Raw genomic sequence first — 55221 nt, 5'->3', positions numbered from 1 at the left:
CCCAGCGGCGCACGTGCGACCAGAGGTTCTTGTCGACGAGGCCGGCGTAGACGACGGTGCCGAGGAGCGCTCCTACGTAGAGGAGCGCCGCCCTGATGACCAGCTCCAGCCAGAGGATGCCGGCGGCGAGGATCGACACGAGCGAGACGACGATCAGCATGATCGGTCCGCCGCCGATGTCGTCACCCTTCTTCAGCGCCCCCGAGAACGTCCCGAAGAACGTGTCCGTCTGCCCGCCCGTCGCCTTCGCGATGACGTCGGTGACGCCGTCGGCCGCCGAGACGACGGTGTAGAGGATGAGGGGCGTGAAGGCGGAGGCGAGCACGGTGAGCCAGAGGAACCCGATGGCCTCGGACAGCGCGGTGGTCAGCGGCACGCCGCGGACGGCGCGCTTGGCGACCGCGAGGAGCCACAGGAGCAGCGTCAGGATGGTCGACGCGGCGAAGACGACGGCGTACTGCTGGAGGAACTTCGGGTTCGTGAAGTCGACGTTCGCGGTGTCCTTGACGGCGTCGGAGAGTTTGTCGACGGTCCAGGAGGCGGCGTCGGCGCAGCCCTTCGCCAGGGAGCTGAGGGGGTCCAGGGAGTCGGGGAGGGGGTTGTCGGTGGGGTATTTGCCGTCGCCGGTGCTGCTTCCGCCGGTCTCGCCTTTTTCGCAGTACTTTTTGGCGGGGCCGTGGATGAGGTCACAGGAGTCGTTCCCGGGGTCCGGCGCGGCGAAGGCCCGCGTCGCGAGGAGGACTGCCGCGGTCTGCACGGCTGCGACGGTCGTGCTGAGGCGGAGTACACGGCGGCTACCGGGCATAGGTGAACCCTCCGTATCCTTCGACCGCCTTCGCGATCTCGTCGGAGTTGGATGCGCGGTCGTCGCCCGGGACCGGGGCGGGACCGTCCTTCTGGGAGTGCGTGACCGCTTTCCAGTCACCGTTGATCCACTCCAGCTTCATGGTGATGGTGAACCAACTGTTGGTGACCGGCTTGGTGGACTTCTCCCCGGCCAGCCCGAGCAGGCCGCTGCACCAGACCTCGACGGACGCCTTGCCGTCCGAGAACTCGGTGACCTTGGTGCCGATCGGAGTCGTACGAGAGACGAACTGGTAGCCCTTCGGGGTCGAGCCGTCCTCGTTCAGTCCCACGTTCTTGAAGAACGGTGCGGTGTACGCCCTGTCGAGCTCGGCCTGGAACTTGGCGACGCTGGACGGGGCCATCACGGTGTTGAGGATCGCGTTGCGCTTGTTCTTGTCGAACATCTCGGCGGAGCCGAGCGGCACGGCGAAGTTCGCCGCCGCGCTCTGGGCACCCTGCTCGGTCTTGGGGAACCCTGCGGCGATCCCCCCGTTCTTCCCCCCCACCGGCCTCTCCCCGGAGGGAGCCGTGGAGGCCGCCTCCGGTTTCTTGCCGTCACCGCCCTCCGCAGAGGAATCGTCCCCGCCCCGGTTGGCGAACGCGATCGCCGCGATCAGGAGGACCACGACCCCCACGACCGTGACCAGGCTCCGCGAGGACGTCCGCCCGCCGGAGCGGGAGGATCTGCGCCCGCCGCCGTAGACGTCGTCACCCGCTCCCTCCCCCTCGGGAAGCCGCGTCCGGGTCTCCCCGGAGCCACCGAAGAAGAGGCCGTCGTTCCGCTCGTCGTCGGGACTCATGCCGCGTACGCCCCCTCAACCTCTCGCTGAACCGTCACGCAGGACACGTATGACGGTAGCCGTGCTGGTTCCCGCGCGGGCGCGGTGTGGTGACTCGACATCAGGGAGTTGCAACCTCAGCCGGTGGGCACGACGGATGGGTGGGGGAGTGGGGACAGGGGAGTGGGAGACGGGTGTGGGGGACAGGTGTGGGGACGTGGCGGGGGGACGTGGGCGGGCGGGGCGCGAACGGGGGACCGGTGCCCGCGCCCGGCCGTACTAGACCGCCATGCCGTAGACGATCGTGAAGAGCGTGCCGAGCGAGCCGATGATGAAGACGCCGGTCAGCCCGGCGATGATCAGGCCCTTGCCCTGCTCCGCGCTGAAGGTGTCGCGCAGCGCCGTCGCGCCGATGCGCTGCTTCGCGGCGCCCCAGATCGCGATGCCAAGACAGAGGAGGATCGCGATGGCCATCACGACCTCGATCATCACGCGTGCCTCGTTGCCCAGGCTCCCGAAGGGACCCCAGTCGGGGGCGATCCCGCCGATGATGGTGGTGATGTCGCCCTTTTCGGCTGCCATAAGCATGTGTAACTCACCGCCCCTAGTGGGTTGTTCTGCCACCTCTGCCTACCTCGGTACAGAGGACAGCTCATTCTCGCCGACAATAGGGCCCGCGCATGTCGCCTTGGCGCCATTCGTTGGCTGACTTCGTGCGGTTCAGCGCACGCGACGTCTGGTTACTCTGTGTATCACGCGGTACGACGCCGGGCAATGACGGCCCGGCGTGCCTCTGACCAGGTGTTACGGCGGTGGCCCAGATCCGGCATGACGGGGGGTCATGGAGTGGGTGAGGGTGTCGCGAAAGGTTCCATGAAACGGACTGAACCCCTGTGACCGGTGGTGGCTCCGGTCACAGGGGTCCTGGGCTGTCTCAGCCGCTGGGCTGCCGCGTCAGCCCGCGGGGGAGTCGCTCACCTTGGCGACCGGGCCGATGGACAGCTTGCCGCCGCTCGAACCGTCGCTCACCGGCATGGTCCCGGCGGGCCACGAGACGGTGACCGTCTTCGTCTCGTTCGGCGGGGTCACGAGGATGTTGGTGATGCGGACGCCGGAGCCGCCGCTGGTGTTGGCCGGGAACGTGATGTTGAAGGCCGCGGACTCGCCGTCCTTGAGGATGTCGGGGTGGGTCTGCTCGCCGTTGCGGTCCACGGACATGGTGTCGCCGGTGGCGGTCTTCAGGTCCACGCCCGCGTAGCCGCTGATGGAGCAGTCGCGGCCGCCGCCGTTCTTGAACGCGACGGTGACGACGCCCTCGGTCTTGTCGGTGGAGTTGTCGACGGCGGACACCTCCAGCTCGTCGCTGCGGCAGATGTCGACCTTGCCGCCCTTGTTCGAACCGGTGCCGGCGACGGTGCCCTGGCCGCTGTCGTTGCCGCCGCTCCCGCTCCCGCTCCCGCTCCCGTTGCCTCCGTTGCCGCCCTTCTCGCCGGAGGAGCCGCCGGAGCCGCCGCTGCTGTTCGCCGGGACGCTGGCGGAACCCCCGGAGCTCCCGGAGGCCGCGTCCGCGCTGCCGTTGTCGTCACCGTTGCAGGCGGTCAGGCCGAACGTGCCGATGAGGGCGAGGCCGGCGAGCAGGGTCTTGGTGGCGTGGGCGTGCAGCTTCATGACGATCCCCGTGAGTGAGTGTGAGTAGGTGGCCGCCGTGTCGTCCGGCCTGGTGAACAGCGAAGCCGGTGCCGTCCGGGCGGGGCAAGGATCGCCGGGGGATCAGAAACGCTGGAACGGCCAAACGGGCTCTGAGCTGGGGATATGGGCTCTGCCTGGGATGGCCTCGTGGGACGCGGTGTCGGTCAGCGATCGGTTTCCGGCGCCCCGTACCAGCGCCACTCCGTACGGCGGGGGTGGCCCGGGAGTTCGCCGCGGCCCGTCGCCCAGAGGAGGGTCGGCCAGGGGGCGGGGTCCGTCGGGGCGTCCGGGAAGAGGCGGGTCAGGACGCGGGCGCAGAGGTCGGCGGGCGGGGTCCAGGCGCCAGGGGCGCCGAGGCCGGTCACGATGTCGTACGTGTGGACCAGGATCTCCACGACGGCCATCGCGGCGAAGCCCGCGGGGTCGGAGGCGCCCCAGCCGTGCGGGGCGCGGGTCGTGGGGGGTGTGGCGGTGACCGTGTCGGCGAGCAGGGTGGCGCCGGACTCGACGGCGTGGAACAGGGCGTCGACGTCGGTGGGGGTGTGGTGGCTCGGGGGTGTGGCGTTCGGGTCCAGCTGTGCGGTCAGCTGCGCGGCGTATCCGTAGAGGTCGTCCGCGAGGTGGGCGAGGGTTTGGCAGCAGTTCCAGTCGAGGGGGCCGGCCTTCGCGTTCCAGTCCGCTTGGGTGGTGGTTGTGGCTTTACGGAGTGCGGGGAGCGCGAGGCGGACGGCGCGGCCGATGTCCGCGGCGGTGATGCCTCCGCCGTCCACCAAGTGGTCGAACTCGCCTGCCTGTACGCCCAGTACGAAGGCGTCCCACTTCCTCCGGGTCGTCGTGACGACGTTGTCGGGGTCGCTGGTCTCGCGGAGGTAGACGGCGTCGGGGTCGGCGCCGTCGGTGTCCGCGCCGAAGGCGATCTCGATCCAGGGGCCGGGGCCCTGCTCGTCCTCGGGGGCGGCGCGGGTCCAGTCGAGGCCGGCGGGGATGTGGGGGCGGGGTGTCGTCTCGTCGGTCATGGTCGGGGTTCTCCGAAGGCGTACGGGGGCGTGGCGGCTGCGCTTGGGGTTCGGTGGTGGGGTGCGGGGCGCCTTGGGCGGGGGTCTGCGCCTGCTGTCCGTTTGTGGGTGCGGGGCCGCGGGGGTATGTCCGTACTCGCCATCCACTGTTCGCCACGCCTCGCGGACAATTTTGCTATTGCCGGCTCGGTGCTCCGTGCGGACATACCCCCACGTCCCCTCCCGTCTCGTACGCGGGCGCGGGCCGGTGGGCGGTACGGAGCGGGGCCGCCGATTTTTGTGGGCGCGTGGGTTCATGGTGCTCCTCTGGCGACGTCACTGGGCCTGCCCGGCAACTGCCCCCTTACGACCGAGACTTCCATGACCGCAACCGTAGCGGTGACCTGGATCTGCAACCCCGAGCATTGTTACGTCACGCCCGCCTCCCCGTGGCGAGGTGCCTAGTCGCGTTCTGCGCGTTCCGCGCGGCGGGGGCCGGTTGTGGTGGAGGCTGCCGCGCCCGTCAGCCACAGGGCCGCCGCCACGACCGCCGCCGACGTGCTGTCGGAGGCGTGCAGGGACCAGGCCCAGGGCTCGGGGGAGTTGTCGCTGCCGACCCCGAGCAGCAGGGTGGGGCCGAACATCGCCAGGGGCGGCAGCCAGGCGAGGCCGCTGCCGAAGAGGGCGGCGCCGAGCATGCCGAGGCCCAGGTAGCCGACCGCGTTGCGGGCCGCCGACGCGTAGACCTCGGCCGTGGCGCCGGCCAGCAGGGGCAGGGCCGTCAGGCCCAGGGCCAGGGCGAGCAGGGCGACGACGTACAGGGCGCGGTGGCGGTGCATCGGCTGGGCCGCCGTGTGTTCCAGGTCCGCCATCGGGGAGAACAGCGTCGTGGCCAGGATCACCGCGTGGGCGAGCGGCACGATCTCCGCCACCGGGACGCTGAAGTCGACCAGGTAACGGAACTCCGGTACCGCCACCCGCTGGCCCGCGAAGGCCGTCGCCGCCAGGGACACGAGCAGGGCCACGCCCGCGGCGCGGGGCAGGCCTCGGCAGCGTAAGAAGGCGGCTGCCGGGCCCATGGCGTTCGCCGTGGCTGCCGTCGTCCCGGTCCGGGCGGTCAACGGGGGAGCTCCGGTACCGGCTCGCAGGCGCGGATCGACCGGGCCGAGGCTTCGATCCAGGCGTCCTGCTGCGGGCGCGGGGCGCCGGTGATCCGTTCCAGGGCGCGGCCGAACTCCTCGCCGTAGTACTCGCCGGGCGCCCCGACGCGGGAGCGTACGGCCGCCTCGAAGAGGAAGGTGTCGGGGTAGCCGCCGGCCGTCTTGAGGATGTGCGGCTCACACTTCGGTGACCTGGGCTGGGGGAGCGCCGCGGCGAACATCGCGTCCGTCAGGTCCGCCTGGCTCTCCGCCGGTGTCATCAGGGGGAGTTCGGCGGTGGCGCCCGGCGGGCGGGTGAGGCCGTCGGCGTAGAAGGCGCGGTTGAGGCCGGACAGGGTGCCGAGGCCGGCGTCGACGGTCCGTACCGCCGCGCGGGCCTGCGGCAGCAGGTGGCGGTCCTCGGGCCACAGGCACACCTTGGTGCGGCCGCTGTCGGCGCAGAGCGGCCGTGCGGGCTGTTCCTTGCGCACCGCCCAGTACGAGTCGGGCGCCGGCGTGCGGAACGCCACGAGTGTGCCGCCCGCGGCCAGCGCGACCACCGCGAGCGCGCCGACGGCGAGCGGGTGGGGCGTGAGCGCGGCGCGGCGCCACAGCGCGGGGAGCGCGGTCACGGCCAGGCCGAACGCCAGGCACCAGGCGACGGCGACCAGCATGCGGGTCGTGTTCGGCGCGAACTCCGAGCTCCAGAACTCGTCTATCGCCGGGAACAGCTTGTCCAGCGGGGTGTCGGGGACGAACGCGACGAGGACGAACAGGCCGTACCAGAACACCCCCGCGAAGGGCGCGACCACGCGCGAGGGAAGGGCCGAACCAACGGCGACGCCGACGGCGATCTGCAGGCCCATCATCGCGGCGCCGAGCAGCAGCGGTGCCCAGGCGGGTGCGGTGACGTCGCTGACTTCGGCGGTACGGGAGAAGGCGACGGCGGTCAGTACGGCGTACGCGATCAGGGACCACAGCCATACCGCGAGCCAGAGCAGCAGCGCCTGCGACCAGCCGCCGCGGGCCGCGGTGTCCGCCCAGGCCCGGGTGCGGTGCCGGAAGGCGCGGCCCGCGCCCCACGCGGCCGCGGCGCTCATCACGGAACCCATCACGATCACCGAGAAGAGCTGGACCTGGAGGCTGGTCTGGGTCCACCAGCCGATCCAGTCGCTCTCGCCGGGGCTCTCGGAGGTGAAGTAGTAGACGCCGACGGCGCCCATGAGGGCGGCGGCCCACTTGGCCTCGCCGCGGCGCATCTCGGTCAGCAGGACGCGCATCAGCCCGCCACCGCTTCCGCGCCCGCCAGGTGCAGGTATCCGGCTTCCACGGCTGCTCCGTCGACCTCGGGGCCGGCACCAGCACCGTCGGCCGTGGCGCCGGCCGGCAGGGCGCACAGTTCCGCGACCGTCCCCGTGAAGCGGACCGTGCCCTCCAGGAGGACGGCGACCCGGTCGCACACGTGGGCCACGTCCTCGGCGAGGTGCGTGCTCATCACCACCGCGCACCGGTCGCCCAACTCCTGGATGAGGGACCGGAATCCGACCCGCTGGGCCGGGTCGAGCCCGACCGTCGGCTCGTCGAGGAGGACCAGGGAGGGCTCGTTGACCATGGCCTGCGCGATGCCGACGCGGCGCAGCATGCCGCCCGACAGGGCGCCCATCCTGCTGCCGGCGTGCTTCTCCATCTGCACCAGACGCAACGCCTCGACCGCTCGCTCGCGGCGTCGGGCCGTCGGCACCTTGCGCAGCCAGGCCGCGTACTCGGTGAACTCCAGGACGGTGAAGCGGGGATAGAACCCGAAGGACTGCGGCAGCACCCCGATCCGCTGCCGCAGGCGGCGCACCCGCGCACGCCCGGGGTTCTCCTCGCCGAGGAGGGTGATCGCGCCGGTCTGTGGCCTGCGCGCCGTGCTGAGGAGGGACAACAGGGTGCTTTTTCCGGCCCCGTTGGGGCCCAGCAGCCCGGTGACCCCGGCCGGGAAGGTGAGGGAGACGTCGTCGAGGGCGGTCGTCCTGCCGTACCGGACGGTGACGCCCGCGACCGCCGCGACCGGCTGGGAGCCGGTCGCGGCGGCGCTGTGGGGAGTGCTCACGTGAGTCCTGAGTCCTGAGTGCTCGATCAGTTCTGGGCGTTCACGTAACCGTAGGCCCGGCTGCCGGGGATGCCCGCCCAGGTGGCCTTGGTGTAGTACTTGCCACCGGTGCTGGTCCCCTTGTAGCCACCGCAGCCGTAGCCCTGCTTGTAGCTGCGGGACGTGCTGGTGATCTTCGGGTCAGGACGGAAGCTCTTGTCCTGGTAGATGTACGCGCTGAACGTCCGCGTGTCGTTCACCGGCACATCGCCGCACGCCTTGGCGTGACCGCTGCTCTTGCCCTTCCAGCGGTCACCGTCCTCCTTGCTCCCCGCGGTGGAGACGGCGAACGGGAGCCTGCTCCCGCTTATCTCCGCGGCCACCGCGCTCACAGTGGGCACGCCGATGGCGACAGCCGCCAGCGCCCCCACGACCGCGAACTTGCGCTTCCCCGTCAAACGCTTGCGCATGAACTCTCCTAAAACGACGACCAGTTGGTCGTGTCTGCTTGGTCGTCGATCACGCTAGATGAGGGAGCGATCATTTGCAGGTCAATTTCGTGGCTGTGCCGTTGATCACGGTGGCGACGGTGCGCCCCGACTGTTGTCGCTCGCTCCACCCCCTCGGCGTACCGGGCCTCTACACTGAGCGCCGGTGGGCTACCGGCGGGTGAGGGGTGGTTGACGGTGCGTAAGGCGTGGTTGGTCGCGTCCGTCGGGATCGGTGGTGCCCTCGGCTTCATCGCGCTGCTCGTCGTCGGGACGTACATGGCCGCGGGGAGCCTCGCGGGCGGGTCCGGGGGCGAGACCGTCGGGCTTGCCAAGGGGGCCGTGCCGGCGACGTACCAGCCGATCGTGCAGAAGTGGGGCAACCTCTGCAAGGCGATCAACCCCGCGCTGCTCGCCGCCCAGCTCTACCAGGAGAGCGGCTTCAACCCGCGCGCCAAGAGCCCCGCGCAGGCGCTGGGGATAGCGCAGTTCATCCCCGGCACCTGGGCCGCGCACGGCGTCGACGGCGACGGGGACGGCGACCGGGACGTCTGGGACCCGCAGGACGCCATCCCGTCCGCCGCCTCGTACGACTGCAAGCTCGCCGGGTACGTGAAGGACGCCCCGGGCAACCCGACCAAGAACATGCTCGCCGCGTACAACGCGGGCGCCTACGCCGTCATCAAGTACGGCGGCGTGCCGCCCTACAGCGAGACGCAGAACTACGTGAAGACCATCACCGACCTGTCGAAGAGCTTCGCGCGGCCCGTCGGCCGGGTCGCGCCCTCGCAGCAGGCGGCCGCGGCCATCTACTACGCGCAGAAGAAGCTCGGCACGCCCTACCTCTGGGGCGGCAACGGCACCGCCGACCAGAACGGCCGCTTCGACTGCTCCGGGCTCACCCTCGCCGCCTACCGCTCCGTCGACATCACGCTGCCGCGCGTCGCCAACGACCAGTACAACGCGGGACCGCACCCCAAGCGGGCCGAACTGCTCCCCGGCGACCTGGTGTTCTTCTCCGACGACCTCACCAATTCGCGCGCCATCCGGCACGTCGGGATCTACGTCGGCGGTGGCTACATGATCAACGCTCCGCGGCCCGGCGCCGTGATCCGCTTCGACCCGATCGACACCCCGGACTATTTTGGCGCGACCCGTGTCACCGCCGACGGGGCCAAGGCCTTGCCGGAGAAGCCGTCCGAGGTCTGAGGACGCCGCGAGCGGGGGCGTGCGGAGGCGAGCGCGGGGCGTGAGGTGGCTTGAACTCTCCGTCAGAACATCCCCCTGAGCTGCGGCGACGAGTCTCTCTTCGGTAACGTCTCAGTGATCTTTCAGTGGAGAGTGGAACGTAGGGCGGGGTGCTGGGCGTTCCCTGGACTGGACCGACCACGGGGGTTGATGGGACGGGCGTACAACAACGTGCGCCCATGGGCTAGGAGACAAGGGGCCGCAGCGCCATGGCTGGACTCGATGAATCCGGGTCGAACCCCGACGTCAGCCTGCTCTACGACATCAACGGCCTGGCGAAGGACGCCCCGTCCTGGTTCGACCGCGCCATGGCGTTCGTGGGGGAGTACGGGCTGCTGCTCGCCCTCGTGCTGCTCGTGGTCTGGTGCTGGTGGGGCCAGCGCCGCCGGGCGACCCTTGACGACGCCGCGTCCTCCGTCGCCGCCGTCGTGTGGGCGCCGCTCGCCGCCGGGATCGCCGTCCTGGTCAACATCCCCATCCGCGGCTTCGTGGAGCGGCCCCGCCCGTTCCGCGACCACCCCGGCCTGGAACTCCTCGCGGACGGCAAGAACGACTACTCGTTCGTGAGCGACCACGCGACGCTCGCCATGGCCGTCGGCGCCGGACTCTTCGTCGCCCACCGCAAGTTCGGGCTGGTCGGCCTCGGCCTCGCCGCCGTGGAGGGCTTCTGCCGGGTCTTCATGGGCGTGCACTACCCGACGGACGTCGTCGGCGGCTTCGCGCTCGGCACGGCCGTCGCGCTGCTCCTCTCGCCGCTCGCCATGGCGCTGCTCACGCCGCTCGCCAAGGCGGTCGGGCGGACCCGGCGCGCCGGGTGGCTGGTGTGGGACCGGAAAGTCGCCCCTGTCGCCGCGCCGCTGACCGGGACGGCGTCCCCGTCGCCGGCGCAGTCCGCCGCCGACCCCGACGAGCGGGACCTCGCCGCCTGACCCGCGCGAGCGGCCGCCGCGGGCCCGCCGGATCACCGGATCACCGTCAGGCTCGCCTACAGCGCCTACAGCGCCTACAGCGCCTACAGCGCCTACAGCGCCTACAGCGCCTACAGCGCCTACAGCGCCTGCGGGAAGTCGAAGAACCGCCCCGGGTCGTACTGCTTCTTCAGCTTCTTCAGGCGCGGCGCCGCGGCCCCGTAGTACGCCTCGCGCCAGTTCGTCAGCGTCGCGTCCGTGTAGTTCTGGTACGCCGCTCCCGACGCGTACCGCCCCATCGCCCCATGGGCCTTTTTCAGCCACGCCTGTGCGGGCTTGCCGGAGGTGCCCGCCCGCCACGACGCGATGTACTGCGCCAGCATCCGCGAGCGGCGGTGCACGAAGGCCGTCGCCGTCGGGTCGACGCGGTTGACCGCGCCGCCGAGCGCGGTCAGCGCGATGCTGCCGCCACTGGCCCCCGTCACGTTCTCGATCTGCGACAGCAGCGCGCGGATGCCCGCCGCCGACAGGGAACGGTCGAAGAAGTCCGAGGCGGCCGCGTACGTCTCGCGCTGCAGGGCGCCCGTCGCGGTCCGGCCCGGCGTCGCGCCGGGCAGGTGGCACTGGGCGTCCGTCGCGAAGGACGAGCAGCCCGCGTACACCTCCATCGACTCCTCGTACGTACGCCGCTTCAGGGAGACGCTGCGCGCCGGTGCGCCGATCCTGTCGGCGAGCCGGTCGACGGCGTTCTGCAGCTCGCCGTAGGTGCCGAGCGAGAAGCACGCCACGGAGACGGTGGGCGTGCCGCCGGGGGTGTTGGCCAGGTGCAGGGAGGACCAGATCTCGTCGGGCTGGTCGGGGCCCCACTGCTGCCACGCCTTGACGACGGCGGCCGCCTTCGACCAGGGCCAGGTCATGTACGCGGAGACGCCCTGGGGCGCGGCGTGCGTACGGTACGTCAGCTCGGTCACCACGCCGAAGTTGCCGTTGCCCGCGCCGCGCAGCGCCCAGAACAGGTCCTTGTTCTCGGACGCGGAGGCGGTGAGCTGCTTGCCGTCCGCCGTGATCAGCGTGGCGGAGGTGAGGCTGTCGCAGGTCAGACCGTACGCGCGGGAGACCACGCCGTGGCCGCCGCCGAGGGTGAGCCCGGATATGCCGACGGTCGGGCAGGAGCCCGCGGGGATGGTGACGCCCTTCGCGGCGAGCGAGCGGTAGACGTCGATGAGCTTGGCGCCGCCGCCTGTCGTCGCCGTGCTCCCGCTCGCCCGTATCTTGCTCAGCTTCGACACGTCGATGACGAGGCGGCCGGTGCCGGAGGACCAACCCGCGTAACTGTGCCCGCCGTTGCGGATCGCGATTGGGGTGTGGTGGGCGCGGGCGTACGCGAAGGCGGTGCGGATGTCGTCCGGGTGCGCGACGTAGGCGACGGCGGTCGGCTTCAGGTCGTCGTAGCGCGTGTTGTAGAGCTGACGGGCCGCCGCCCACTTCGCCTCGCCGGGCTGGACGAGGATGCCGTCCAGGTCACGGGCGAGCGCCTTGAGGGAGGCGGGGGCGGAGGCCGCTGCGGTGGCGGTTCTGAGGGCGGTGCCGCCGGTGCCGGTGCCGCGTGACGCGGTGCCGGTCGTGGTACCGGTCGCGGTGCCGCTCGTGCCGGAACCGCCGCTGGTGCAGCCCGCGACCGTGGCGGCCGCGAGTGTGGCCGCCGTTGTGCCGATGAACGTCCGTCGTTGCATCCGTCGTTCCATGACGCGCCTCCCGTTGCTTCCCGGAGAACGAGACGGTGTGGGGCGGCCGGGGGTTCCATGCGGCGTTCGGCGACAGTGGGTCGGCCCCTGGGGGGTCTCAGGGGGTTTGCTCGTGGGCGGTCGCGTCGGTACGGGCCTTGCTGCGGGCCCGCCGGGCGGGGCCGCGCCAGCCGCAGCTGCAGTGGGCGGCGACGAACCGGCCCTTCTCGACCGTCGTCGTGCGGTGGGATGCGGGGTCCTGCTGATCGGCCACCCGTCCACCGTACCGAGCCCGGGTGAACGGCCGGCGACGGTTCCGGTACGGGGGCCGGCGGCGTGACGGGTCCATGCACCGGTCGTTATCCGGGAGACGGGGGAACAGCCACGACAGGCGCGGGACGCTTGGGGGTAGGCAGGCGATGGTGCAACGGCACAGGCGCACGGGTGCGGCGGACGCCGTGGTCGTCGCCGCGGTCACGGCGGTGGGCCTGATGGCCGTCGCCACCGGCTGTTCGGGGTCCGGTGCCGCCGCGGACGGCAGCGGTGCCGTCGACCCCGGCGACGTGGTGCGCAGGTCCGCCGACTCGCTGGTGCGGGCGGGCAGTTCGAAGGCCAGCACGTCCATGGAGATGGCCAGCGGCGGTACGCGCGTCACCATCCGCGGCACCGGTGTCTACGACTTCGGGCGGCAGCGCGGCCGGTTCGAGGTGGTGCTGCCGCGGGACCCGGCGGGCAAGGCCGAGCACCGGCCCATCACCGAGCTGATGTCCGACGGCGCGCTCTACATGAAGAACCGCGGGGCCGGGGTGCCGGCCGACAAGTGGGTACGGATCGAGACACGTTCGCTCTCCGACGGCAACCTCGTCACCGGCGGCGCCACGGACCCCCTCGCGGCGGCGGAACTGCTGCGCGGGGCGCGGAAGGTGGGGTTCGTGGGGGAGGAGCGGCTCGGTGGGACGGAGGTACGGCACTACCGCGGCGTCGTCGACCTGCGCACCGCGGCGCGGGCCGCCTCCGCTGGTCAGCGCGGTGCGCTGGGTGCGGCGGCGAGGAAGGGGTTCAGCAAGGGGAGCGTGCCCTTCGACGTCTACCTCGACGACCGGGGCCGGGTGCGGAAGGTGCGCCAGCGGTTCGCGGTGTCGGACGTGAACGTGGCGTCCACGACGCTGCTCTACGACTTCGGGGCGGACGTGAAGGTACGACTTCCGGCCGAGAAGGACATCTTCGCCGGGAAGATTGCCGAGCAGTAGTCGCGTACGGCTGGTGGAAATGGTCCGTCTGTGCCATGCGCGGCACGGAGAGGGCTCTCTACCCTGGTAAGTCGGTCGGTCGGTCGGTGTCGGCCGGCGGTCGGTATCGGCAGGAAGAGGTGATGAACGTGGCTCCGGTGCGTGGTGGCACGGCGGTTCAGGACCACGTCGCCCTCGCCGAGATCGAACTCTGCGGGGAGCTCATCATCGCGGCGAGTGCGGCGGCGGGGCGTCTGAGCTTTGACCGCATCGACGAGGTTCTGAGGGTCACGGACGACCCCGACCCGTCGACGTCACCGCCTACGCCCCCGCCGACGCCCGCGGCTCGGCCCACGTCCCGGTCGACGACGTCGGGGTCCACGCCCCAGGTGGAGTCGCAGGGGTCCGCCTGAGGGGCCCGGGGCGGCGGGGCCGCCGGTGGGGGTGGGCCTGACGCCCATGTCGCGCTGTGGGGGGGGCGGCACTCCTGTTCGCCGCTTCGCGGCGATGTCTCCCACCCACCCACCCGTTCACCCCGCACCGCACGGTCGAGGAACGAACCAAGGAGCCCGTGGGACGGGCTCGGGCTTGGGGTACGCCGGAGGGCGGCGGGCGGGGAGAAGCATGCGCAGCCAGTGGGCACGGGCTGCGGGGTGAGGCGGCACGTGGGGTGCGTCGGTGGAGGGCCGAGATAGCGGCGCGGACGTGGCGACGCCGACGCCGGGGGCCCGTTTATGGAATGGGCGGGCGGGTGGGGAAAAGCCCGCGCAGCGGGCACGCGGTCGGGGGTGGATGCGGGGTGCGGTGGCTCGCGGGGTGCGGTGGTGGAGGGGCCTTGCTCACGGGCCGTACGGGGGCACCCCGTGGAGGGTCGGCCGCACGCTGCAGCCCGGGCCGGGCCGGTGCTCGTACGGGCCGGGTCACCCGCGACCCGTACCCCCGAAGCGGGAGCGGTTACGTGCGGAGCATTCTGGCGATCGCCTTCGTCGCCTCTTCCACCTTCGCGTCGATCTCCGTCCCGCCCTTGACCGCCGCGTCGGCCACGCAGTGCCGCAGGTGCTCCTCCAGGAGCTGCAGCGCGAAGGACTGCAGTGCCTTCGTGCTCGCCGAGACCTGCGTGAGTATGTCGATGCAGTAGACGTCCTCCTCGACCATGCGCTGCAGGCCGCGGATCTGTCCCTCGATGCGCCGCAGCCGCTTGAGGTGCTCGTCCTTCTGCTTGTGGTACCCGTGCACCCCGCGGTCGTGGTCGGTGACGATCTCCCCGGCACCCCCCGCACCGTCACTGGCCGCACCCGCACCCGCACCCGGCACAGCCGCGTCGGCCGCCTCGGTGGTCGTCATCGCGTCCTCCTCCTGGTCCTGCCGCGGGGCTTCCCCTCGGGCGTACCCGCATTTGTGCAGATCCATATACCCCTGGTGGGTATAGGATAGCCGATTTCTCGGGGGGCGTGCTGATCACTGTGCCTGATGGGCGACACTGGGGGGCGGCCGGTTAGCCGTGGCCGGATGATGCGCCTAGCATCAGCCTGACCGCATCCAAAGCACCCCGAGGACCCCACGTGCGCTTTCGTCTGACCCCCAGGGAGACGAGCTTCTACGACATGTTCGCCGCATCCGCGGACAACATCGTCACGGGCTCGAAGCTCCTCATGGAACTGCTCGGAGCGGACTCTTCCGCACGAGCCGAGATCGCAGAGCGGATGCGGGCCGCGGAACACGCGGGAGACGACGCCACGCATGCGATCTTCCACCAGCTGAACTCCTCCTTCATCACGCCGTTCGACCGCGAGGACATCTACAACCTCGCCTCGTCCCTCGACGACATCATGGACTTCATGGAGGAGGCCGTCGACCTGGTCGTCCTGTACCAGGTCGAGGAGCTCCCCAAGGGCGTCGAGCAGCAGATCGAGGTCCTCGCCAGGGCCGCCGAGCTCACCGCCGAGGCCATGCCCAACCTGCGGACGATGTCGAACCTCACCGAGTACTGGATCGAGGTCAACCGTCTGGAGAACCAGGCCGACCAGATCCACCGCAAGCTCCTGGCGCAGCTCTTCAACGGCAAGTACGACGCCATGGAAGTGCTGAAGCTGAAGCAGATCGTGGATGTGCTGGAAGAGGCCGCCGACGCCTTCGAGCACGTGGCGAACACTGTGGAGACCATCGCGGTCAAGGAGTCCTGAGACACCGCCATGGACACCTTTGCCTTGATCGTGACCATCGGCGTCGCGCTCGGATTCACTTATACGAACGGCTTCCACGACTCCGCGAACGCCATCGCCACGTCCGTCTCCACGCGTGCCCTGACGCCCCGCGCGGCGCTCGCCATGGCCGCGGTGATGAACCTGGCGGGCGCCTTCCTCGGCAGCGGCGTCGCCAAGACCGTGAGCGAGGGACTCATCGAGACCCCGCACGGCAACAGGGGCATGTGGGTGCTCTTCGCCGCGCTCGTCGGCGCGATCGTGTGGAACCTCATCACCTGGTACTTCGGCCTGCCCTCGTCCTCCTCGCACGCCCTCTTCGGCGGCATGGTCGGCGCGGCCCTTGCCGGCGGGATCGGGGTCATCTGGTCCGGGGTCGTCGACAAGATCGTCATCCCGATGTTCCTGTCGCCGGTGGTCGGCCTCGTCGTCGGCTATCTGGTGATGTGCGCGATCATGTGGATGTTCCGCAAGTCCAACCCGCACAAGGCCAAGCGCGGCTTCCGCATCGCGCAGACCGTCTCCGCGGCCGGCATGGCGCTCGGGCACGGCCTGCAGGACGCGCAGAAGACCATGGGCATCGTGGTGATGGCCCTGGTCATCTCCGACGTGCAGGACGCCGACGCGCCCATCCCGATCTGGGTCAAGATCGCCTGTGCGCTGATGCTCTCGCTCGGTACGTACGCGGGCGGCTGGCGCATCATGCGTACTCTCGGCCGCAAGATCATCGAGCTGGACCCGCCGCAGGGCTTCGCCGCCGAGACGACCGGCGCGGGCATCATGTTCAGCACGGCCTTCATGTTCCACGCGCCGATCTCCACCACCCACGTCATCACCTCCGCGATCATGGGTGTGGGCGCGACGAAGCGGGTCAACGCGGTGCGGTGGGGTGTCGCCAAGAACATCATCCTGGGCTGGTTCATCACGATGCCGGCGGCCGCGATCGTCGCGGCGCTCAGCTTCTGGGTCGTGGACCTCGCGTTCCTGTAGGAAGCAGCACGACGGAAAGGCCCGCCCCCCGGGAGCCAGGGGGCGGGCCTTCCTTGTTGCCCCTGCGGTGGCACCGCCATGCAGCACCGCAAGGAGTCGGGAGCGGGCTCAGCCGAAGCGGCCCGAGATGTAGTCCTCGGTCGCCTGCACCGACGGGTTGGAGAAGATCCGCTCCGTCTCGTCGATCTCGACGAGCTTGCCGGGCTGGCCGACCGCGGCGAGGTTGAAGAAGGCCGTGCGGTCCGAGACGCGCGCCGCCTGCTGCATGTTGTGCGTCACGATGACGATCGTGAAGCGCTCCTTCAGCTCGCCGATGAGGTCCTCGATGGCGAGTGTCGATATCGGGTCGAGCGCCGAGCAGGGCTCGTCCATGAGGAGCACGTCGGGCTCGACCGCGATGGCCCGCGCGATGCACAGCCGCTGCTGCTGGCCGCCGGAGAGGCCCGAGCCGGGCTTGTTGAGACGGTCCTTGACCTCGTTCCAGAGGTTCGCGCCCTTCAGGGACTTCTCCACGACGTCGTTCAGCTCGCTCTTCTTGTACGAGCCGTTCAGCTTCAGGCCCGCCGCGACGTTGTCGAAGATCGACATCGTGGGGAACGGGTTGGGGCGCTGGAAGACCATGCCGACCGTGCGGCGCACCGCCACCGGGTCCACGCCCGCGCCGTACAGGTCCTCGTCGTCCAGGAGCACCTTGCCCTCGACGCGCCCGCCGGAGGTGACCTCGTGCATGCGGTTCAGGGTGCGCAGGAACGTGGACTTGCCGCAGCCGGACGGGCCGATGAAGGCCGTCACGGAGCGCGGCTCCACGGTCATCGAGATGTCGTCGATCGCCTTGTGGGAGCCGTAGAAGGCGGTCAGGCCCGATACGTCGATTCGCTTGGCCATAAGGATCACTGCTTCTTTCCGAGTGGCCGCTCAGCGGCCCGTCTTGGGGGCCTTCCAGCGGGCTACGCCGCGGGCCGCCAGGTTGAGGATCATGATGAAGGCGATGAGGGTGAGGGCCGCCGCCCAGGCCCGGTCGTACGCCGCGTCGTTGCCCGCCGCGTACTGCTGGTAGATGTACAGCGGCAGCGACGCCTGCGAGCCCTCGAAGGGGTTCGTGTTGATCAGGGGGTTCACCCAGACGAGCAGCAGGACCGGCGCGGTCTCGCCGGCGATGCGGGCCACCGCGAGCATGACGCCCGTGGTGATGCCGCCGACCGCGGTGGGCAGCACGACCTTGAGGATGGTCCGCCACTTCGGCACGCCGAGGGCGAGGGAGGCCTCGCGCAGCTCGTTCGGCACGAGCTTGAGCATCTCCTCGGTGGAGCGCACGACGACCGGCATCATCAGGATGGCGAGCGCCATCGCGCCGGCCCAGCCGGAGAAGTCGAAGCCGAGGATCAGGATCCAGAAGCTGAGCACGAACAGGCCCGCGACGATCGACGGGATGCCGGTCATGACGTCCACGAAGAACGTGACGACCTTGGAGAGCCTCCCGCGCCCGTACTCCACCAGGTAGACCGCGGTGAGCAGGCCGATCGGCACGGCGATCACGGAGGCCAGGAGCACCTGCTCCAGGGTGCCGATGAGCGCGTGGTAGACACCGCCGCCCACCTCGTCGTCGGCGACGACGCCCATCGAGTGGGTGAGGAAGTAGACGTCGAAGACCTTGATGCCGCGCTGCACGGTCTCGTAGATCAGCGAGGCCAGCGGGACGACGGCCAGCAGGAACATGACCCAGACCAGCGAGGTGGCGAGGCGGTCCTTGGCCTGCCGGACGCCTTCGACGGCGACGGCGAGGGCGTACGAGCCGGCGATGAAGAGCAGCGCGGCGATCAGGCCCCACTGGATGCGGCTGTCCAGTCCCGCCCCGGCGCCGACGGCGATCGCGACGGCGGCCGAGCCGGCCGCGACGGCCGCGGGGGACCAGCGCGGGAGGGCGGCCGCCCGGAGCGTCGAAGGGCGCTGGACGAGCGGGTCGGACGGGGTGGATGTCGTGGTGGTCATGCGTTGGCCCCCGAGTACTCCTTGCGGCGCGCGATGATCAGGCGGGCCGCGCCGTTGACCAGCAGCGTGATGAGGAACAGGATCAGGCCGGAGGCGATGAGCGCGTCCTGGCCGTACGAGCTGGCCTCGTTGAACTTGCTGGCGATGTTCTGCGCGAAGGTGCCGCCGCCGTAATCGAGCACGGAGGCCTGGATCACGAAGGTCGGGGAGAGCACGGTGGCGACGGCGATCGTCTCGCCGAGCGCGCGGCCGAGGCCCAGCATCGAGGCGGAGATGATCCCGGAGCGGCCGAAGGGCAGCACCGACATCCGGATGACCTCCCAGCGGGTGGCGCCGAGGGCCAGCGCGGCCTCCTCGTGCGCCTTGGGGACCTGCAGGAAGACCTCGCGGCTCACATTGGTGATGATCGGCAGGATCATGATCGCGAGGAGGATTCCGACGGTCATCAGGGAGCGCGGGGCGCCGCCCTGGTACTCGAAGACGCCGGTCCAGCCGAGGTAGTCGTCGAGCCAGCTGTAGAGGCCGGTGAGGTTCGGGGCGACGACGAGGGCGCCCCACAGGCCGTACACGATCGAGGGCACGGCGGCCAGCAGGTCGATCACGAAGGCGATGGGGCCCGCCAGGCTGCGCGGCGCGTAGTGCGAGATGAACAGCGCGATGCCGATGGCGACGGGGACCGCGATCACGAGGGCGATCAGCGAGCTCACCACGGTGCCGAAGACCAGGACGGCGATGCCGAAGTACGGCTTGCCGCCGGTGGAGGCGCCGGCCGGGTCCCATTCGAAGGTGGTGAGGAAGTTGCCCGTGTTGTCGGCGAGGGCGAGGGCCGTGCGGTACGTGAGGAACGCGGCGATGGCGGCCATGATCACGAGGAGCGTGATGCCGGAACCGCGGGAGAGGCCGAGGAAGATCCGGTCGCCGGGGCGGGTGGCGCCGCGGGCGGCGGCCTTGCTCACCGGGGCCGCCGGCCTGGCGTCGTCGACGGGTGGAGGTGCGGTGGTGTTGCTGGGTATGTCCATGGGGTTCTCCGGTCTGCGGAGGCGCCGTGCGCGGGGGCAGGCGCTCCGTGGCGGCGGTGCACCGGACGGTGCGGCCGGCCCTGGTACCGCGGGGCCGGCCGCACTCGGTTCAGCTAGCTCAGGCCCGCGACGGTGGAGCGGACCTTGGTGATGATCTCGGCCGGGATCGGCGCGTAGTCGTTGTCCTTGAGGACGTTCTGGCCGTCCTCGCTGGCGATGTAGGTCAGGAAGGACTTGGTGGCGGCGAGCGTCTCGGGCTTGTTGCCCTTCTCGCAGACGACCTCGTAGGTGACCAGGGTGATCGGGTAGGCGCCCTCGGCGGTCGGCTTGTAGTTCAGTTCGAGCGCGAGGTCCTTGCCCTTGCCCTTGATCTTCGCCTCGGCGATGGCCTTGGAGGCGTTGTCGACGGTGGCCTTCACCGGCTCCTTGGCGTCCGTCTTCACGTCGACGGTCTTGATGCCCTCACCGGCGTAGGAGAGCTCGAAGTACGAGATGGCGCCCGGGGTCTGCTTGACCTGGCCCGCGACACCCGCGGAACCGTTGGCGGACTGGCCGCCCTTGGGCTCCCACGACTTGCCCGGCTCGTACGGCCAGGCGTCGGGGGCGGCGCCCTTCAGGTACTTGGTGAAGTTGTCCGTGGTGCCGGACTCGTCGGAGCGGTGGAACGCCTGGATCTTGGTGCCGGGGAGCTTGGCGTCGGGGTTGAGCTTCTTGATCGCCTTGTCGTCCCAGGTCTTGATCTTGTTGTTGAAGATGTCGCCGAGGGTCTTGGCGTCCAGGGTCAGGCTGTCGACGCCGGGGACGTTGTAGCCGATGGCGATCGGGCCGCCCACCATGGGCAGGTCGATGGCCTGGCTGCCCTTGCAGACCTTCTTCGACTTCTCGATCTCCTCCGGCTTCAGCGCCGAGTCGGAGCCGGCGAACGCGGTCTGGCCCTGCGTGAACGCGGTGATGCCGGCGCCCGAACCCGTCGGGTTGTAGTTCAGCTGCACGTCCTTGCAGTTGGTCGTGTAGACCTTCCGCCAGGCGTCGACGGCGTTCTTCTGCGCGGACGAACCCGACGCCGCGAGCTGCCCCTTGGCGTCGTCGCACTTGATGTTCGCGTTGGCGTTGGTCTCCTTGCCGCCACCGCCCGAGCTCGTGTCGTCGGAGCCGCACGCCGTGAGGGCCAGGGCGCCGGAGACGGCGAGGGCGCCGAGGGAGAGGGCGCGGAGCCGGTTCTTGCGCTGAAGCTTCACTTCGGGTCTTCCTTCCGGGAGCCGCCGACCCTTGCTGGCGGCGTGCGAGGTGTTGTAAGGCCGAAATTAGGCAGGGCAGGTGAAGCAGCCGATGGGCACGAGTGAACGGCGGGTGAACCTCGGCGGTCGGCCTGGTGAGGCGATCTGCTACGAGAGGTAACGGTACTGCTACGTACGGTTATGGAGGCCGGTGGCCGTCAGCGGCCGTCGGCGCGGTCAGTGGCCGTCGGTGCGGTCAGTGGCCGTCAGTGGTCGTCCGTCGTGGTGCGGCCGAGCGCCGCGAGCAGTTCGCCGACGAGCTCCGCGTCGCGGGACCGGGTCAGGGCGCGGCGGGCCGCCTCCGGCGCCAGCCAACGCAGGTGCGAGACCTCGTCGTTGGGGACGAAGGTGCCGCCGACCGCCTCCGCGGCCCAGTAGCGCACCTCCTTGGGGTTGCCCCGGGCGTCCCGGTAGCGCGCGGTGGACAGCTCCGCGCCGAGCTCGCACCGCATCCCGGTCTCCTCCAGGACCTCCCGCACGGCCGCGTCGGCGGCCGGCTCGGCGTGCTTGAGCTTGCCCTTCGGGTGGGACCAGTCCGCCCACTTGGGGCGGTGCACCAGGGCGAGCTCGATGCCGTCCGCGGTGCCGGGCGCGGGGCGCCACAGGACGCAGCCCGCCGCGAGGACGGTGTGCTCGCCCGCGCCGTGCGTCACCGGGCCCGCACCTCCTCGTGCGGCCACGCCTGTTGGAAGGCGAAACGTGCCGCCTCCACATCGTGGCGCTGATCGGCGTGCAGCACACCCAGGGCGTACGCCGTGGCAGGCGCGATCCGCGGGGTGCGCGCCGCCTGGGCCGCCGCGGCCGCCGCGGCCGCCGCCTCACGGTGGACGTTCAGGGCGTGGCCCGCGTCCAGCACGCGGGGTTGCGGGGGCGCGTGGCCGAGGACGACCTCCTGGGCGTACCGGTGCAGGCGCAGCAGGGAGCGGACCTTCAGCCAGGGCGCGTCCTGCGCGTCGGGGGCCGTGTCCGCGCCGAGGCCGTGGACGAGGGCGCCGGCGTTGTAGGGGTGGCCCGCCTGGCCGAGCGGCAGCGCGCCGACGGCTTCGGCGAGTGCGGACTCGGCGGCGGCGGCCAGGTGCCGCAGGTCGTGGCCTGCGGCGCCGCGCAGGGGGACCTCGCTGGCCAGTACGGCGACGCTGTCCGCCACCGCGTGGAAGCGGGAGGAGCCGAGGGCCTGCAGGGCGGCGGAGTGGGCCCGCGTCCTGGCGAGGGTGAGCTGGCGCTCCAGGAGGGCGGCGGCCTTGGCCGCGCCCACCGCGAGACCGCGGGTCGTGGCGCCGGCGGCGGGTTTCCGGGGGCCGGTGCCGGCGGCGGCGGCGGGTCCGCGGAGGGTGACGCCGCGGTGGCCCGCACCGGCACCCGACTCGGGGCCTCCCGGCCCTCCTGACCCCGTGCCTCCCGGCCCCGGCCCCGGCACCGTGGCCGTGGCCTGCGGCCACCCGTTCCGCCGCGCGGAGACGGCGGACGCGGCGAGGACCCCCGTACCCCCCGTACGCGACACCGCACCCACGCCGGGACCCACACCCGCACCGGGGCCCGCACCGAGGTCCGCGCCCGGCCCCGCACCCACCCCCACCCCCGAGGGCTCCGGCGGGCCCGACAGCCGGTGCAGCGCCCCCGACAGCCGCTCCAGGCGCAGCGCGTACGCGTGCTCCTGCGCCAACGTGCCGGACAGCCACGCCAGTTCGGGCCGGAGCGCGGAGGACCAGTCCGGGTCCAGGAGCGGGGCGAACGTGTGCAGGGTGCCGCTGATGCGGCGGGCCGCGCGGCGCAGCGAGCGGGCCGCCGCCGAGGACTCCTCGGCGCCCTGCGTGTCCGCCGACGACTCGCGGTGCAGCCGCAACGAGCGCAGGAACTCGGTCGCCTGCTCCTGCAGATAGACCGTGAGCACCTCACCCGCGGAAGCGGAATCCGCGGAACCCGCGCCGTCCCCCGTACCCGTACCGACCCCCGTCCCCGTATCCGTCCCCGTACTCGTCATCTCACGGTGTCGCTGTGCCACGCCGGCGCCTCCGGGCGTCTATGAGCATCTCCTGTACGTTCCGCAGGGGCCGGCCCTCCGGATCCACCGAGTGGCGGGTCCAGTTGCCGTCCGCGCCCAGGTGCCAGGAGGCGGTGGTGTCCGACATGCCGGTCTCCAGGAGCCGGCTGAGGGCCGCCCGGTGCGCCGGGTCCTGGACCCTGACCAGCGCCTCGATGCGGCGGTCGAGATTGCGGTGCATCATGTCGGCGCTGCCGATCCACACCTCCGGCTCGCCCCCGTTGCCGAAGGCGAAGATGCGGGAGTGCTCCAGGAAGCGGCCGAGGACGGAGCGCACCCGGATGTTCTCCGAGAGCCCCTCGACGCCGGGGCGCACCGCGCAGATGCCGCGCACCCACACGTCCACCTCGACGCCCGCCTGCGACGCCCGGTACAGCGCGTCGACGACGGCCTCGTCGACCATCGAGTTGACCTTGATGCGGACGTGGGCGGGGCGGCCCGCCCGGTGGTGCTGCGTCTCCTTGTCGATGCGGGAGACGAGCCCGTCGCGCAGCGACTTGGGGGCCACGAGCAGCCGGCGGTAGGTCTCCCTGCGGGAGTACCCGGAGAGCCGGTTGAAGAGGTCGGAGAGGTCCGCGCCGACCTCCGCGTTGGAGGTGAGCAGGCCGAGATCCTCGTACAGGCGGGCGGTCTTGGGGTGGTAGTTGCCGGTGCCCACGTGCGAGTAGCGGACCAGGGTCTCGCCCTCCTGGCGCACGACGAGGGAGAGCTTGCAGTGCGTCTTCAGGCCGACGAGGCCGTAGACGACGTGGCAGCCCGCCTCCTCCAGCTTCCGCGCCCACTTGATGTTGGCCTGCTCGTCGAAGCGGGCCTTGATCTCCACGAGGACGAGGACCTGTTTGCCGGACTCGGCGGCGTCGATCAGCGCGTCCACTATCGGGGAGTCCCCGGAGGTGCGGTACAGCGTCTGCTTGATGGCGAGCACGTCCGGGTCGGACGCGGCCTGCTCCAGGAACGCCTGCACGGACGTGGAGAACGAGTCGTACGGGTGGTGCAGGAGTACGTCGCGTTCGTGAAGGGCCGCGAATATGTCGGGGGCGGACGCCGACTCGACCTCGGCGAGGTCGCGGTGGGTGCCCGCCACGAACTTGGGGTACTTCAGCTCCGGCCGGTCCAGTTTGGCGATGCTGAAGAGGCCGGTGAGGTCCAGCGGTCCGGGCAGCGGATAGACCTCGGCCTCGCTGATCTTCAGCTCGCGCACCAGCAGGCTGAGCACGTTCGGCGCGATGGACTCCTCGACCTCCAGGCGCACGGGCGGCCCGAAACGGCGCCGCATGAGCTCCTTCTCCAGGGCCTGGAGCAGGTTCTCCGCGTCGTCCTCCTCGACCTCCAGGTCCTCGTTCCTGGTGAGCCGGAACATGTGGTGCTCCTGGATCTCCATGCCGGGAAAGAGCTCCTGGAGGTGCGCGGGCGCGGCGATGACGTCCTCGATCGGCACGTACCGCTGCGGGGACGCCTCCAGGAAGCGGGAGAGCAGCGGAGGGACCTTCACCCGTGCGAAGTGCTGATGCCCGGACACCGGGTTGCGGACCACCACGGCGAGGTTGAGCGAGAGCCCCGAGATGTACGGGAAGGGGTGCGCGGGGTCCACGGCGAGCGGGGTCAGGACGGGGAAGATCTGCTGCCGGAAGAGCGTGAAGAGCCGGGACTGCTCCTTCTCGGTCAGCTCGTGCCAGCGCACCAGGTGGATGCCCTCGTCGGCGAGGCCGGGCGCGACGTCGTCCTGGTAGCAGGCGGCGTGCCGGGCCATGAGCTCACGGGAGCGGTTCCAGATGAGTTCGAGCACCTCGCGGGGTTGCAGGCCGGAGGCCGAACGGGTGGCGACGCCGGTGGCGATGCGCCGCTTGAGGCCGGCGACGCGGACCATGAAGAACTCGTCGAGGTTCGAGGCGAAGATCGCCAGGAAGTTCGCCCGTTCCAGGAGCGGGGTCTGCGGGTCCTCGGCGAGTTCGAGCACCCGTTCGTTGAAGGCGAGCCAGCTGCGCTCCCGGTCCAGGAACCGCCCCTGGGGCAGCTCGGCGCCGTCGTGCCCGATCTGGGCGTCCTCGTCGTACGCGTCGAGGTCGGCGTCGATGTCCGGGTCGAGGTCGGAGACGGTGGCGGCGATGGTGGCCGGGCGGTGCGCGGCGATGGAACCCACGGAAGGCTGGACGTGCCGGGCGTCCGGGCGGCCCACGGGGTCGTGCCCGAGGGCCGTGCTCGCAGACGGGTGGGCCGGTCCCTGCGTGTTCTGCTGGCTCATACGACCATTCTTCCGCGCGGACGCGACGACAGGCGCGTCGGAGAGCGCGGGAGCGAGACGGCGCTTCCCGTTCTCCGGGGCGGGGTCGGGCACGGACGGCTGCATTGGGCGAGCGTCGCAAGCCTGTCTGAATCAGTGGTTACGGCGACATGACGTGCGGGACATCGGCCGAAGACCCCCGGGCGTCCTCGGCGCGGGGGCCTGCGGCGGATCGTAGGGTTCCGGCCGGATGAGCGTACGGTTTCGGCCGCGGCGGCGTGCGGTCAGGCCGCGCGGCGGCGCAGCAGGCGGAAGGCGGCGTAGACGGCGGCGGCCGTGAGGGCGAGCACGATTCCGCTCTCCACGAGCTGGAGCGGCCAGAAGTGCGACGAGGGATGGAACTCCGCGTACCAGCCGGTGACTTGGTGGTCGGCGGCGCACCGCTCGGGGTCGGGGCCCCAGCACAGCGATTCGGGCAGCCGTCCCCCGTCGGCGGTGAGCAGACCCCGCTCCACGGGGAGGCCGAAGGGGGGCGTGGCGGGCGGCCCGGTCCTCGACCAGGTGACCGTCTCGGTCGGCCACAGACGCGAGCGCAGCAGCGGCAGCGCGGCGACCGCGCCGGCGGTGACGGCCACCGCGGCCGCGATCGCGGGCAGCGTCCGGCGCAGCAGGAGCCCGGCGAGCGCCCCGACGGCGAGGCCGAGCAGGGCGTACGCCAGGGCGACCGGGCCCACCGAGCCGTAGATCGCCCGCTCGTACCAGGGGCCCCTGGAGTACGCGTGGTCGGGCCCGGTCGTCCAGGCCCAGCGCTGGACGGCGACGAGCACGGTCGTCCCGGCGGCCACCAGCGCGGCGCACACGAGGAGGCGGTCGGCGAGCCAGCGGGCCGGTGTGACCGACTGGGTCCAGCCCAGCTTGTACGTGCCGGTCTCCAGCTCCCGCCCGACGAGCGGCCCCGCGACGAACGCCCCGATCAGACAGGGCAGCGCGAGCAGGCCCATGCCCAGGTAGTCGAGGTTCCGGTCGAGCTGCAGCTCGGCGTCGAGGTAGCCGCGGACCGAGCCGCCGCACTCCCGCGTGGTGTGCCGGATCGAGCAGTCGGACGCGGTGAAGACGTCGGCCGCGTGGGCGACCCACAGCCGGTCGGCGATCAGCGCCGCGGCGGCGAGCGCGAACAGCGCGACCGTGATCCACAGGGCGGTGCGGTGCTGGCGCAGGACGGCCCGGAAGGGGCCGGGCAGGGAGAGGCCGGTGCGGCCGCCGCGTGCCTCGGCTGGTGCGGACGCGGGGTTGGGCGCGGACCCGTTCTCGGGTGCGGGCATCAGGGTGGTCACGCGGTCACCGCCGGAGTGGCGGGGGTGGTGCCCGGCGTCAGCAGCGGCGCGGTGTCCGGGGTGCGCAGATGGGCGAGCAACAGCTCCTCCAGGGAGGGTTCTTGGACGTCCCAGGCGTCGCCGACCGGGCCTTCGGGGCGGATCATCGCCGACAGGCCGCGGCCGGTGGGCCGGGACTCGACGACGGTGTGCGGGTGCAGCCGGTCGACGGGTCCCGGCCCGGTGACCAGGCGGTGTGCGCCGATCAGATCGTCGATGCCGCCGCCGAGGCGGATGCGCCCCGCGGCGATGAGCAGCAAGTGGTCGCAGGACTCGGCGAGTTCGCCGACGATGTGCGAGGACATCACGACCGTCGTGCCGTGCTCGGCGGCCTCGGCCATCAGCGTGCCCATGAGCTGGTGCCGGGCGAGCGGGTCGAGGTCGGCCATCGGCTCGTCCAGGAGCAGCAGTTCGGCGCGTTTGCCGAGGGCGAGCGCGAGCGCGACGCGGGTGCGCTCTCCGCCGGAGAGGGTGCGGACGCGGGCGCCCATGTCGAGGCCCCCGTCGCCCACGACGCGTTCGGCGACGGCGGCGTTCCAGCGCCCCGGGTTGAGCTCGGCACCGAGCCGCAGGGTCGCCGCCACGGTCAACTGCGGGTGGAGCGGCTTGTCCTGGGCCACGTACGCGACCCGGGTGCGGGCCTCGGCGGGGTGCGTGCCGAGGACGGAGAGGGTGCCGGCGGTGGGCCGGTCGAGCCCCGCGGCGAGCGCGAGCAGGGTCGACTTGCCGGCGCCGTTCGGCCCGACGACCGCGCAGACGCGTCCGGCGGGCAGGCGGAACGAGCAGCCGTCCAGGGCGGTTCGGCTCCGGCTCCGGCTCCGGCCGTGCTGTTTGGTCAGTCCGTTCGCCTCGATGGCGGTGTCGGTCACGCGGGGTCCCCCTCGGTAGGTGTTGTCGCCGCTGCCGGTACGAACTGCTCGTCCAGTACGGCGGTGAAGAGCGCCGCGACGTCGTCCCGGTCCAGGCCGGCCCGCCGGGCCCGTGCGGCCCACTCGACGAGCTCGCCCCGCAGCGGTGAGTCGGCCGGTGCGTGGCCGAGCGTGCGGCGCACGAAGGTGCCGAGCCCGCGCCGGGCCTCGACCAGGCCCTCCCGCTCCAGCTCGCGGTAGGCCTTCAGCACGGTGTTCGGATTGATGGCGGTGGCCTCGACCACCTCGCGGGCCGTGGGCAACTTGTCGCCGGTCTCCAACAGGCCCAGGCGCAGGGCCTGTTGGGTCTGCTGGACGATCTGGAGATAGGTGGCGACGCCGCTGCGCCGATCGATCCGGTACTCGAGCACTGCCTTTCCACCACCCTTTCACTAATTGAGTAGTGAAAGGGTGGTGGAAGGGTGGGCGTGAGTCAAGAGGGCGGTGCGAAATGGGGCGTGGGGAAGGGGGAGGGGGAGGGGGCGCGGTACGAGGTAGGAACGACCGAAGGGCGCGGCGTTCCATTCCAGGAACGCCGCGCCCTTCGGTGATACGTCGCCGGGCTCAGGACTCGGTGCGGTACATCAGGTCCGTCTCGTGGGTGACGAAGCCGAGTCGCTCGTAGACGCTGACGGCCGCCTTGTTGTCCGCGTCCACGTACAGCATCGCGGTCGGCAGGCCGGCCTGCGCGAGGTGGCGCAGGCCGGTCGTGGTCAGGGCCTTGCCGAGGCCGCCGCCCTGCGCGCCGGGCCGCACGCCGACCACGTACACCTCGCCGAGACGTTCCTCCGCGTGCACCTTCGTCCAGTGGAAGCCGACCAGTTCGCCGTCCTTCTCCGCGAGGAAGAAGCCCGCTGGGTCGAACCACGCCTCCGCCTTGCGGTCGTCCAGGTCGCGCTGGGTGAGGGAGCCCTGCTCGGGGTGGTGGGCGAAGGCCGCGGCGTTCACCGCGAGCCAGGCCGCGTCGTCCTGGCCGGGCACGAAAGTGCGGAGGGTGACGCCCGCGGGCAGGACCGGGTCGGGCAGGTCCAGGTCGGCCAACGAGCGTCGCATCTGGCGCAGTTCGCGGAACAGGGCGAGACCGAGGACCTGGGCGAGGTGCCGGGCGGCGGAGTGTCCGCCGTGCGCCCAGACGCGCAGGCGGCGGCCGGACTCGGCGAGCAGGGCCGCGCCGAGCGCCCGGCCGTGCCCGCGGCCGCGGTGGGCGGGGTGCACGACGAGTTCGGCGGCGGGCGCCTCGATGGGGTCGGTGTCCTCCAGCTGTGCGTAGCCGACGAGGTCGTCGCCGACGCCGAGCAGCAGATGCCGGACGCCTTCGCGGGCGCCGCCGCGCAGTTGCAGCCGCCCCTGCTCGGACACCGCCTGCTGCCCGTCCGTACGGGCGGCCTCGGCGAGCAGCGCGAGTACGGCGTCGGCCTGGGCGGGGGAGAGGGCGGTGAGGGTGTCGATCGTCCGGAGGGGGGCGGGGGAGGCGGGCTCGGCGGGGTGGTGGTCAGTCATAATCCCGAGCGTATTCGGGCGGGGGCGCCTTTGGGGGTGGGGGCATCGCGCTGCGCGCCCGCGTCCTCAAACGCCGGACGGGCTTGGGACCCGGGCTCGCCTCTCGGGTGCGGGCCGGTGGGTGGCGGTATCGCGCTCCGCGCTCGTCCTCAAGCGCCGGACGGGCTGGATCTTGTACGACGGACGGGCTGGATTTTGTCTGCGGGCCGGTGGGTGGCGGTATCGCGCTGCGCGCTCGTCCTCAAGCGCCGGACGGGCTGGATCTTGTACGACGGACGGGCTGGATTTCGTCTGCGGGCCGGTGGGTGGCGGTATCGCGCTCCGCGCTCGTCCTCAAGCGCCGGACGGGCTGGATCTTGTACGACGGGCGGGCTGGATTTTGTCTGCGGGCCGGTGGGTGGCGGTATCGCGCTGCGCGCCGCGTAGCGGGCACGCGGGGGGTGTGCGTGCCGGGCAGGGGATGGGGCGGGTGGGTGGGGAAGACCCCGCGGAGCGGGGACGCGGGGCGGGAACGTGCCGGTTCAGGAGGGCCCCGTCACCGCCCCCCGCGCAACGCCCCGGATGGAAACCAGGATGTGACCCCCAACCCCCTGTCGACCTACGCGCGTTGACCCTAGGCTTCCCGACGGTCCCACTTCACGCCCACGACCCCCGGGGGAACTCGTGTCCGGCAGCACAGCAAAGCACCGAAGGCCCAGGCGCCGAGCCACCCGCGTCCTCGCCGTGGCGGCGGGCCTCGCCACCGCCGGCGCGATGGCCGCCGCGCTGCCCGCCGGCGCGGGGCAGGACCACACGAAGCAGGCCCACACGGCACAGGACCACACGACGCAGGCCCACCCCCGCCACGGCCAAAGCGCCGCCGCAACACACCGCACGGTCGACGTCCAACTGCTCTCCTTCAACGACTTCCACGGCAACCTCCAGCCCCCCGCCGGCTCCTCCGGCCAGGTCACGGAGAAGCAGCCCGACGGCACCGAGAAGAAGATCGACGCCGGCGGCGTCGAGTACCTCGCCACGTCGCTGCGCACCGCCCGCAAGAGCCACCCCTACACCGTCACCGCCGCCGCCGGCGACCTCATCGGCGCCAGCCCGCTGCTCTCCGGCCTCTTCCACGACGAGCCCACCGTCGAGGCCATGAACAAGCTCGACCTGGACGTCACCAGCGTCGGCAACCACGAGTTCGACGAGGGCGCCAAGGAGCTGTCCCGTATCCAGAACGGCGGCTGTCACCCCAAGGACGGCTGCTTCGAGAAGGACGGGCACGGCAAGGGCAAGAAGTTCAAGGGCGCCGACTACCCGTACCTCACCGCCAACGTCACCGACGAGAAGACCGGCAAGCCACTCCTCAAGCCCTACTGGGTGTGGAAGCACAAGGGCGTGAAGATCGGCTTCATCGGGGTCACCCTGGAGGGCACCCCGGACATCGTCTCCGCCGACGGCGTCAAGGGGCTGAAGTTCCACGACGAGATCGAGACCGTCAACAAGTACGCGAAGGTCCTCGACAAGCAGGGCGTGAAGTCCATCGTCACCCTGATCCACGAGGGCGGCGTCCCGGCGAGCCAGGCGTACAACTACGACTGCGACTCCCCGGCCGCGGGCGGCGGCATATCCGGCCCGATCACCGACATCGCCAAGGGCATCACGCCCAAGGTCGACGCCCTCGTCACCGGGCACACGCACAACGCGTACGTCTGTACGATCCCCGACCCGGCCGGCAAGCCCCGCATGGTGACCTCGGCGTCCTCGTTCGGGAAGCTCTACACGGACACCACCCTCACGTACGACCGCAGGACCAGGGACATCGTGCGGACCGGCGTGAAGTCCGCGAACCACGTGGTCAGCCGCGAGCAGGCCAAGGCCCCGGACATGACCTCGCTCATCGCCCGCTGGGACAAGCTCGCCGCGCCGGTCGCCGACAAGCCCGTCGGCTACATCTCGGCGGACATCCCCGGCCGCGGCGCCACCTCCCCCGAGTCCCCGCTCGGCGACCTCATCGCCGACGCGCAGCTCGCGCACGCCAAGTCCCTCGACCCGGAGGCCGATCTCGCCCTGATGAACCCGGGCGGCATCCGCTCCGACATCGTCTACAAGGCGAGCGGCAAGGAGGGTGACGGCGTCGTTACCTACGGCGAGGCGTTCACCGTCCAGCCGTTCAGCAACACGGTCAATCTGGTCGACCTGACCGGCGCGCAGCTCGTCACCGGACTGAAGCAGCAGGTCAGCGGGGGCAATCAGGCCTCGCCGAAGATCCTTCAGGTCTCGGACGGGCTGACGTACACGCTGGACATGACCAGGACCGGCGCGGACCGCGTCGTCGCCGACACCGTCAAGCTGAACGGAAAGGCCATCGACCCGGCCGCCACCTACCGCGTCGCGATGAACTCCTTCCTCGCGGGCGGCGGCGACGGCTTCGCGGAGCTCGGCAAGGGCACGAAGCCGCTGGTCGGCAGCGACGACCTGAAGGCGTTCAGCGATTACATGATCGCCAACTCCTCGGCGGACAAGCCGATCGCGCCGCCCGGCGCGGACCGGATCACGGTCGTGAAGTAGTGGATGTCACTCGGGCGGAAACCGGGCGTTACCGGGTGTAAGGCTTGGGGTGGGGTGTGAACGTATGGTGAGATCACTTGATGCGTTCCCCCCACCGCATAGCCCCGCGTCCTTCGAATGCCCCGCCGGCCGACCGTATCGAAAGCTCCCCCGGCTCCCGCAGCTCAAGCAGCTCTGACCGCTCGACCGACACCGCCGAGCTGCCCGCCGCCACGTACGCCAACCCGTACGAAGAGCTGGCCGCGCTCGCGCCGAACCCGCTGGAGGAGTTCCTCCACGAGGAGAAGGACGCGCCGGAGGCCGAGGCCCCCTGGACGCCGCCGAACCACCGCCGCGGCAGCCGTCGCAACCGGGGCCGCAGCCGCCGCCGCACCCGTTTCGCCGGGCTGCCGATCGCCGTGAAGGCCCTGGTCGCCGTCCTGGTGGCCGCCGCGTTCCTCACCCTCGGCGACCGCTGGGCGCTGCTCTACGCCGAGCACGAGGCCGCGGAGAAGCTCAAGGACCAGATGCACCTGAGCGCGGCGCCCGAGGTCGACATCGAGGGCTTCCCCTTCCTCACCCAGGTCTTCGACAAGCGCGTCGACAAGGTGAAGGTGACCGTCCCGGACGTCGCCGCCGACCGGGTCTCGCTGGCCAAGGTCTCCGCGACCGGCACGGACGTCACGATCGACGGCGACGGGCCCACCTCGATCACCGGCGCGCACATCGGCCGCATGCAGGGCGAGGTGCTGCTCTCCTTCGACGACCTCAACCGTGAACTGGGCGCCTCCCAAGTCACGTTCACCGGCCGCGGCCACGACCAGGTGCTCGCCCGCGGCACGCTGCCCGTCGCCGGCCACGACCTGAAGGTCCGCGCGGACGCCCGTATCCAGCGCAACGGCGACCGCGGCATCTCCACCGACATCGGCGGCATGCGCCTGCAACTCGGTGACCTCGCGACCTACCGTCCCGGTACGCGCGAGAAGGAGGGCCTGCACCTGTCGCAGAAGTCCGCCGACCGCGTCGCGAAGGAGACGGCCAAGGCGAAGGCGCTGCTCTCCGTGCCGTCCATCGTCCAGCGGCTCGGGGTGCCGCAGAAGGTGGTCCGCAGCGCCCTGAAGAGCGACACGAAACTCAACAAGCTGACCGGTTCGGCGAAGTTCGTGAACGACGTGATGGGCCTGAACCTCATCGACGTCGCGATGGGCCACCCCGAACTCCTCAAGAAGCTCGGCCTCGACCCCGCCCTCCTCGAAGGCCTCTCCCAGCTCACTCGCCCCGTCTTGGCCGACCGCCTGACCCTCGCCTTCCAACTGCCAAAGCTGCCCGGGGACGGGACGATGGCGCTGCGGGACGTGAAGGTCGAGAAGGAGGGCATCCGGGTCCGCATCGAGGGCTCGGGAATCGGCCTCGGCCACTGAGCGGACGCGCCGCGCCGGCGGCGCTAGGCGGTCTCCGAGCGGAAGCCGGGGGCCAGCTGCTGCTCGGCCAGGCCGTAGTAGTGCCGGAAGTTGTAGATCAGCGGGCGCCAGGCGGCGGGGTCGACGTACTGCGTGCCGGGGACCATGACGGCCGCGGCGGCGTGGACGTGGACGACGGCGCACTCCACGGCCCGGAACTCGCCCCGGGGCCCGACCGGCGTGACGCTCCGCACGGTGGCCTCCAGCTGCAGCGGGCACTCGGCGACCCGCGGCGGCCCGACCGCCACGGAGTCCTCGGGGTGCAGACCGGCGGCGGCGAACTTGTCCGGCTCGTGGCGGAAGACCCCGCGCTTGGCCTCCGGCACCGGGAACGCGCCGGTGAGCGGGGCGAGCCGCTCCACCGCGGGCCACAGGTCGGGCGAGGGCAGATTGATGACCAGCTCATGCCGGTCCGCGAGATTGGCGCCGGTGCGGCCCCCGGAACCGAGCCCGAGCACGATGGTGTGACCGAGCGCCCAGAGCGACGAGATGGGCGCGAGATTCGCCGTGCCGTCGGGGTTCGTGGTGGTCAGCAGGGCGACGGGGGTGCCGAAGTAGAGGATCTTGGGGGATACGGAGAGGTGGCCCGTGGCGGTGCCGGCCGCCGCCGGGATCGTGGCGTTGTCCATGTCCGGAACGCTAGGGTCCCGACGCTTCGGTGCCGGCCGAAGCGTCGGGTACGTCGGGCCTTCGGCAGGATGCCGGGCCCGCGGCTCACGGAGCCGACGGCGTCTCCGGCGGAGGCGTGGGCGCCCCCGGCAGCCGTACCGACGCCTCCGTGCCGCCGCCGTCCGCCGCCCGCAGCGCCACCTCTCCGCCGCACTGGTGGACCGTGCGCGCCACGATCGACAGGCCGAGGCCCGAGCCCGGCAGGGAGCGGGCGGAGGGGGAGCGCCAGAAGCGGTCGAAGACGTGCGGGAGTTCGTCGGCGGGGATGCCCGGGCCATGGTCCCGCACCGTGAGGTGGCCGCGGTCGAGGGTGACCTCCACCGTGCCGCGCGGCGGGCTGAACTTCACCGCGTTGTCCAGGATGTTGACGATCGCCCGCTCCATCGCGGGCGGCTCCGCGCGCACGTACCAGGGCGCCAGCTCCGCGGTGATCGTCAGCTCGGGGCCGCGCAGCCGCGCCCGCTCGATGGCGGCCCTGGTGAGCTCGTGCAGGGCGATCACCTGGATCTTGCCGCTGCCGTCCGCCGCGTCGGGGCGGGACAGCTCCTGCAAGTCGCCGATGAGCGCGGCCAGTTCGGTCATCTGCGCGGTCACGGAGGCGAGCAGCGCCTTGCGGTCCTCGGGCGGGATGGCCCGGCCCGTCTCCTCGCTGCGGGCGAGGAGTTCGATGTTGGTGCGCAGCGAGGTGAGCGGCGTCCGCAGCTCGTGGCCCGCGTCGGCGATCAGCTGCTGCTGGAGGTCGCGGGAGGACGCCAGCGAGGCGGTCATCGAGTTGAAGGACTCCGACAGGCGGGCGATCTCGTCGTCGCCCTCCACGGGGATGCGGAGGTCGAGGTCCTCCGTGCGGGCCACGTGTTCCACGGCGGCGGTGAGCCGGTCGACCGGGCGGAGCCCGGTGCGGGCCACCCAGAGGCCGGCGGCGCCGGCGCCGAGGACGCCGATGCCGGCGACGAAGACGAGGATCAGGGTGAGGTTGTTCAGTGTGTCCTCGACCTCGCTGAGAGGTCGTGCCGCGGAGACCGCGTACGGCGTGCCCTCCAGCGGGTACGTGAACACGCGGTACTTGGTGCCGTTGGACGCGGTGGCGTCGTGGAACGCGTTGCGGGCGTCCCGTCGGGCCACCTCGGTGTCCTGCTGGTCGAGCTCGACGGGTTGCGTGCCCAGAACGACGCAGCTGCCGCCGGTCTGGTCCACGACCTGCACGGTCTGCTTGAAGAGGTTCGGCGCCTCGTTCTGTCCGACGATCGTGCGACGGCACTGGCCGTTGTCGTCGATCATTCCGCGTACCCAGGTGTCCTGCACGCGGTTCTCACTGAGTGCGTCGTCCAGTGAGTCCACCAGAGCGTCGCGTACGACGAACCAGCACACCGCCGCCGCCGCCGCCACCGCCACCGCGACCGCCGTCGCCACGAGCAACGCCAGCCGCGAGCGCAACGGCAACCCGCGGAACCGCCGTACGACCCCGCTCACTCGCCGCCCCGCAGCACGTACCCCACGCCCCGCACCGTGTGCACCAGACGCGGTTCGCCGCCCGCCTCCGTCTTGCGGCGCAGGTACATCACGTACACGTCCAGGGAGTTGGACGACGGCTCGAAGTCGAAGCCCCACACCGCCTTGAGGATCTGCTCGCGGGTGAGGACCTGGCGCGGGTGGGCGAGGAACATCTCCAGGAGCGTGAACTCCGTACGGGTCAGCTCCACCGTCCGCGGGCCCCGGGTCACCTCGCGCGTGGCCAGGTCCATCCGCAGATCGGCGAAGGCGAGGACGTCGCCGTCGGCCGCCTGCCCGGCCGGCGCGTACGAACTGCGGCGCAGCAGCGCCCTGATGCGGGCGAACAGCTCGTCCAGCTCGAAGGGCTTGACCAGGTAGTCGTCGGCGCCCGCGTCGAGCCCGGTGACGCGGTCGCCGACGGTGTCGCGCGCGGTCAGCATCAGGATCGGCGTGGTCGACCCGGTGGCGCGGAGCCTGCGCGCGGCGGTGAGGCCGTCCATGCGGGGCATCTGGATGTCGAGCACGACGAGGTCGGGACGGTACGCCGCGAACTTGTCGAGCGCGTCGGCGCCGTCGACGGCGACCTCCGTGCCGTACCCCTCGAAGGCGAGGCTGCGGCGCAGCGCCTCGCGCACGGCGGGTTCGTCGTCCACGATCAGGATGCGCAGCTGCTCGCGGTCACCGGTGCGGTCGCCTTCGGCGGGGCTCATGGGCTTCGGACTTCCTCGGGTACGGGGTGGACGGGGCCGGTATCAGCCTCGCACGCGGGCGCCGGGGTCAGAGGCAGGGTCAGAGTCGGGATCAGGATCAGGTCTGCGAGCCGGACCGCAGCTTGCCGAGGTCGGCCTTGACCGTGTCGACGGGAATGGCGAAGCCGAGGCCCACGCTGCCGGACGCGGAGTCGCCGGTGCCCTGGCTCCCCGACGTACTGGGCGAGTACATCGCCGAGTTGATGCCGATGATGTTGCCGTTCATGTCGATCAGCGCACCGCCGGAGTTGCCGGGGTTGAGCGACGCGTCGGTCTGCAGCGCCTTGTACGTGGTCTTCGACGAGCCGGTGTCGCCGTTGAACTCCTGGCCGCCGAACTCGAACGGCCACTCGCCGCGCGGGTTCTGCTGCTGCTCCTGGCCGTCCCCCGTGGACACCGTGACGTCGCGGTCGAGCGCGGAGACGATGCCGCTGGTGACCGTGCCGGTCAGGCCCTCGGGGGAGCCGATGGCGACGACCTCGTCGCCGACCTTCACGTTGCCGGAGTTGCCGAAGGTCGCGGGCTTCAAGCCGGACGCGTCCTTCAGCTGGATGAGCGCCAGGTCCTTCTTGCTGTCGGTGCCGACGATCTCGGCCTCGTACGTCTTGCCGTCGTTCGTCCGCACCTTGATCGAGGTGGCGCCGGCGACGACGTGGTTGTTGGTGACGATCTCGCCGTCGCTCTTGGTGATCACACCGGAGCCGGTCGACTTGCCCTGCCCGGTCGACGCGCTGATCTCGACGATGCTGGGGCTGACCGCCTCGGCGACCCCGGAGACGGTGCCCCTCTTGCTCGTCGGCACGACGTCCGTGGAGGTGGCGGAGGAGCCGCCGCCGGGGTCGGTGAGCGTCTGCACGGCGTAGGCGGTGCCGCCGCCGACCGCGGCCGCCGCGATGGCGACGGCGGCGAGCAGGGCCATCGGCCCCTTCGCGCGGCGCCGGCGCGGCGCGGGCCCGGGGCCGGGCTCCCGCGGGGCTTCCGGCGCATGAGCGGGCGGGGGCGGGTAGGCACCGTGCGCGTACGCACCGTGCGCGTACGCGCCCTCCGTACCGCCGTGGTGCACAGGCGCTGACGACTGCTGCTGGGGGTACTCGCCGCTGTGGCGGAAGCTCTCGGTCATGAACATGAGCTTGTCCGGCGTACATGAGAGCTGCCTGAGTACGTCCTGAGAAGCCCGGCAGAAGTGCGTATGCCCGATATAAAGCCGTGCCGCTGAGCCCGGAACCTTACGCGTGACGCGGCTACGCGCACCCACAGGACTGCCGCACGACCAGCCGGGACGGGAACAGCTTCAGCCGCTCCCGGCGCGAGCCCGCGACCCGAAGACCGTCGTCCAGGACCAGGTCGACCGCCGCGCGCGCCATCGCGGGCCGGTCCGACGCCACCGTCGTCAGCGGCGGATCCGTGAGGCCCGCCTCCTTGACGTCGTCGAAGCCGGCGACGGCGAGCCCGCCCGGCACGTCGATGCGCAGCTCGCGCGCCGCCCGCAGGATGCCGATGGCCTGGTCGTCCGTCGAGCAGAAGATCGCGGTGGGCCGGTCGGGCCCGGCGAGCAGCTCAAGGCCCACCTTGTACGCGTCGTAACGGTTGTACGGCGCCTCGAAGAGGCGGCCCTCGACCGACAGGCCGGCCTCCCCCATCGCGCGCCGCCAGCCCTCGACGTGGTCGGAGACAGGGTCGCCGACGGTCGGGGTCTCGGCGGTGCCGCCGAGACACGCCACGTACGCGTGGCCGTGCTCCAGGAGGTGGCGGGTGGCGAGCTGCGCGCCGCCGAGGTCGTCCGTGACGACGGCGACGTCGTCGATGGCCTCGGGCCGCTCGTGCAGCAGCACCACACGCGCGTCCCACGCGTCGATCTCGGCGGCGGCCTGGTCGGTCAGGCCGTGGCTGACGAGGATCAGGCCGGAGACCCGCATGCCGAGGAAGGCGCGCAGATAGTGCGTCTCGCGCTCTTCCACGTAGTCGGTGTTGCCGACCAGGACCATCTTTCCGCGCTCGGACGCCGCCTGTTCGACGGCGTGCGTCATCTCCGCGAAGAACGGCTGACGCGCGTCCGGCACGATCATGCCTATGAGGTCCGTGCGCCGGGACGCCATGGCCTGGGCGACCCGGTCGGGCCGGTAGCCCAGCTCCTTGATCGCTGCGAGTACCCGCTCGCGCGTGGCCGGGGCGACCGGCCTGGGTCCGTTGTTGATGACGTAACTGACGACCGCGGTCGAAGTACCCGCAAGTCGTGCCACGTCATCCCGAGTCACCTTGGCCACGCGCGGAGTCTACGCGGATGGAACTACCGCTGGGCAGGGCGTACGGCAGCTTCCTTCGCGGCGGTCTCCGCACCGCGCGAGACGCCCGTCGTCCCCCTGCCGCCGTTCCCCGCGGCCCGGGACGCCGCGGCCTTCGCCTTCTCCTCCTCGGCCGCGCGTTCGACCTTCTCCGGCACGACGAACCGGTATCCGACATTGCGGACCGTGCCGATCAGCGACTCGTGCTCGACGCCGAGCTTCGCCCGGAGCCGCCGCACGTGCACGTCGACCGTGCGCGTACCGCCGAAGTAGTCGTAGCCCCACACCTCCTGGAGCAGCTGGGCGCGGGTGAAGACCCGGCCGGGGTGCTGCGCCAGGTACTTGAGCAGCTCGAACTCCTTGAAGGTGAGGTCGAGGACCCGGCCCTTCAGCTTCGCGCTGTACGTCGCCTCGTCCACGGAGAGATCGCCGTTGCGGATCTCCATCGGGGAGTCGTCGGAGGTGATCTGCTGGCGGCCCATCGCGAGCCGCAGCCGCGCCTCGACCTCGGCGGGGCCCGCCGTGTCGAGGAGCACGTCGTCGATGCCCCAGTCCGCGGTGACGGCCGCGAGGCCGCCCTCCGTGACGACCAGGACCAGCGGACAGCCGGGCCCGGTGGAGCGCAGCAGCTGGCAGAGGCTGCGCACCTGCGGCAGATCGCGGCGGCCGTCGACGAGGATGACGTCCGCTCCGGGGGTGTCGACGAGGGCGGGCCCCTCCGCGGGGGCGACGCGCACGTGGTGAAGGAGCAGGCCGAGAGCGGGGAGCACCTCCGTCGACGGCTGGAGGGCATTGGTCAGGAGCAGCAGCGAGCTCACCGCCGACCACCTGCCCGGGTCGTCCGACTGTCGTGCACGTTTCGCTCGCCCATAACGTCTGGTTCCTCCTCGGTCCCTGCGAGGACGTATGCGGCACTGCTTCGTACTTCAGGTTCGTACTTCAGCTTCGTGCTTGTCGTCCGCCCGCGCCCGGGGGCCGGAAAGCACGAAAGGACCCGGGGGCTGCGCTGCCCGGATCCTCTGCCAAGGAGAATAGCCCACATGAGTTCCGGTCCGGCAGGTCAATCGGCGCGATCTTCTGTGCCGCCGCTCACGCACGGTCAGCGCGGCGTTCAGCGGCGGGCCACCCTCCGTACACGGGACGGGGTCGCCATCGAGGCCGCCCTCGACCCCGGGCCCGACCCCGCGGGCGAGGTCGCGATCGTCGTCGCGCACGGCTTCACGGGCGACCTGTCCCGGCCCCACGTGCGCCGCATCGCGGGCGTCCTTTCCCAGCGTGCGGCCGTGATCACCTTCTCGTTCCGGGGGCACGGGCGCTCCGGCGGGCACTCCACGGTCGGCGACCGCGAGGTGCTCGATCTGGCGGCGGCCGTCGCCTGGGCGCGCTCGCTCGGGTACGCGCGGGTGGTGACCGTGGGTTTCTCCATGGGCGGTTCCGTGGTGCTGCGGCACGCCGCGTTGCACAGGGGGCGCACGGAGGCGCGGACCGACGCGGTGGTCGCGGTGAGTGCCCCCGCCCGGTGGTACTACCGGGGTACGGCGCCGATGCGGCGGCTGCACTGGGTGGTGACGCGTCCCGCGGGACGCGCGGTCGGCCGGTTCGGACTCAGGACGAGAATCCACCCGCACGAGTGGGACCCCGTGCCCCTTTCGCCCGTCGAGTCCGTTCCGCTCATCGCCCCGACCCCGCTGCTCGTGGTGCACGGCGACCGGGACCCGTACTTCCCGGTCGACCACCCCCGGATGCTGGCCGCGGCCGCCGAGGGCGGGGCCGAACTCTGGCTGGAGGAGGGCATGGGGCACGCCGAGCACGCCGCCACCGACGAGCTCGTCGGACGGATCGCCGCGTGGGCCACGGCATCATGGACGTCGGCAACCGCCGACTGAAAGGGGAGTCGCATGGTGAACGGCACCATTCGTTACTGGGCCGCTGCCAAGGCGGCCGCGGGCGTCGCCGAGGAGCCGTACGCGGCGGCGACGCTGGCTGACGCGCTGGAGGCCGCACGTGAGCGGCACCCCGGCGAACTCGTCCGGGTCCTGCAGCGCTGCTCCTTCCTGGTCGACGGCGACCCCGTCGGGACCCGCGGGCATGAGACCGTACGGCTGGCCGAGGGCGGCACGGTCGAGGTGCTCCCGCCGTTCGCAGGAGGATGAGCACCATGTCCAATCAGCCCTACGAGGGGTACGAGGGGTACGACCCGTACGCGCAGCAGCGGTACGACGAGCAGCGGCGGTACGCCGAGCACCAGCAGCACCAGCAGCACCAGCAGCACCAGCAGCAACAGCCGTACCCGGAGTATCAGCAGGACCAGCCGCAGCAGCAGCCGTATCCGGAGCATCAGCAGCACCAGCAGTACCCGGACCAGCAGGGGTACTACGCCCAGCAGCAGCCCTATCCCCAGCAGCCGTACTACGCCGAGCCGCAGCAGTACGCCCCTCAGGACCAGTACACCCAGCAGTGGCAGGGGCAGACCTGGGAGACGCAGGTGCAGCCGCCCGTCGCCGCCGTGGACGTGACGGAGACGGCATACCTGCCCGCGCAGGGCGCGAACGAGCACCAGCAACCGGCACCCGCCGCCGAGCCGACCGCCGCCGAGCCGTCCGCGGCCGCGCCGTCCGCCTCCGGTGACGGTCCCACCTACGGGCCCGCCACCACCACCGGCAATACCCGCGTCACCGACGCCCAGCGGGCCCGCGCCGAGGGGCGGTCGCCGGTCATAGAGCCCGGCATGCAGCCCGCCGCGCTGACCGCGCTGCTCGGGCTGCTCCTCGCCGCGGGCGCGGCCGTCGGCTCGTACGCGCTGCTCGTCCCGCTGGTGCTCCTGCAGGCCGTGACCGCCGCCGGCTGGTTCCGGCTCAACGGGATGTGGCCGGCCCGGCAGGGCATCGCGCTCGCCTTCCTCGGCGGGGCCGTCGCCGACGGCGCGCTGCTGGCCGCCGGCAAGGAGAACGCGCCCGCCGCCATCCTCGGCACCCTCGGCGTGTGGGTGCTGTTCGTGCTGGTCCTGCAGTTGCGCAGCCGCGCGGGCGCGGACGAGCGGATGTACGGGCTGATGGCCACCGTCACCTCCTCCGCGCTCGCGATCGTCGCCGCCGGGCACCTCGCGGCCGCCGGTGACGCGGTCACCGTGGGCGGCATCGCGGTCGCCGTCGCGGTCCTCGCCCGCGCGCTGCCGCTGCCCACGCCGGCCTCCGTGGTCGTGGCGCTCCTCGCCGCGGCCGGCGCGGGGGTCGCCGTCGGCGGCATGACGGACTACGGCAGCAAGGGCGCGCTGCTCGGCCTCGGCGCCGGGGTGTGCGCGCTGATCGGGCACCGCGTCGCCAGTTACGACTACCCGTCCCGCTTCGTGCACATGACGGCGGGCGTCGCGCTGCCCCTGGCGGCCGCAGCCCCGGCCGTCTACGTGCTGGGCCGCGTCGTCGGCTGAACCGATCGTCACAGCTGATCGACGGATCCCCGGCCGAACTCTTCGGCCGGGGATCCGTCCTTTAGGCTCGCCGGAACGACAGTCGACTCGGGGGACAAGGTGGGGGAACGCCGGACATGAGCAAGCGCGCCGTACGAATACTGCTGATCGTCGTGGTCGTCCTCGGAGGGCTCTTCGTGGCGGCCGACCGGCTCGCCGTGAGCTTCGCCGAGGACGAGGCGGCGGACAAGATGCGGACCAGCGAGGGGCTGAGCGAGACGCCCGACGTCTCCATCAAGGGCTTCCCCTTCCTCACCCAGGTCGCGGGCGGTGAGCTCGACGACGTGGAGGTCGGCATCAAGAACTACGACGCGAAGTCCGGGTCCGACTCCATCCGCATCGCCGACCTCACGGCCCACATGAAGGGCGTGAAGTTCTCCGGCGACTACAGCTCGGCGACGGCCGCGACCGCCACCGGCACCGCGCGCGTCTCCTACGACGAGCTCCTGAAGGCCAGCAAGTCCGAGCCGGTCGACCTGCCGCTCGGCGCCACCGGCAAGGTCGTCGGCCTCTCCGACGGCGGCAACGGCAAGATCAAGGTCGAGGTCGAGGTCAGCAAGGGCGGCGCGAAGCTCCCGAAGCCCGTCGACGTGCTCAGCTCGGTGCGGGTCGAGGGCGACGACATCCGGGTGCACGCCGACCGGATCCCGAAGAACCTCGACGTCCTCGGCGTCTCCATCCCGCTGCCCGAGGGCATGGTCCGCAATGTCACCGACTTCAACCAGAAGATCGACGACCTGCCGGCCGGCATCAAGCTGCAGAAGGTCGAGGCGGCCCCGGACGGCGTGGACATGTCCGTGACCGGCACCGACGTGCGGCTGGCCGGCTGACGCCCGCGCACCCCCTCGTCCCGCAGTACGAGACGGGCCCGTCCGGCGGGCGGATGTGACGCGGGCCGCACCGGGCCCGGGGCCCCACAGGGGCGGCTCCGGAGTTCAACGAATCCCGCATCGTGGACGATCCCGTCTCACCATGCGGAGCACCGGTGACACGGCCGCCCCTCCGTCCCTACGATCGGACGCATGCAACGACAGGCGGACCTCACGAAGCGGCGGGCAGTCGACCTGTGCCGCGTCGCCGCCATGCTCTGTCGCACCTTCTAGCGAGGGCCTCACCCCCTCGTTTCCCCGGGCCTGTCCGACGCCCATCCGGCAGGCCGCCCCCGCGCCGCCGTACGTACGCCACCCGTGCCTCCCCGCACCACCGGCCCGTACCGGGCGCCCCCTCGTGCACCGCAGCACGCCCGCACCGCACCGCCGTAACTGCCCCGGAGGAGAAAAAACATGAGCCGCAGCGACGTCCTGGTAGACGCCGACTGGGTCGAGGCCCACATCGATGACCCCAAGGTCGTCATCGTCGAGGTCGACGAGGACACCTCCGCGTACGACAAGAACCACATCAAGAACGCGATCCGGATCGACTGGACCAAGGACCTCCAGGACCCGGTCCGCCGTGACTTCGTCGACCAGGAGGGCTTCGAGAAGCTCCTCTCCGGCAAGGGCATCGCGAACGACTCCACCGTCGTCCTCTACGGCGGCAACAACAACTGGTTCGCCTCGTACGCCTTCTGGTACTTCAAGCTCTACGGCCACCAGGACGTGAAGCTCCTCGACGGCGGCCGCAAGAAGTGGGAGCTCGACTCCCGCGACCTGGTCGACGGCGCCGAGGTCCCCAGCCGTCCGGCCACCGAGTACAAGGCCAAGGCCCAGGACACCTCGATCCGCGCCTTCCGCGACGACGTCGTGGCGGCCATCGGCGCGAAGAACCTGGTCGACGTGCGCTCGCCCGACGAGTTCTCCGGCAAGCTGCTCGCCCCGGCCCACCTCCCGCAGGAGCAGTCGCAGCGCCCCGGCCACGTGCCGAGCGCCCGCAACATCCCGTGGTCGAAGAACGCCAACGACGACGGCACCTTCAAGTCCGACGACGAGCTCAAGGCCCTCTACGAGGACGAGCAGGTCGACCTCGCCAAGGACACGATCGCCTACTGCCGCATCGGTGAGCGTTCGGCCCTGACCTGGTTCGTCCTGCACGAGCTGCTCGGTCAGACCAACGTCAAGAACTACGACGGCTCCTGGACCGAGTACGGCTCGCTCGTCGGCGTGCCGATCGAGCTCGGCGCCAACAAGTAGCCCCGCCCGACCTTCCCTCTTCCCATCCCCTCAGGAGTACCCATGTGTGGAGCAAAGGCCGGCGGCCCCGACGCTTCGACGATCAAGCCCGGTGAGACCACGATCCAGGGCCAGGTGACCCGCGACGGCGAGCCCGTCACCGGTTACGTGCGCCTGCTCGACTCGACCGGCGAGTTCACCGCCGAGGTCCCCACCTCGGCCACCGGACAGTTCCGCTTCTACGCCGCCGAGGGCACGTGGACCGTCCGGGCGCTGATCCCCGGCGGCACGGCCGACCGTACGGTCGTCGCCCGGACGGGCGGTCTCGCGGAGGTCGCGATCGCGGTCTGACCGCGCAGCGCGGTCCGCACACCGCGCCGAGAACGGCTGAAGGGCCGCACCCCAGGGGGTTGGACGCCACTGGAACGGGGTGCGGTCCTTCGGCTTGCGGTGCGTCCTTCGGCCTGCGGTGCGGTCCTTCGGCTCGCGCCGGCCTGCCGATGCCGGGGCTCACCGCTTGCGTTTGCCGTCCAGCTCGTCCCACCACTCGTCGGACTTCGCGTCCCCGCTGGGATCGTCCCACCAGCGGTCGTCGGGGCCGCGCCGGTTCGCCGTCATCGCGGCCAGCGGCGGTATCACCATCGCCACGACGCACATGCCGACGGCGACGGGGACCGACCACAGCCGCACGACGCCCCAGGCCAGGACGAAGAGGCCGATGCAGGTCCCCATCATGGCGAAGTACACATGGCGCCTACGCGCGTACATACACCCACCGTACGCCGCGAGGGACCTCACAGAGAGGGACGGGCGCCGCCCGACTACAGTGGGACCGGCTCTGCATACCCGTCCCACCGCTCACCGAGGAGCACCCCGTGCTTGAGGTTTTCTTCTCCACCCTGCTGATTCTCGTCTGCCTGGGCGTTCTCGCCTTCGCCGGCCTGAGCGTGAAGAAGCTGTACCAGGGTCAGCGCTGAGCCCCGTACACCCCCTAGAGATCGCCTGAGCTTCCCATGATCGAGATTCCGTCCGACCTGAACCCCGACCTCGTCCCCCTCGCCTTCCTCCTCGGCAACTGGGCGGGCGCGGGCGTCACCGACTTCCCCGGCGCCGAGAAGGCGAATTTCGGCCAGGAGGTCTCCTTCACGCACGACGGCCGGGACTTCATCGAGTACCGCTCGTACACCTGGGTGCTCGACGCCGAGGGCAACAAGGTGAAGCCCCTGGAGTCCGAGTCCGGCTTCTGGCGGATCGACAAGGACCGCAAGGTCGAGGTCGTGATGGTCCGCGACGACGGTGTCGTCGAGGTCTGGTACGGCGAGCTGGCCGACAAGAAGCCGCAGATCGACCTGGCCACCGACGCCGTCGCCCGCACCGCCGCCTCCGGCCCCTACACCGGCGGCAAGCGCCTCTACGGCTATGTGAAGGGCGACCTGATGTGGGTCGGCGAGAAGCAGACCCCCGAGGTGCCGCTGCGGCCGTACATGTCGGCCCAGCTGAAGAAGGTCGTCACCCCCGAGGAGGTCGCCGACATGGCGCGCAACCTCGGCGATCTGCCCGACGACGGCATCGCCTTCTTCAAGTAGACCCGAACACCAGGGCCTAGACTTCTCGGTGTGGCGAGCACCGACTCCGACTGGAAGAGCGACCTGCGTCAGCGCGGTTACCGGCTGACGCCGCAGCGTCAGCTTGTCCTGGAGGCCGTCGACGCCCTGGAGCACGCGACCCCCGACGACATCCTCTGCCAGGTGCGGAAGACGGCGTCGGGGGTCAACATCTCCACGGTCTACCGCACGCTCGAGCTCCTGGAGGAGCTGGGCCTGGTCAGCCACGCCCACCTCGGGCACGGCGCGCCCACGTACCACCTGGCCGACCGCCACCACCACATCCACCTGGTGTGCCGGGACTGCACGGACGTCATCGAGGCGGACACCTCGATCGCTGCGGAGTTCACCGACAAGCTGCGCGAGACCTTCGGCTTCGACACCGACCTGAAGCACTTCGCGATCTTCGGGCAGTGCGAGAAGTGCCGGGGCGGCGTGGAGGACTCGGGCGGCGCGGGCGGTTCGGCCCAGGAATAAGCGGGGGCGCGCGCAGGTCGTAGTCTTTGTGAACATGAAGAGCCCCCTGTTGTCCCTGCCCGGCGCCGTCCCCGCCGAGGGCGTGGACGAAGGCGTCGCCGCCCACTACGGCGAACTGTTCCGTGAGCAGCGCGCCCTCGCCGACGGCACCGGTTTCGTCGACCTCTCGCACCGCGGCGTGCTCACTGTGACCGGGCCCGACCGGCTGAGCTGGCTGCACCTGCTGATCACCCAGCACGTCAGCGAGCTGCCGACGGGACAGGCCACCGAGGCGCTGATCCTCTCCGCCAACGGCCACATCGAACACGCCCTGTACCTCGTCGACGACGGCGAGACCGTCTGGGCGCACGTCGAGCCCGGCACGCAGGACGCGCTCATCGCGTACCTGGAGAGCATGAAGTTCTTCTACCGCGTGGAAGTCGCCGACCGCACCGACGAGTTCGCCCTCGTCCACCTGCCGGCCGGTTCGATCGCCGCGGTCCCGGACGGCGTGGTCGTACGCGAGACCGCGCACGGCCGCGACCTGTTCCTGCCCCGCATGGACCTCGCCTCGTACGCCGCCGAGAACGGCCCCGCGGCCGGGCTCCTCGCCTACGAGGCGCTGCGCGTCGAGGCCCACCGGCCGCGCCTCGGCTTCGAGACCGACCACCGCACCATCCCGCACGAGCTGGGCTGGATCGGCAGCGCGGTGCACCTGCAGAAGGGCTGCTACCGGGGCCAGGAGACGGTCGCCCGCGTCCACAACCTGGGGAAGCCGCCGCGCCGCCTGGTCTTCCTGCACCTGGACGGCAGCGAGGTGCACCTGCCGGCGGCCGGGACGCCGCTGCACCTGGCGAGCGAGGGCGCCGAGGGGCGCAAGCTCGGGTTCGTCACCACGGCCGTGCGCCACCACGAGCTCGGGCCGATCGCGCTGGGCCTGGTCAAGCGGAACGTGCCGCTGGACGCGGAGCTGATCGCCGGGGACACGGCCGCCGCGCAGGAGGTCGTGGTCGAGCCCTGACCTCGTCCGGGGCGGCGCCGGTCACCTCGTCCGGGGCGGCGTCAGTCACCTCGCCCGTGGCGGCGCCGCTCACATCTCCAGGAGCACCGTGAACGGGCCGTCGTTCGTCAGGCCCACCCGCATCTGCGCCCCGAACCGGCCCGTCGCCACCGTCGCGCCCAGCGCGCGCAGCTGGGCCACCACCTCGTCGACCAGGGGTTCGGCCACGTCGCCGGGGGCCGCCGCGTTCCAGGTGGGGCGGCGGCCCTTGCGGGCGTCGCCGTAGAGCGTGAACTGGCTGATGACCAGGAGCGGCGCGTCGATGTCGCTGCACGACTTCTCGTCGGCCAGCATGCGCAACGACCAGAGTTTGCGGGCCAGTTGGGCCGCCTTCTCCTTGGTGTCGTCGTGCGTGACGCCCACCAGGACGCACAGTCCCTCGCCGCTGATCTCGCCGACCGTCTCGCCCGCGACCTCGACGCTCGCGCCGTCGACCCGCTGTACCACTGCTCGCATACGGCCCATCATGCCGTGACGGGTGGGGCGCCCGGGACGCGGCCCCGATCCCCCCATCTGGGGCCGATTCCGGGCACTCGCTCACATAGCGGCCACTCGGGGTGGCACCATGCTCACACGCGACGCACACCCGCGGTGCGCCGCGTCGGCCGGTCGAGGGGACGGGTAAGGGCAGATGAGCACACCAAGTACGGGGCAGTCGCCCGGCCGTATCTCGCTGCGGCGTTCACAGGTCCCGCGGCCACCGGCCCAGCGCACGGGGATCCGCCCGCTGTCCGACGCACCCGAGCACGACCTGACGGCGCTGCGCCTGCCCGAGCTCCGTGAGCTGCGCAGGGCGGCACAGCAGGACGAGGCGGACCTCAGCTATCTGCGGCGGCTGCTGCAGGGGCGGATCGACATCCTGCGCGCGGAGCTTGCGACGCGGTCGGCGGGGGCGGCGGGTACGGGTGCGAGTGGTTCGGGTGAGGCCGGTGGCTCCGACGGCTCTGGTGCGGCCCCTGAGGCCCGTACGGCCGGTGGTACGGAGGGTGCCGACGCTCCCGGAGAGCCTGGCGCCCCCGCCGCTCCCCACGGTTCCACCGCTTCCGCCGCTTCCGCCGGTTCCGCCGGTTCCGTGGGGAAGGTCGTGAGCCGTCTCCCGGAGATCCTGACGGACGCCCCGGCCCGCCACCGTTCGTCGGCCCGGCACGTCACGCTGGGCACGCCGCACGGCGAGGAGTACCGCATGCTGGCCACGGAGATGCTCGCCGAGGTGGAGCTCTCCGACCTGGCGGCGCGCACGGACGACGAACTGCACACGGCGATGGGCCGCCTGGTCCGCCACGAACAGCAGGTGTCGCGCCGCCGCCAGCTCCTGCAGCGCACGACGGACGAGTGCAGCGCGGAGATCGCCCGTCGCTACCGGGTGGGCGAGGCGCAGGTCGACGACCTGCTGTCATAGGCGTACGGCACGGGGCGAGCCCCGGCCCCCCGCAGCCGGGGGCCGGGGCTCGTTTTGCGGCGGCTGACCGGACTCCCGGCTCCCCTCCGGATGGGAGCCCGGTCAACCGGGTCTGCGTGCGGGCGGGGCCCACCGTGCGGGCGAGGCTCGCCGTGCGGGCAGGTCAGCCCGATTGGGCGAGGAGCAGGACGAGGAGTCCGGCTCCCACACCGCTGAGCTTCACGTTCTGCGCCTTGATGCCGACGGTCAGCAGGATGAAGGCGACGATGCCGAGCGGACCGTACTTCCACTGGACGAGCTGCTCGAAACCGATGGCGAGGGCGGCGATGGCGAGGGCGATGAGCGGCATGACGTTCCCTCCTTCGGGATCGGGGCGGTGGACCCCGTTCAGCTGGTACCAACTGCTGAAGTTGGCCACCAACTTCAACTGAGTTATCTCCGCTGGGAGTCGACTCATAACCACCTTTCTTACAACTCCCCTAAGATGGCGCGAAGTTGTACTGTTTGGTTGTGAGCACCGAACACGCCGCAGTCGACGGGCGCAAGCGGACGCAGCGGTCCCACCGCGAGGTGGCCGACGTGCTGCGCGACCGGATCAGGTCCGGATCACTGCGGGCGGGGCAGCGCATGCCCACCCAGGCCGAGCTGGCCGACGAGTTCGGTGTGGAGCGCGGGACGGTGCGTGAAGCACTGCGCGTCCTGCAGCGCGAGCATCTGCTGTCCAATGTGTCCAAGGGCAGCCCCGCCACGGTCGCGGACGCCTCGGAGCGCGCGCCGGCCCATCCCGGCGAGGTGCGCCCGCAGCCCACGATGGTCGGTCTGGCCCCACGCATCACGGCCGCCTTCGACGCCCCGCACGTGGAGATAGACGCGCTGTGCCTGACGTCCATCTCCCTCACCATGGCCATCGGCGAACCGCTGCGGCAGATCCACGCGGGACAGCGCGAACCGGCCAAGGTCGACGTCCGGGTGCTGCTGCCCAGCCGGGACATCGACCTGGCCTTCCCCGCGCCGGTCGACAGCGGCGAGGACGAGGGCAGCGAGGTGCACCGGCGCTGGCTCGCACAGCGCAACGCGCAGGGCCAGGTGCTGCGCCACAACCTCCTCGCGCTGCGCTCCTCGCACGGCATCGACGTGTCGGTGCAGTTCCGCGCGCTGCCGTTCACGCCGCCGGTGAAGCTGTATCTGATCAACGGCACGGAGGCGCTCTTCGCCTACTACACGCTCACCAAGCGGGACGAGGAGATCGGCCAGGAATCCCTGGAGATGTACGACGCGCAGGGCACGCAGTCCATGCTGTTCCCGTTCCACCAGGGGGACGGGTTGCGGGACACGACCTTCGTGGAACAGTCCCACCTGTGGTTCAACGCGCTCTGGAACACGATCAGTCAGGACCTGGAGCTGGCTTCGCTCTGAGCCCGGTCAGCCGGCCGGGCCCGTCACCATCAGGGCGAGGACGACGGCGCCGATGGAGCTGCAGGTGGGGTTCTTCGCCTTCAGTCCCACGGTCAGCAGGAGGAGGCCCACGATGCCCATCGGGCCGTACTTCCACTGCACCAGCTGTTCCAGGGAGACGGCGACCACGGCTGCGAGGAGGGCGATGGCGGGCATGGTGGTTCCTCCTTCTGCCAACTTGAGTCAGTTGGTGACCAACTCTGCTTATGTTGTCCCCACTTGGCGGGAGAACTAAAACAACTTTCCATCAACTGCCCAGAGATGGCCGTCAGTTGTATCGTTTGGCCGTGACCCAGGAGAACGTGGCAGTGAACGGCAGCGGAAAACGCTCCCCCCAGGACATCGCCGACACCCTCCGGGACCGCATCCGGGCGGGCGAGCTCAGAGCGGGAGAACGCCTGCCGACCCAGGCCGAGCTGGCCGAGGAGTTCGGCGTCGAGCGCGGAGCGGTCCGGCAGGCCATGAAGAAGCTCCAGAGCGAGGGCCTGCTGTCCAACGTCAGCAAGGGCAGCCCGCCCCGGGTGGCCCAGGCGGGACCCGCGGCGGCGAGCGTGGGACCGCAGCCGTCGATGGTGGCGCTGGGCCCGCGCCTCGCGGACGCGTTCGCGCAGCCGCACGTGACGATCGACGTCGTGTCGTACACCGCGGAGACGCTGATGATCGCGATCGGCGAGCCGGTGCGGCTGATCCACGAGGGACGGCTCCATCCGCAGTCCATCAAGGTCCGCATCCTGCTGCCCAGCAGCAACATCAAGCTGGCGTTCCCCGTGCCGAGGGGGGACGACAGGGACGAGGCGGGCGACGACGAGTCGAACAGGGACCGGCTCCACCGGCGCTGGCTCGCACAGCGCAACGCGCAGGGTCAGGTGCTGCGCCACAACCTCCGCGCCCTGCGCTCCTCGCACGGCATCGACGTCGACGTCACCTTCCGCGCCCTGCCGTTCACCACGCCGGTCAAGCTGTACCTGCTGAACGGCAACGAGGCGCTGTTGGCGTACTACACGCTGACCGCCAACTCCGTGGAGCTGGGCGAGAACGGGAGCGATCCGGAGGTGATGGACATCTGGGACGCGGGCGGCATCAAGGCCCCCGTCTTCTCCTTCGAACGGGCCGGCGCCGGGTCGCGCGACACCCTGTTCGTCGACGAGTCGCAGAAGTGGTTCGACGCCCTCTGGGAAACCATCACGACTGACCTGACACTCTCTTAAATGACCCCCGACACGGTGACTCCGCCCACAGGTGAGAACGAGCGCATACGGCTGATGATCGAGCGCGCCCGCTTCGTGCTGCTCGACTTCGACGGGCCCATCTGCCGGCTCTTCGCCGGCCTCTCCGCCGCGAAGATCGCGGACGAGCAGGTCCGCTGGCTGGCGGCCCAGGGCCTGCACGGTCTGCTCACCGACGACGTGCGCGAGGAGACGGACCCGTTCGCCGTCCTGCGGGCCGTCGCGGACCGGCACCCCAGCAGCGACCTGGTGACGGAGCTGGAGGAGCGGCTCACCCAGCACGAGCTGACCGCGGTCCCGAGCGCCTGGCCCACGCCGTACGCCGACGCGGTCGTCCGCACCTGGACGGCCGTCGGCGTCCGGCTCGCCATCACCACGAACAACTCGGCCCGCACGGCCGAGCGCTACCTCGCCTCCCGCGACCTGACGTCGTCCTTCGCCCCGCACGTCTACGGCCGCACCCACGACCTCCACCTGCTGAAGCCCCACCCGCACTGCCTGACGAGGGCCCTGCACGCGATGGGCGCGGCCCCCTCCGACACGGTGATGGTCGGGGACGCCCCGTCGGACTTCGAGGCGGCCGCGGCGGCGGGCGTCGGCTTTTTGGGCTTCGCACGGAACGAACGCAAGGCGAAGGTGCTGCGGGAGGCGGGGGTGCCGGACGCATATGTGGTCCCGTCATGGGAGAAGGTATTGCGGCTCCTCCGCAGCAAGGGAAGCCCCGCAAAAGCGTAAATCTGTGCACAAAGCGACATCGGGCGGAAGACGACCTTCCATCCGATACCCTCAGCGCTCATGCCGTCACCTCCGCCTCGCACTCCCCACGAGGCGCCGAAGAGCGGTCGCCGCGAGTCGTGGATCCGACGCCTCGCCGACGCGCACCGGGACCACCCCGACCGCCACGTCGTGGCCGGTCACCACAACATCAACCACGTGGTGCCGCTCGGCTGGTCCCTCGCCCTGCTGCTGCGCACGATGCCGTTCCGGGCCCGGGTGAAGTGCCGGATGCCCCGCGACGTGGTGGAGGTCGTGCCCCGCATCTGGCCGAGCGAGACCGAACTGCTCGCGGTGGTGAGCCGGCACCTCGAGGAAGTCCCGCGCTGTCTGCGTGACTTCGGGGACTGGGCGCTGCACTCCTACCGGGCCGGGCGGGCGCTCTCCGAAGTGCAGCCCACCGGGCCCGTCGGGGAGCGGATGCTGCGCTCGTTCGCCGAGTTCTTCGCCCGCGCCGCGTCCGTACCGGCGCAGGAGCTGCCGCCGAGGCCCGCCGGCTGGCCGGAGTCGGGGCAGAGCCGGGAGTTCCTCCACTGGCTGATCGACTACACCGACGGCCGGGTGCACGGGCCCAACCGCTGGCGGTTCGAGGACCTCTTCACCGCTGTGGGGGTCCGCCGGGACGCCATAACGGCGTTCCGCGACGACCCGCGCTGCCAGGGCCTCGCCTCCCGGCCCTTCTGCCTCCTCCACACCGACGTGCACCGCGCCAACGTCGTCGTCGACCGCAAGCAGATCGCCGTCATCGACTGGGAGCTGGCGATGTACGGCGATCCGCTGCACGACCTCGCCACACATCTCGTCCGGATGGAGTACGACAAGGACGAGCATCTGCGGATGCGGGAGCTGTGGACGGCGGCGATGGAACAGGCCGGGCACGGTGCGATGACGCGCGGGATGGAGGATGACCTGCCCGTCTACCTGGACTTCGAGTACGCCCAGTCGGTCTTCCCCGACATCATGCGGGCGGCCCTCGATCTGGCCGAGGCGCCGGAGGAGGCGGACACCCCTGCCTTCGCGGGCGCGGCGGTCCGGGTCTGCCGGGCGCTGCGGCGTGCGGCCGAGCCGTTGCGGCTCGCGGAGGTGCCGGAGGAGGCGCGGGCGGTGCGGGCCCTGCGCGACTGGTACGCGGGGCCGTTCGGCCGGGCCCTGAGCCTGGAGGAACGCCGCGGACCGCTCTCCGCCACGCGACGGGCCCCCGCCCCCCGAGCCGCTTCGGCCGCTCCTGGCGCCCTGGTCGTCGACGAGGTCCGCGAACCGGGCGCGGCCCGCGACGAAACGTACATCCTGGGGGCGCACGAGCCCGGAGCGCACCAGTCCGGGACGCACCAGCCCGCAGCGCACGAGCCCCCAGCTCGCGAACTGAAGCCGGTCGCCGACCTGTTGGAGGCGGCCCCCGACTGCTGTGTGCTCTTCGGCTTCGACGGCCCCCTCTGCCGCCTCTTCCCGGACGGGTCGTCGCGGCGCGTGGCCGACGAGCTCAGGAAGCACGTGCGCGCGAGCGGTTACGAGGACCTCCTCACGCCGCAGGAGGAGCGGACCGCCGACCCGCACGACGTGCTGCGCGCCCTGGGCCGCGTCCGCCCGGGCAGCGAGGTCGTCGCCCGTCTCCAGGAACTCCTGACGGTGGGCGAGGCGCGGGCAGCCCTCACGGCGTCGCACACGCCGGGCGCCGCCGAGCTGGTGCGCGGGCTGCGCAGGCGGCAGGTCCGGATCGCCGTCGTCACCGACAACTCCCCTCGCGCGGTGGCGGCCCACCTCCACCGAAGCGGCCTGTCCGCCGCCTTCGGACCGCACATCTACGGCCGGACGGACAGCCCGAGCGTTCTCAAGCCGCGCCCCGACAGCCTGGAGCGGGCCCTCAGCGCGCTGGGTGCCGAGCCCGCCGACACCCTCATGATCGGGAACACGGCGGCCGATGTGCGTGCGGCACGGAACGCCAAGGTCCTCTTCGTCGGCCAGGCCCACGACGAGCAGGGCGAGCGGGCGTTGCGCGAGGCGGGGGCCGAGGCGGTCGTCTCGTCCCTGGAGCCGCTGCTCGGCCTGCTGGGGGCGGACCCTTTTTGACCGTGTGAGCCGGCCCGGCCGTTCGCGTGCGGCGGTCCGGCAGGCCCCGCGCCGAGGCAGGCCCGTCCGTGCCCTTCCTGATGGGTGGGGCGCGGGGGAACATGTTCTCGCCGTTGTGCCGACCGGCCAACGCGCGGACTTTCAGGGGGGGGTGGGTGATACCGGGCGTTCGTCGTACGGCACGGCAGCGGGCCGCGGAGCGGTGGGCGAACGCGGAAGGGACGGTGACCAAGGCGCTGTTGCTCGGGGTGGCCGTCCTGGGTCTGGTCGCCCAGTTCGTGCCGCCGGTCGGTGACGCGCTGGAGGGCAAGACCTATCTGGGCGGCGCCATCCTCAGCCTCGTCGGGTTCGTGCTGTACAGCGAGGTGCGGAGGCTGAACGACGCGTTGCGGCCCGAGGTGCGGGACGAGGTGCCGTCGACCGATCTGGAACAGTACTTCGATCAGGCCCTGAGGGCCAAGAGGCAGTCACGGGTCGCCGTCGATGCCATCGGCTTCACCGGCGAAACCGTGCTGTACCCGCTCGGCCGCAAGCTGGAGGGACTCGACGCGGGCGCGCGGCGGGTGGTGCGCCTGCGCATCCTCGTCCCCGATTTCACCGCTCCCATGGCGATCCCCGGGATGCTGGACGAGCGCGGGCGGGCCGTCGACGATCCCCGCTTCCGGGGAGAGTTGCTGCGCAAGGTCCGGGAGTACGAGGACGAGTGGCGGGCTCTGGCCCGGAGCCTGCGGCAGAGTGAACAGGCCGAGCTGGACGCGCAGTTCCGCGTGCTGCGCATCACGCCGCTGCTGAAGTTCTGCCTGATCAACGGCGAGGAACTGTTCGACGGCATCTACGACAAGGTCGTGGAGCGCCCGGCCCGGACACCGCCGGAACGGCAGGTCCTCGACCTCATGGGCTACCAGGCGGTCCTCAGGCGCTGGCGTGCCGAGACGGGTGCCGTGGGCCGGGCGAAGGTCGCCGAGCGCCAGGACCTCTTCGACATGCTGTGGCGGGTGGCGTCGCCGTTGGCCGGCGGGCCGGGCTCCTGACGTCGTACTCAGGACGACGTCCGCCGGGCGAACAGGTTGGCGCTCAGCGCCGCCGACATCGTCAGGATTCCCGCGCACCACGCCAGCGCCACCCACGGCGTGTGCCCCACCGGCTGGTTCAGGAGGAGGCCGCGCAGGGAGTCGATGACCGGGGTCACCGGCTGGTGGTCGGAGAAGGCGCGGAGCCAGGGCGGCATCGTCTGCGTGGGGACGAACGCGCTGCTGGGGTAGGGCAGGAAGCTGACGAAGAAGGTGAAGCCGCCCGCCGCCTCGGCGGACCGGGCGAGCAGGCCCACCGTGGCGGAGAGCCAGGACAGGGCGAGGACGTAGGCGACGAGCAGGGCGAGCGCGGCGAGCGCCCCCGCAGGGGTCGCCGTCGGGCGGAACCCGATCGCCAGGGCGAGGCACAGGACCAGGGACGTCGCGACGAGGTTGCGCGCCGTGGAGGCCAGGACGTGGCCCGTCAGGATCGGGACGCCGCCGACGTCCAGGGAGCGGAAGCGGTCGATGATGCCGCCCCGGAGGTCCTCCGTGACGGCGACGGCCGTGTTCGCCGAGCCGAAGCCGGCGCAGAGCAGCAGGACGCCGGGGACGACGTACGTCACGTACGCCGTACCGGTGTTGATCGCGCCGCCGAAGAAGTACACGAAGACCAGCAGGAGCATGACCGGCATCGCGAGCGCCGTGATCAGCGCGTCGGTGTTGCGGCGGCTCAGCCGCAGGGAGCGGCCGGTCAGGGTCAGCGCCAAGGCGGCTG

58 protein-coding genes (2 of these 58 cut by a window edge) are annotated in these 55221 nt (G+C 71.4%); 24 read left to right on the top strand and 34 right to left on the bottom strand.

Features of this window, described 5'->3' with window-relative positions; translation table 11 throughout:
• The 9 genes from ACZ6CV_RS19535 to ACZ6CV_RS19495 all read right to left on the bottom strand — a co-directional run.
• Positions 1 to 805 carry the 5' portion of a hypothetical protein gene (locus tag ACZ6CV_RS19535; protein ID WP_469251992.1) on the bottom strand. 563 nt of this gene lie to the left of the window's left edge, so the window shows 805 of its 1368 coding nt (coding positions 1-805); the start codon lies at positions 803 to 805; its stop codon lies off the left edge, out of view.
• Entirely contained in the window at positions 795 to 1646 is an 852-nt protein-coding gene (locus ACZ6CV_RS19530; RefSeq protein WP_469251991.1) for a DUF8175 domain-containg protein, read from the bottom strand. The genes ACZ6CV_RS19535 and ACZ6CV_RS19530 overlap by 11 nt, the downstream gene beginning before the upstream one ends.
• Before the next feature lie 258 nt (positions 1647 to 1904).
• Entirely contained in the window at positions 1905 to 2213 is a 309-nt protein-coding gene (locus ACZ6CV_RS19525) for a hypothetical protein (RefSeq protein WP_055570172.1), read from the bottom strand.
• Positions 2214 to 2579: 366 nt separating this feature from the next.
• Complete coding sequence (locus ACZ6CV_RS19520; RefSeq protein WP_469251990.1) at positions 2580 to 3293, bottom strand: DUF4232 domain-containing protein; 714 nt, start codon at positions 3291 to 3293, stop codon at positions 2580 to 2582.
• A gap of 185 nt (positions 3294 to 3478) precedes the next feature.
• Positions 3479 to 4330: a DUF397 domain-containing protein gene (locus ACZ6CV_RS19515; RefSeq protein ID WP_469251989.1), complete on the bottom strand. Its 852-nt coding sequence runs from the start codon at positions 4328 to 4330 to the stop codon at positions 3479 to 3481.
• A 440-nt stretch (positions 4331 to 4770) separates the two neighbouring features.
• Positions 4771 to 5430, bottom strand: coding sequence for a hypothetical protein (locus tag ACZ6CV_RS19510; RefSeq protein WP_469251988.1), 660 nt, complete (start codon positions 5428 to 5430; stop codon positions 4771 to 4773).
• Positions 5427 to 6728, bottom strand: a complete 1302-nt coding sequence (locus ACZ6CV_RS19505) for a DUF7224 domain-containing protein (protein WP_469251987.1) — start codon at positions 6726 to 6728, stop codon at positions 5427 to 5429. The genes ACZ6CV_RS19510 and ACZ6CV_RS19505 overlap by 4 nt, the downstream gene beginning before the upstream one ends.
• Positions 6728 to 7543: an ATP-binding cassette domain-containing protein gene (locus ACZ6CV_RS19500; RefSeq protein ID WP_469251986.1), complete on the bottom strand. Its 816-nt coding sequence runs from the start codon at positions 7541 to 7543 to the stop codon at positions 6728 to 6730. The genes ACZ6CV_RS19505 and ACZ6CV_RS19500 overlap by 1 nt, the downstream gene beginning before the upstream one ends.
• Before the next feature lie 26 nt (positions 7544 to 7569).
• A complete protein-coding gene (locus ACZ6CV_RS19495) occupies positions 7570 to 7992 on the bottom strand; it encodes a hypothetical protein (RefSeq protein ID WP_469251985.1) in 423 nt (140 codons plus the stop codon).
• A 216-nt stretch (positions 7993 to 8208) separates the two neighbouring features.
• Here ACZ6CV_RS19495 and ACZ6CV_RS19490 point away from each other — a divergent pair, with 216 nt between their 5' ends.
• Both ACZ6CV_RS19490 and ACZ6CV_RS19485 read left to right on the top strand, forming a co-directional pair.
• The gene (locus ACZ6CV_RS19490) at positions 8209 to 9219 is read left to right on the top strand and encodes a bifunctional lytic transglycosylase/C40 family peptidase (RefSeq protein ID WP_362372013.1); all 1011 of its coding nucleotides are present in this window, start codon (positions 8209 to 8211) and stop codon (positions 9217 to 9219) included.
• Between the two features lie 248 nt (positions 9220 to 9467).
• Positions 9468 to 10187 carry a phosphatase PAP2 family protein gene (locus tag ACZ6CV_RS19485; RefSeq protein WP_469251984.1) on the top strand — a complete coding sequence of 240 codons (720 nt, stop codon included), beginning with the start codon at positions 9468 to 9470 and terminating at the stop codon, positions 10185 to 10187.
• Between the two features lie 119 nt (positions 10188 to 10306).
• On the opposite strand, the gene ACZ6CV_RS19480 is transcribed toward ACZ6CV_RS19485, so the two are convergent.
• Positions 10307 to 11899, bottom strand: coding sequence for an FAD-binding oxidoreductase (locus ACZ6CV_RS19480; RefSeq protein ID WP_469252029.1), 1593 nt, complete (start codon positions 11897 to 11899; stop codon positions 10307 to 10309).
• A gap of 109 nt (positions 11900 to 12008) precedes the next feature.
• Positions 12009 to 12164 (bottom strand): hypothetical protein, encoded by a 156-nt coding sequence (locus tag ACZ6CV_RS19475; protein WP_469251983.1) that lies wholly within the window; start codon positions 12162 to 12164, stop codon positions 12009 to 12011.
• A 145-nt stretch (positions 12165 to 12309) separates the two neighbouring features.
• Here ACZ6CV_RS19475 and ACZ6CV_RS19470 point away from each other — a divergent pair, with 145 nt between their 5' ends.
• Entirely contained in the window at positions 12310 to 13140 is an 831-nt protein-coding gene (locus ACZ6CV_RS19470; protein WP_469251982.1) for an SCO4651 family lipoprotein, read from the top strand.
• A 122-nt stretch (positions 13141 to 13262) separates the two neighbouring features.
• Positions 13263 to 13532, top strand: coding sequence for a hypothetical protein (locus ACZ6CV_RS19465; protein WP_469252032.1), 270 nt, complete (start codon positions 13263 to 13265; stop codon positions 13530 to 13532).
• Positions 13533 to 14073: 541 nt separating this feature from the next.
• Here the strand turns inward: ACZ6CV_RS19465 and ACZ6CV_RS19460 are convergent.
• The gene (locus tag ACZ6CV_RS19460) at positions 14074 to 14463 is read right to left on the bottom strand and encodes a metal-sensitive transcriptional regulator (RefSeq protein WP_469251981.1); all 390 of its coding nucleotides are present in this window, start codon (positions 14461 to 14463) and stop codon (positions 14074 to 14076) included.
• Between the two features lie 218 nt (positions 14464 to 14681).
• On the opposite strand from ACZ6CV_RS19460, the gene ACZ6CV_RS19455 reads away from it, so the two are divergent.
• Together ACZ6CV_RS19455 and ACZ6CV_RS19450 are read left to right on the top strand one after the other, a co-directional pair.
• Positions 14682 to 15302 carry a DUF47 domain-containing protein gene (locus tag ACZ6CV_RS19455; RefSeq protein WP_324767024.1) on the top strand — a complete coding sequence of 207 codons (621 nt, stop codon included), beginning with the start codon at positions 14682 to 14684 and terminating at the stop codon, positions 15300 to 15302.
• A gap of 9 nt (positions 15303 to 15311) precedes the next feature.
• Positions 15312 to 16310, top strand: coding sequence for an inorganic phosphate transporter (locus tag ACZ6CV_RS19450; protein WP_469251980.1), 999 nt, complete (start codon positions 15312 to 15314; stop codon positions 16308 to 16310).
• A 108-nt stretch (positions 16311 to 16418) separates the two neighbouring features.
• On the opposite strand, the gene pstB is transcribed toward ACZ6CV_RS19450, so the two are convergent.
• The 11 genes from pstB to mshD form a co-directional block, all read right to left on the bottom strand.
• On the bottom strand, positions 16419 to 17195 hold the full coding sequence (gene pstB / locus ACZ6CV_RS19445) for a phosphate ABC transporter ATP-binding protein PstB (protein WP_355820283.1): 777 nt from the start codon (positions 17193 to 17195) through the stop codon (positions 16419 to 16421).
• 30 nt (positions 17196 to 17225) lie between these two features.
• On the bottom strand, positions 17226 to 18299 hold the full coding sequence (pstA, locus tag ACZ6CV_RS19440) for a phosphate ABC transporter permease PstA (protein ID WP_469251979.1): 1074 nt from the start codon (positions 18297 to 18299) through the stop codon (positions 17226 to 17228).
• On the bottom strand, positions 18296 to 19318 hold the full coding sequence (gene pstC, locus ACZ6CV_RS19435) for a phosphate ABC transporter permease subunit PstC (RefSeq protein WP_469251978.1): 1023 nt from the start codon (positions 19316 to 19318) through the stop codon (positions 18296 to 18298). The genes pstA and pstC overlap by 4 nt, the downstream gene beginning before the upstream one ends.
• 113 nt (positions 19319 to 19431) lie before the next feature.
• A complete protein-coding gene (gene pstS / locus ACZ6CV_RS19430) occupies positions 19432 to 20556 on the bottom strand; it encodes a phosphate ABC transporter substrate-binding protein PstS (protein ID WP_469251977.1) in 1125 nt (374 codons plus the stop codon).
• A gap of 245 nt (positions 20557 to 20801) precedes the next feature.
• A complete protein-coding gene (locus ACZ6CV_RS19425; protein WP_469251976.1) occupies positions 20802 to 21248 on the bottom strand; it encodes an NUDIX hydrolase in 447 nt (148 codons plus the stop codon).
• Entirely contained in the window at positions 21245 to 22576 is a 1332-nt protein-coding gene (locus ACZ6CV_RS19420; RefSeq protein WP_469252028.1) for a CHAD domain-containing protein, read from the bottom strand. Before ACZ6CV_RS19420 ends, ACZ6CV_RS19425 begins: the two co-directional genes overlap by 4 nt.
• A gap of 1 nt (position 22577) precedes the next feature.
• The gene (locus ACZ6CV_RS19415) at positions 22578 to 24878 is read right to left on the bottom strand and encodes an RNA degradosome polyphosphate kinase (RefSeq protein ID WP_469251975.1); all 2301 of its coding nucleotides are present in this window, start codon (positions 24876 to 24878) and stop codon (positions 22578 to 22580) included.
• Positions 24879 to 25141: 263 nt separating this feature from the next.
• The gene (locus ACZ6CV_RS19410) at positions 25142 to 26191 is read right to left on the bottom strand and encodes a hypothetical protein (protein ID WP_469251974.1); all 1050 of its coding nucleotides are present in this window, start codon (positions 26189 to 26191) and stop codon (positions 25142 to 25144) included.
• Positions 26188 to 27099 carry an ABC transporter ATP-binding protein gene (locus ACZ6CV_RS19405; protein WP_469251973.1) on the bottom strand — a complete coding sequence of 304 codons (912 nt, stop codon included), beginning with the start codon at positions 27097 to 27099 and terminating at the stop codon, positions 26188 to 26190. Before ACZ6CV_RS19405 ends, ACZ6CV_RS19410 begins: the two co-directional genes overlap by 4 nt.
• Positions 27096 to 27509 (bottom strand): GntR family transcriptional regulator, encoded by a 414-nt coding sequence (locus ACZ6CV_RS19400; protein ID WP_469251972.1) that lies wholly within the window; start codon positions 27507 to 27509, stop codon positions 27096 to 27098. Before ACZ6CV_RS19400 ends, ACZ6CV_RS19405 begins: the two co-directional genes overlap by 4 nt.
• Before the next feature lie 193 nt (positions 27510 to 27702).
• Positions 27703 to 28638 (bottom strand): mycothiol synthase, encoded by a 936-nt coding sequence (mshD, locus tag ACZ6CV_RS19395; protein ID WP_469251971.1) that lies wholly within the window; start codon positions 28636 to 28638, stop codon positions 27703 to 27705.
• A 663-nt stretch (positions 28639 to 29301) separates the two neighbouring features.
• On the opposite strand from mshD, the gene ACZ6CV_RS19390 reads away from it, so the two are divergent.
• Positions 29302 to 31188 carry a bifunctional metallophosphatase/5'-nucleotidase gene (locus ACZ6CV_RS19390; RefSeq protein WP_469251970.1) on the top strand — a complete coding sequence of 629 codons (1887 nt, stop codon included), beginning with the start codon at positions 29302 to 29304 and terminating at the stop codon, positions 31186 to 31188.
• An 80-nt stretch (positions 31189 to 31268) separates the two neighbouring features.
• Positions 31269 to 32588 carry an LmeA family phospholipid-binding protein gene (locus ACZ6CV_RS19385; RefSeq protein WP_469251969.1) on the top strand — a complete coding sequence of 440 codons (1320 nt, stop codon included), beginning with the start codon at positions 31269 to 31271 and terminating at the stop codon, positions 32586 to 32588.
• 23 nt (positions 32589 to 32611) lie between these two features.
• Here ACZ6CV_RS19385 and ACZ6CV_RS19380 read toward each other — a convergent pair whose 3' ends face one another.
• The 6 genes from ACZ6CV_RS19380 to ACZ6CV_RS19355 form a co-directional block, all read right to left on the bottom strand.
• Positions 32612 to 33256: a flavin reductase family protein gene (locus ACZ6CV_RS19380; RefSeq protein ID WP_469251968.1), complete on the bottom strand. Its 645-nt coding sequence runs from the start codon at positions 33254 to 33256 to the stop codon at positions 32612 to 32614.
• 85 nt (positions 33257 to 33341) lie between these two features.
• Positions 33342 to 34766, bottom strand: a complete 1425-nt coding sequence (locus ACZ6CV_RS19375) for a sensor histidine kinase (protein WP_469251967.1) — start codon at positions 34764 to 34766, stop codon at positions 33342 to 33344.
• The gene (locus ACZ6CV_RS19370; RefSeq protein WP_355819343.1) at positions 34763 to 35497 is read right to left on the bottom strand and encodes a response regulator transcription factor; all 735 of its coding nucleotides are present in this window, start codon (positions 35495 to 35497) and stop codon (positions 34763 to 34765) included. Before ACZ6CV_RS19370 ends, ACZ6CV_RS19375 begins: the two co-directional genes overlap by 4 nt.
• A 97-nt stretch (positions 35498 to 35594) precedes the next feature.
• Positions 35595 to 36656, bottom strand: a complete 1062-nt coding sequence (locus ACZ6CV_RS19365; RefSeq protein ID WP_469251966.1) for a S1C family serine protease — start codon at positions 36654 to 36656, stop codon at positions 35595 to 35597.
• Positions 36657 to 36777: 121 nt separating this feature from the next.
• Positions 36778 to 37800: a LacI family DNA-binding transcriptional regulator gene (locus ACZ6CV_RS19360; protein ID WP_355819335.1), complete on the bottom strand. Its 1023-nt coding sequence runs from the start codon at positions 37798 to 37800 to the stop codon at positions 36778 to 36780.
• A 23-nt stretch (positions 37801 to 37823) separates the two neighbouring features.
• Positions 37824 to 38636 carry a response regulator transcription factor gene (locus tag ACZ6CV_RS19355; RefSeq protein WP_362372083.1) on the bottom strand — a complete coding sequence of 271 codons (813 nt, stop codon included), beginning with the start codon at positions 38634 to 38636 and terminating at the stop codon, positions 37824 to 37826.
• Positions 38637 to 38858: 222 nt separating this feature from the next.
• On the opposite strand from ACZ6CV_RS19355, the gene ACZ6CV_RS19350 reads away from it, so the two are divergent.
• From ACZ6CV_RS19350 to ACZ6CV_RS19320, 7 genes are all read left to right on the top strand, one after another.
• Entirely contained in the window at positions 38859 to 39704 is an 846-nt protein-coding gene (locus ACZ6CV_RS19350; protein WP_469251965.1) for an alpha/beta hydrolase, read from the top strand.
• Positions 39705 to 39716: 12 nt separating this feature from the next.
• The gene (locus tag ACZ6CV_RS19345; RefSeq protein WP_469251964.1) at positions 39717 to 39971 is read left to right on the top strand and encodes a MoaD/ThiS family protein; all 255 of its coding nucleotides are present in this window, start codon (positions 39717 to 39719) and stop codon (positions 39969 to 39971) included.
• A gap of 5 nt (positions 39972 to 39976) precedes the next feature.
• Positions 39977 to 41245 carry a hypothetical protein gene (locus ACZ6CV_RS19340; RefSeq protein WP_469251963.1) on the top strand — a complete coding sequence of 423 codons (1269 nt, stop codon included), beginning with the start codon at positions 39977 to 39979 and terminating at the stop codon, positions 41243 to 41245.
• Positions 41246 to 41361: 116 nt separating this feature from the next.
• Positions 41362 to 42114: an LmeA family phospholipid-binding protein gene (locus ACZ6CV_RS19335; protein WP_469251962.1), complete on the top strand. Its 753-nt coding sequence runs from the start codon at positions 41362 to 41364 to the stop codon at positions 42112 to 42114.
• Positions 42115 to 42306: 192 nt separating this feature from the next.
• Entirely contained in the window at positions 42307 to 42387 is an 81-nt protein-coding gene (locus ACZ6CV_RS19330; RefSeq protein ID WP_351007875.1) for a putative leader peptide, read from the top strand.
• Positions 42388 to 42567: 180 nt separating this feature from the next.
• The gene (locus ACZ6CV_RS19325) at positions 42568 to 43413 is read left to right on the top strand and encodes a sulfurtransferase (RefSeq protein ID WP_469251961.1); all 846 of its coding nucleotides are present in this window, start codon (positions 42568 to 42570) and stop codon (positions 43411 to 43413) included.
• Between the two features lie 42 nt (positions 43414 to 43455).
• The gene (locus ACZ6CV_RS19320) at positions 43456 to 43743 is read left to right on the top strand and encodes a DUF1416 domain-containing protein (protein ID WP_062773190.1); all 288 of its coding nucleotides are present in this window, start codon (positions 43456 to 43458) and stop codon (positions 43741 to 43743) included.
• Between the two features lie 159 nt (positions 43744 to 43902).
• Here ACZ6CV_RS19320 and ACZ6CV_RS19315 read toward each other — a convergent pair whose 3' ends face one another.
• A complete protein-coding gene (locus ACZ6CV_RS19315; RefSeq protein ID WP_469251960.1) occupies positions 43903 to 44160 on the bottom strand; it encodes a DUF3099 domain-containing protein in 258 nt (85 codons plus the stop codon).
• Positions 44161 to 44405: 245 nt separating this feature from the next.
• On the opposite strand from ACZ6CV_RS19315, the gene ACZ6CV_RS19310 reads away from it, so the two are divergent.
• Genes ACZ6CV_RS19310 through ygfZ form a run of 3 tightly spaced genes read left to right on the top strand, consistent with a single transcriptional unit; the run spans position 44406 to position 46473 of the window.
• Complete coding sequence (locus ACZ6CV_RS19310) at positions 44406 to 44978, top strand: heme-binding beta-barrel domain-containing protein (RefSeq protein ID WP_355819309.1); 573 nt, start codon at positions 44406 to 44408, stop codon at positions 44976 to 44978.
• Between the two features lie 30 nt (positions 44979 to 45008).
• Positions 45009 to 45473 (top strand): Fur family transcriptional regulator, encoded by a 465-nt coding sequence (locus ACZ6CV_RS19305; RefSeq protein WP_469251959.1) that lies wholly within the window; start codon positions 45009 to 45011, stop codon positions 45471 to 45473.
• Positions 45474 to 45507: 34 nt separating this feature from the next.
• Positions 45508 to 46473 (top strand): CAF17-like 4Fe-4S cluster assembly/insertion protein YgfZ, encoded by a 966-nt coding sequence (ygfZ, locus tag ACZ6CV_RS19300; RefSeq protein WP_469251958.1) that lies wholly within the window; start codon positions 45508 to 45510, stop codon positions 46471 to 46473.
• A 69-nt stretch (positions 46474 to 46542) separates the two neighbouring features.
• On the opposite strand, the gene dtd is transcribed toward ygfZ, so the two are convergent.
• A complete protein-coding gene (dtd, locus tag ACZ6CV_RS19295) occupies positions 46543 to 46968 on the bottom strand; it encodes a D-aminoacyl-tRNA deacylase (protein WP_362372108.1) in 426 nt (141 codons plus the stop codon).
• A 175-nt stretch (positions 46969 to 47143) separates the two neighbouring features.
• Here dtd and ACZ6CV_RS19290 point away from each other — a divergent pair, with 175 nt between their 5' ends.
• Positions 47144 to 47911: an RsiG family protein gene (locus ACZ6CV_RS19290; protein ID WP_469251957.1), complete on the top strand. Its 768-nt coding sequence runs from the start codon at positions 47144 to 47146 to the stop codon at positions 47909 to 47911.
• 163 nt (positions 47912 to 48074) lie between these two features.
• On the opposite strand, the gene ACZ6CV_RS19285 is transcribed toward ACZ6CV_RS19290, so the two are convergent.
• The gene (locus tag ACZ6CV_RS19285; protein WP_358777833.1) at positions 48075 to 48260 is read right to left on the bottom strand and encodes a hypothetical protein; all 186 of its coding nucleotides are present in this window, start codon (positions 48258 to 48260) and stop codon (positions 48075 to 48077) included.
• A 155-nt stretch (positions 48261 to 48415) separates the two neighbouring features.
• Between ACZ6CV_RS19285 and ACZ6CV_RS19280 the strand changes: the two genes are divergently transcribed.
• On the top strand, positions 48416 to 49327 hold the full coding sequence (locus tag ACZ6CV_RS19280; RefSeq protein WP_469251956.1) for a winged helix-turn-helix domain-containing protein: 912 nt from the start codon (positions 48416 to 48418) through the stop codon (positions 49325 to 49327).
• 6 nt (positions 49328 to 49333) lie between these two features.
• On the opposite strand, the gene ACZ6CV_RS19275 is transcribed toward ACZ6CV_RS19280, so the two are convergent.
• A complete protein-coding gene (locus ACZ6CV_RS19275; protein WP_362372117.1) occupies positions 49334 to 49522 on the bottom strand; it encodes a hypothetical protein in 189 nt (62 codons plus the stop codon).
• A gap of 125 nt (positions 49523 to 49647) precedes the next feature.
• Between ACZ6CV_RS19275 and ACZ6CV_RS19270 the strand changes: the two genes are divergently transcribed.
• From ACZ6CV_RS19270 to ACZ6CV_RS19255, 4 genes are all read left to right on the top strand, one after another.
• The gene (locus ACZ6CV_RS19270; protein ID WP_469251955.1) at positions 49648 to 50574 is read left to right on the top strand and encodes a winged helix-turn-helix domain-containing protein; all 927 of its coding nucleotides are present in this window, start codon (positions 49648 to 49650) and stop codon (positions 50572 to 50574) included.
• Positions 50575 to 51327: an HAD family hydrolase gene (locus ACZ6CV_RS19265; protein ID WP_469251954.1), complete on the top strand. Its 753-nt coding sequence runs from the start codon at positions 50575 to 50577 to the stop codon at positions 51325 to 51327.
• Between the two features lie 60 nt (positions 51328 to 51387).
• Positions 51388 to 53433 (top strand): HAD family hydrolase, encoded by a 2046-nt coding sequence (locus tag ACZ6CV_RS19260; RefSeq protein WP_469251953.1) that lies wholly within the window; start codon positions 51388 to 51390, stop codon positions 53431 to 53433.
• A gap of 224 nt (positions 53434 to 53657) precedes the next feature.
• Entirely contained in the window at positions 53658 to 54464 is an 807-nt protein-coding gene (locus tag ACZ6CV_RS19255; RefSeq protein WP_469251952.1) for a hypothetical protein, read from the top strand.
• 8 nt (positions 54465 to 54472) lie between these two features.
• On the opposite strand, the gene ACZ6CV_RS19250 is transcribed toward ACZ6CV_RS19255, so the two are convergent.
• Positions 54473 to 55221, bottom strand: partial view of an ABC transporter permease gene (locus ACZ6CV_RS19250; RefSeq protein WP_469251951.1) — the 3' portion only. The gene runs 34 nt beyond the window's last position; the window shows 749 of its 783 coding nt (coding positions 35-783); the start codon falls outside the window, past its right edge — the gene reads right to left on this strand; the stop codon is at positions 54473 to 54475.

The sequence above is a fragment of the Streptomyces sp. NPDC041713 genome (genome assembly GCF_055591085.1).
This window is presented reverse-complemented; position numbering and strand designations above follow the sequence as displayed.

Excerpts from the sequence above, each read along its gene's own strand:
- ACZ6CV_RS19350 (WP_469251965.1), top strand. The coding sequence starts at position 38,859 with ATGAGTTCCGGTCCGGCAGGTCAATCGGCGCGATCTTCTGTGCCGCCG.
- ACZ6CV_RS19385 (WP_469251969.1), top strand. The coding sequence starts at position 31,269 with ATGCGTTCCCCCCACCGCATAGCCCCGCGTCCTTCGAATGCCCCGCCG.
- ACZ6CV_RS19315 (WP_469251960.1), bottom strand. The coding sequence starts at position 44,160 with ATGTACGCGCGTAGGCGCCATGTGTACTTCGCCATGATGGGGACCTGC.
- ACZ6CV_RS19265 (WP_469251954.1), top strand. The coding sequence starts at position 50,575 with ATGACCCCCGACACGGTGACTCCGCCCACAGGTGAGAACGAGCGCATA.
- ACZ6CV_RS19495 (WP_469251985.1), bottom strand. The coding sequence starts at position 7,992 with ATGCGCAAGCGTTTGACGGGGAAGCGCAAGTTCGCGGTCGTGGGGGCG.
- ACZ6CV_RS19320 (WP_062773190.1), top strand. The coding sequence starts at position 43,456 with ATGTGTGGAGCAAAGGCCGGCGGCCCCGACGCTTCGACGATCAAGCCC.
- pstA (WP_469251979.1), bottom strand. The coding sequence starts at position 18,299 with ATGACCACCACGACATCCACCCCGTCCGACCCGCTCGTCCAGCGCCCT.
- ACZ6CV_RS19420 (WP_469252028.1), bottom strand. The coding sequence starts at position 22,576 with ATGACGAGTACGGGGACGGATACGGGGACGGGGGTCGGTACGGGTACG.
- ACZ6CV_RS19285 (WP_358777833.1), bottom strand. The coding sequence starts at position 48,260 with ATGCCGCTCATCGCCCTCGCCATCGCCGCCCTCGCCATCGGTTTCGAG.
- ACZ6CV_RS19310 (WP_355819309.1), top strand. The coding sequence starts at position 44,406 with ATGATCGAGATTCCGTCCGACCTGAACCCCGACCTCGTCCCCCTCGCC.
- ACZ6CV_RS19290 (WP_469251957.1), top strand. The coding sequence starts at position 47,144 with ATGAGCACACCAAGTACGGGGCAGTCGCCCGGCCGTATCTCGCTGCGG.
- ACZ6CV_RS19340 (WP_469251963.1), top strand. The coding sequence starts at position 39,977 with ATGTCCAATCAGCCCTACGAGGGGTACGAGGGGTACGACCCGTACGCG.
- ACZ6CV_RS19530 (WP_469251991.1), bottom strand. The coding sequence starts at position 1,646 with ATGAGTCCCGACGACGAGCGGAACGACGGCCTCTTCTTCGGTGGCTCC.
- ACZ6CV_RS19345 (WP_469251964.1), top strand. The coding sequence starts at position 39,717 with ATGGTGAACGGCACCATTCGTTACTGGGCCGCTGCCAAGGCGGCCGCG.
- ACZ6CV_RS19325 (WP_469251961.1), top strand. The coding sequence starts at position 42,568 with ATGAGCCGCAGCGACGTCCTGGTAGACGCCGACTGGGTCGAGGCCCAC.
- ACZ6CV_RS19370 (WP_355819343.1), bottom strand. The coding sequence starts at position 35,497 with ATGAGCCCCGCCGAAGGCGACCGCACCGGTGACCGCGAGCAGCTGCGC.
- ACZ6CV_RS19330 (WP_351007875.1), top strand. The coding sequence starts at position 42,307 with ATGCAACGACAGGCGGACCTCACGAAGCGGCGGGCAGTCGACCTGTGC.
- ACZ6CV_RS19470 (WP_469251982.1), top strand. The coding sequence starts at position 12,310 with ATGGTGCAACGGCACAGGCGCACGGGTGCGGCGGACGCCGTGGTCGTC.
- ACZ6CV_RS19485 (WP_469251984.1), top strand. The coding sequence starts at position 9,468 with ATGGCTGGACTCGATGAATCCGGGTCGAACCCCGACGTCAGCCTGCTC.
- ACZ6CV_RS19520 (WP_469251990.1), bottom strand. The coding sequence starts at position 3,293 with ATGAAGCTGCACGCCCACGCCACCAAGACCCTGCTCGCCGGCCTCGCC.
- pstC (WP_469251978.1), bottom strand. The coding sequence starts at position 19,318 with ATGGACATACCCAGCAACACCACCGCACCTCCACCCGTCGACGACGCC.
- ACZ6CV_RS19450 (WP_469251980.1), top strand. The coding sequence starts at position 15,312 with ATGGACACCTTTGCCTTGATCGTGACCATCGGCGTCGCGCTCGGATTC.
- ACZ6CV_RS19260 (WP_469251953.1), top strand. The coding sequence starts at position 51,388 with ATGCCGTCACCTCCGCCTCGCACTCCCCACGAGGCGCCGAAGAGCGGT.
- ACZ6CV_RS19275 (WP_362372117.1), bottom strand. The coding sequence starts at position 49,522 with ATGCCCGCCATCGCCCTCCTCGCAGCCGTGGTCGCCGTCTCCCTGGAA.
- dtd (WP_362372108.1), bottom strand. The coding sequence starts at position 46,968 with ATGCGAGCAGTGGTACAGCGGGTCGACGGCGCGAGCGTCGAGGTCGCG.
- ACZ6CV_RS19525 (WP_055570172.1), bottom strand. The coding sequence starts at position 2,213 with ATGCTTATGGCAGCCGAAAAGGGCGACATCACCACCATCATCGGCGGG.
- mshD (WP_469251971.1), bottom strand. The coding sequence starts at position 28,638 with ATGACTGACCACCACCCCGCCGAGCCCGCCTCCCCCGCCCCCCTCCGG.
- pstB (WP_355820283.1), bottom strand. The coding sequence starts at position 17,195 with ATGGCCAAGCGAATCGACGTATCGGGCCTGACCGCCTTCTACGGCTCC.
- ACZ6CV_RS19365 (WP_469251966.1), bottom strand. The coding sequence starts at position 36,656 with ATGACCGAGAGCTTCCGCCACAGCGGCGAGTACCCCCAGCAGCAGTCG.
- ACZ6CV_RS19380 (WP_469251968.1), bottom strand. The coding sequence starts at position 33,256 with ATGGACAACGCCACGATCCCGGCGGCGGCCGGCACCGCCACGGGCCAC.
- ACZ6CV_RS19465 (WP_469252032.1), top strand. The coding sequence starts at position 13,263 with ATGAACGTGGCTCCGGTGCGTGGTGGCACGGCGGTTCAGGACCACGTC.
- ACZ6CV_RS19460 (WP_469251981.1), bottom strand. The coding sequence starts at position 14,463 with ATGACGACCACCGAGGCGGCCGACGCGGCTGTGCCGGGTGCGGGTGCG.
- ACZ6CV_RS19415 (WP_469251975.1), bottom strand. The coding sequence starts at position 24,878 with ATGAGCCAGCAGAACACGCAGGGACCGGCCCACCCGTCTGCGAGCACG.
- ygfZ (WP_469251958.1), top strand. The coding sequence starts at position 45,508 with ATGAAGAGCCCCCTGTTGTCCCTGCCCGGCGCCGTCCCCGCCGAGGGC.
- ACZ6CV_RS19480 (WP_469252029.1), bottom strand. The coding sequence starts at position 11,899 with ATGCAACGACGGACGTTCATCGGCACAACGGCGGCCACACTCGCGGCC.
- ACZ6CV_RS19505 (WP_469251987.1), bottom strand. The coding sequence starts at position 6,728 with ATGCGCGTCCTGCTGACCGAGATGCGCCGCGGCGAGGCCAAGTGGGCC.
- ACZ6CV_RS19335 (WP_469251962.1), top strand. The coding sequence starts at position 41,362 with ATGAGCAAGCGCGCCGTACGAATACTGCTGATCGTCGTGGTCGTCCTC.
- ACZ6CV_RS19515 (WP_469251989.1), bottom strand. The coding sequence starts at position 4,330 with ATGACCGACGAGACGACACCCCGCCCCCACATCCCCGCCGGCCTCGAC.